Origin of the sequence: Nocardia sp. bgisy134 (assembly GCF_965341865.1) — a bacterium.
GTDB lineage: Bacteria > Actinomycetota > Actinomycetes > Mycobacteriales > Mycobacteriaceae > Nocardia.
In genome coordinates this window covers 226,863-283,547 of sequence record NZ_CBDQZP010000007.1, presented here as the reverse complement: position 1 = coordinate 283,547, position 56,685 = coordinate 226,863, and the positions used below count along the sequence as shown (strand labels likewise).

The following is a 56,685-nucleotide window of genomic DNA, read 5'->3' as shown; positions in this document are numbered from 1 at the left end:
GCCGAGGACGGCATCGTGCTGGTGGACCAGGACAAGTGCCGCGGCTGGCGGCAGTGCATCACCGGCTGCCCGTACAAGAAGATCTACTTCAACCACAAGACGGGCAAAGCGGAGAAGTGCACCTTCTGCTACCCGCGTGTCGAGGTCGGCATCCCGACGGTGTGCTCGGAGACCTGCGTCGGGCGGCTGCGCTACATCGGCGTCATGCTCTACGACGCGGACAAGGTGCAGGAGGCTGCGTCGGTCACCGACACCAAGGATCTGTACCCCTCGCAGCTCGGCGTCTTCCTCAACCCGCACGACCCGCGGGTGATCGCCGAGGCCGAGCGCGCCGGGATCTCGCCGGAATGGATTCAGGCGGCGCAGGATTCGCCGGTCTACAAGCTGATCGTGGACTACCAGATCGCGCTGCCGCTGCATCCGGAATACCGCACCATGCCGATGGTCTGGTACGTGCCGCCGCTGTCGCCGGTGGTGGACGTGCTCACCGAGACCGGGCACGACGGAGAGAACCACGCGAACTTGTTCGGCGCCATCGACGCGCTGCGCATCCCGGTGGAGTACCTGGCCGAACTGTTCACCGCGGGTGAGATCGGTCCGGTGCGGGCTTCGCTGCAAAGGCTCGCCGCCATGCGGTCGTTCATGCGGTCGGTGAACCTCGGCGAGGAGCCGGACCCCTCGATCGCGCCGTCGGTGCGGTTGGAGCCCGAGGAGATCGAGTCGCTCTACCGGCTGCTGGCCATCGCGAAGTACGAGCACCGCTACGTGATCCCGCAGGGCGCGACTTCGCAGGCGCACGAACTGGATTCGCTGGCCACCGGGTGCAGCCTGGACACCGACGGCGGGCCGGGCATGACGGCGTTCGACCAGATGGTGGAGAAGTTCCACCTGACCGACACCAATGGCGCCGCACCGGATGAGAAGTCGAACCGGATCAATCTGCTCAACTGGGACGGGAAGAGCACCACGGGGTTGGTTCCGTCCGGGAACGGCGCTGGGCCAAATGGTGCTGAGTCCAACGGCGCTGGATCGAACGGCTCGGCAGCCAACGGCGCCGGGCACAACGGCGCGAAAGCTAACGGCAGCAACGGCGCTGCCGCGGGAGAGGCCGTGAACGGCAGTAACGGCGCTGCCGGGAACGGTTCGTCCGACGTGTCCGCGACGTCTAGCGGGGCGTCCCGATGAGTCTGCTGAAGCTGCGGCGGCGGCCCGAGCCGGCCGTGCGGATGGCCGAGCGCGAGCGCCGCCTGGTGTGGCGGCTGGTCGCACTGCTGCTCGACTACCCGAGCCGGGAGACGCTCGCTATGCTGGACCAATTGTCCAGTGCGGCAGAGCAACTGCCCGACGAGGTGCGGCCGCAGCTGGCCGGACTGCTGACTCATCTGCGCACGACGTCGCCGATCGACCTGGCCGCCGACTACGTGGCGACCTTCGACCTGCGGCGGCGCGCCAGCCTGCACCTGACCTTCTACGCCTACGGCGACACCCGCAAGCGGGGCATGGCGCTGCTGCGTTTCAAGCACGCCTACCGGCACGCCGGGGTGGAGCTGGGGGATCAGGAACTGCCCGACCACCTGCCCGTGCTGCTCGAATTCGCCGCGACGGTGGACCCGATCGGTGGTGAGCGCCTGCTCGGCGAGCACCTTCCGGTTATCGAATTGCTACGACTCTCGTTGTCCGACAGCGGTTCTCCGTACGCGGGAGCGCTGGCCGCGGTGGTGGCCACGCTGCCGCCGCTCACCACGGCCGATCGTCGGCGCATCGCCGAGCTCGCGGCCGAGGGACCGCCGGAGGAAGAGGTCGGCCTCGAGCCCTTCGCCATGGACCCCACGATGTTCGCTCAATCGGAAGGCCGTCGATGAACGCCGTCCTGCACCTGCCCGTCGAATTGTGGCTGATCCTGCCGTACGTCGCGTTCACCTCGTTCGTGCTCGGGCACATCTGGCGCTACCGCAACGATCAGTTCGGCTGGACCACCCGGTCCTCGCAGATCTACGAGAGCAAGCTGCTGCGGCTGGGCAGCCCCCTGTTCCACTTCGGCATGCTCGGCGTGTTCTTCGGGCACGTGCTCGGCGTGCTGATCCCGGAGTCCTGGACCGCGGCGGTCGGCATCAGTGACCACACCTATCACCTGATCGCCGTCGGCGCCGGTTCGGTGGCGGGGCTCTCCGTGCTGGCCGGTGTCGGCATTCTGCTCTACCGCCGGTTCACGGTGACCGCGGTACGCAAAGCCACCACCGCCAACGACAAGCTGATGTACGCCCTGCTCACCGCCGCGCTGGTCACCGGCCTGACGAACACCTGGGGCGCCAACCTGCTGTTCGGCACCTACAACTACCGCGAAACCGTCTCTCCCTGGTTCCGCAGCCTGTTCACCCTGAACCCGCAACCGGAACTGATGGTCGACACCCCGTGGCCGTTCCAGCTCCACGGGCTGGTCGTCCTGACCTTGGTCGCCCTGTGGCCCTACACCCGCCTGGTCCACATGTTCAGCGCCCCCGTCGGCTACCTCACCCGCCCCTACATCGTCTACCGCCACAAGCAACCCAACGCCACCGACACCCGCCGCTACGCGCGCGCCTGGGACGCCCCGGTCACCCCGGACCGCTGGCGCTGAATTCCGATGCCAATTCGCCCCCACCGCGATCGGGTGGGGGCGAATTCTTTTGGTGGGGACAGTCGTTCGCAGCTCAGGCGTTGTCGTAGGCGTCGCGCAGGACTTTCAGGTCCAGTTTGGACATGGTGCGCAGGGCGGTGCCGACGGCGGCGGTTTTGGGCGGGTCGGTGCCGGACAGCAGGTCGAGGAGGGGTGCGGGGACGACCTGCCAGTGCATGCCGTAGCGGTCGACGAGCCAGCCGCATTCGCCGGGTGCGCCGCCGTCGGTGAGGGCGTCCCAGAGGCGGTCGACCTCGTCTTGGGTGTCGACCGTGACCTGGATAGAGGCGGCGTCGGTCTGCGGGTGGCCGGGGCCGCCGTTCATGAATGTGACCGACTGGCCGTCGAGTTCGAGGGAGACCACGAAGGCCGAGCCGTCGGGGTGGCGGGTGATGTCGGTGACGCGGGAGCGGGGCACCAGTTCGACGTAGCGGGTGGCGGCCTGCTCGGCCTCGGACTCGAACCAGAAGAAGGTGGTGACGGCCATGATGGGCTCCTTTGAATGGTTTGACCTTGCTGTCACCCGTTGGTCGGAGCCGATTCGAGGGCTTCGACATACTTCGGCGGAAATCTCGAGAATTTTTTCCGGCGGTTCAGGCGCAGTCCGGAGCCGGCGCGTCCCGGAACAGGGGATCGCCCGTCGGCGGAGCGTAGACGACGTCGAGAACCAACGGCTCCGTCCCGAGATTCTGGCCGATGTGCACGTTCCACTCCCCCGCCGGTTCGTAGATGAAATCCCCGGCGCGATACACCGGCGCCACACAATCCGGCCCGGGATGAGTGAGCGTGCCGGATCGAACGAACCCGAAGACCGGCCCGTCGTGAAAGTGCCACCCGGTGGACCCACCCGGCCCGATCGTGATCTCCCGAGCCACCAGATCGGTCCCCGCCACGAACGGCAACAGCCCCGCCGGAATCTGCGCCTGCCCAAGGGTGACCGCCGTGATCTCCGACCCGGGCGTACCCTCCGCCCGCCCCACCCCGACCAGCGACCCGCCGAGCGACCCGCCGAGCGCCGCCACCACGACGACCCCGCGCACAATGGGCATCATCGCCGCAGCGTATCGAGCCCGCGACAGTCACGGAAGGGCCGACAACGAATCCGTCCAAACTGTCCGATTCGAAACGAGATTGCCCCTATCAGTGGAACGTCGCGCAGTGACAAGCGCACCTCGAGACGGCGATCGGCTAGCGCTTGGCCGGGAGGGAGCGGGCGTAGCCGACGCCGCGGTCGACCCACTCGCGCAGGGTGGTGTCGTTGTGGATCGCTGCGCCGGTGACGCGGACCCAGCCGTCCATTTCGCGGCCGCCCATGATCATGGGCTTCACGGAGTCGTCGTCGATCAAGGCGCCGCCCTCGGCGGGATCGATGCGGACCAGCAGTCCGCCCTGGCGGCTGGCCGCCACCGCCATGTTGCCGCCGATCAGGAAGGCGAGGCCGCCGAACATCTTCTTCTCGGTCACGTCAGGGCCGGGCTCGATCAGGTCGCGGATCCGCTCGGCCAGTTCCTCGTCGTAAGCCATGGGTCACAGTGTGGACCTCGGGACAGACATCGAAGCCAAGAAAGCCCGATATGCGGGCAGTGGTATCCCGTGGTATTGGGAGGTCCGGCTGGCGCGCGACCCTCGCGGCATCGCCAGCATTCGCGCGTACGTGCTGGAGACCGCGCCGGGCCAACTCCCCGAAGGCGTCCGCCCGCTGCGGCGAACCAACTACATCGTGGCAGGCGAGTGGATCCCCGGCGACACGGATGGGATCGATATCGACCACCCGTTCCCGATTCGCATTCCCTGGTCCGAACTCGAGTATTGAACGCGGACGTCCGTACTTCGGCGGTATCCAATCCTCTGACGACACAGAGTTTTCCGCCACCTCACGCCATCAGTGACAGGTGCGGGGCTGCGGGGAGTACACGTCGGCCGAGCCGTAAGCATCCCCGGTCAGGGCCGCCTCCCTCAGCGGCCCTGACCGGGGCGGTGCTCAGCGTACGCGGGTTTTGGCCAGGTCAAGGACGGCTGCGCGGTAGCGGTCGGCGATGAGCCGGACGACCGCGGGGTGCACGCCGATGGGCTCGGCGACGCCGTCGGCGCCCGCGTCGTGCAGGCGCTGCTGGAACAGGCCGTGCGCCAGCAGGTAGGACGCGATGAACACCCGCCGCGCGCCGGAGGCACGAAGATCCGTGACCACCTCGGGGACGCGGGGGGCGCCGGTGGCGACGTAGCCGATGCGCACCGGCGCGTCGAGGTGCTCGGCCAGCATCGCGGCCGCGCGCCGAACATCGTGGCGCGCACGCGCATCCGAGGAGCCCGCCGCGGCGAACACGACCGCGTCACCGGGCCGCCAGCCCGCCGCACGCAACCGCATCGCCATGATCCTGGCCAGCGCCGGGTCCGGCCCCATGGCCGGGGTGACGGCCACCGCGTCGTTGCCGCTCTCGGCGACCTCGCGCGGCACGTCCTGGTAGACGTGGTAACCGGAGGCGAGGAAGGCCGGAACCACTACGGCGGGAACGGATTCCGCCGCGCCGCTCAGGTCGCGCAACACCTCCGACGGCGACGGGCCGAGCACGTCGACGAAAGCGGTGCGGACGACGGGCGCGCCGGTGTGGGCGCCGCGCCCCGAAATCGCGGCGCCCAGCTCCGGAACAGCCTGCGCCGCACCGAGTTCACGGGAGACCGCCTCGGCGAGCGCGGCGATCATCTCCACACCCCTGGTGCTTCGGGTGCCGTGCGCCACCAGCACCAGGGCCGGCGTGCTCACCAGCTTCCCATCGCTTGCGGGGCGTATTTGGGAGCACGCACGGGCGCGCCGATACCGGGTCCCTGCGGCCGCGTCGGCGGCAGCTGGCGCGGATTGTTGTCGGTGCACTCGGCCGGATCCAAGGCGAGCCGGTAGCCGCGCTTGACCACGGTCTGGATCGCCTTCGGCGTGCCGAGCCCGGCCCGCAGCCGGGCGATCGCCGTCTCCACGGCGTGCGTGTCGTCACCGCCGCCGGGTAGCGCCGAGAGCAGGTCCTCGCGGGAGACCACCCGACCGGGCTGGCGAGCCAGCGACCGCATCAGCGCCATCGGCGCGGGCGCCAGCTGACGCACCTGACCGTCGACGACGACGCAGGCGCCGCGCACGCTGATGTTGTGTCCGGCGGCATGAATCCGGTTGGCCCGCCTGGGCAGTTCCTCGGCCACGTGCCTGGCCAGGGCGCCGAGCCGCGCACGCCCCGGCATCGAGGTCGGCACGCCGAGCTCTTCCAGCGGCGCAGCGGTGATCGGCCCGACACACGCCGCGAGCACCCGGCCGCGCAGGGCGTGCAGCACACCCTCCAACAGTCCGGTTTCCTTGGCGCGCATCAACATCGACGCCACGGCGGGAGCGCTGGTGAAGGTCACGCAGTCCAGGCTCGCGGTGACGATCGCCTCGATCAGCTGGTCCATCGGACCCTGATCGGCGGGTGGAGTCCAGCGGTACACCGGCACCGGAACGACATCCGCTCCGGCGCAACGCAATACCTCGCAGAAATCGGGGACCGGCTCCCACTCGGTGGTGGCGCCGTGCAGCTGCACCGCGATCCGCACGCCCTCCACGCCCTCGGCCAGCAGGTGATCGAGCACCTCGGCGGAGGATTCGGAGGCGGGCGACCATTCCTCGCGCAGTTCCGCGGCGCGGATGGCGCCCTTGGCCTTCGGGCCGCGGGCCAGCATGCGGGTGGCGGCCAGCGTGCTGCGCAGGTCTTCGGCCAGACCCCAGCCTTCGGCCGCCTCCATCCAGCCGCGGAAACCGATGCCGGTGGTGGCCACGGTGATCTGCGGCGGCTCGGCGACCAGCGTCCGGGTGACCCGCTCCAATTCGTTGTCGTCGGCCAGCGGAATGATCCGGATGGCGGGCGCCGACACGACGGTGGCGCCCCTTCTGACCAGCAGGGTGGCGAACTCCTCGGCCCGCCGCGCCGCCGTGATGCCCACCGTGAATCCGGCGAGACAGGCGCCCGCCTCAGTTGTCGTCATGGATGTTCACCCGTCCGAGGAGTCGAGCGCCGCCGGCTCGTTGGAAACCGAAACGATGCTGTCGTCGACACGCACCGCGTACACCGGCAGCGCCGCCGATTCGTCGTCCAGGCATCGCCCGTCGAGCAACGAGAACGCCTGCTTCAGCAGCGGCGAGGCCACGACGGGCACGCCGCCGCGATCACCGACGATCCCGCGCGACATGACGGCCGCGCGACCGAACGGATCGATATTGCCGACGGCGTAGACGCTGCCGTCGGTCAGTCGAAACAGAGCGGCCTGCTGGCCACCCTTCAGCAACACCGCAACGCCGCGGCCGGGGATCAAATAGTCGAGTCGGCATGCCTGCGTCCAACCGGTGGCCGTAGCTGGCGAGATGCTGGGTGTATCGATCACGGTCATCGGGTTCCTCCTCCGAACGCCATACTCATTGGTACCGGCGTCCTGTTTCCACACGGTTAAGACGTTATTTCCCGTGCGTGGCGGCCGGCATTTGTGGCACACCCAACAGCACCGGCACTTTGCGCTCGCCGCTGTCGTCGAACGAGATGGTCGGGTCGGACTCTTCCGGCGCGTTGACGAAGGAGACGAAGCGCGAGAGCTTCTCCTCGTCGTCGAGCACCGCGGCCCACTCGTCCTTGTATCCGTCGACGTGCTTGGCCATGGCGGCCTCCAGCTCGTCGGCGATGCCGAGGCTGTCCTCGCAGACGACCGCCTTGAGGTAGTCCATGCCACCCTCGAGCGCCTCCTGCCACGGCGCGGTGCGCTGCAGCCGGTCGGCGGTGCGGATGTAGAACATCAGGTAGCGGTCGATGTACTTGATCAGCGTCTCGTCGTCGAGGTCACCGGCGAGCAGCACCGCGTGCTTCGGGGTCAGACCGCCGTTGCCGCCGACGTAGAGGTTCCAGCCGTGCTCGGTGGCGATCACGCCGACGTCCTTGCCGCGCGCCTCGGCGCATTCGCGGGCGCAGCCGGAGACGGCCAGCTTCAGCTTGTGCGGGGAACGCAGTCCGCGGTAACGCTTTTCGAGCAGCACGGCCATGCCGACCGAATCCTGCTGACCGTAACGGCACCAGGTGGAGCCGACGCAGCTCTTGACGGTGCGCAGCGACTTGCCGTACGCGTGGCCGGATTCCATGCCCGCGTCCACCAGGCGCTGCCAGATCTTCGGCAGCTGCTCGACGCGCGCGCCGAACAGGTCGATGCGCTGGCCGCCGGTGACCTTGACGTAGAGGCCGAACTCCTTGGCCACCTCGCCGATGGTGATCAGCTGCTCGGCGGTGACCTCGCCGCCCGGCATCCGCGGCACCACCGAGTAGGTGCCGTTCTTCTGCAGGTTGGCCAGGAAGTGGTCGTTGGTGTCCTGCAGCGCGGCCTGCTCGCCGTCGAGGATGTGATCACTCGAGGTGGAGGCCAGGATGGAGGCGACGGTCGGCTTGCAGATGTCGCAGCCGGTTCCCTTGCCGTACTTGGCGATCAGGCCCGAGAAGGTGCGGATACCGGTGACCTGGACGATCTGGAACAGCTCGGCGCGCGACTGGGTGAAGTGCTCGCACAGCGACTTGGAGACCTCGACGCCGGACTGCTCGAGCAGCTTCTTGAGCATCGGCACGCAGCCGCCGCAGGAGGTGCCCGCGTTGGTGCAGCTCTTGATGGCGGGCACATCGCAGGCGCCCTCGGCGATCGCGCCGCAGATCGCGCCCTTGCTGACGTTGTTGCAGGAACAGATCTGCGCGTCGTCGGGCAGGGCGTCCGCGCCGAGTTCCGCGCCCGCCGGGGAGATCAGCGAGGCGGGATCGGCGGGCAGCGGGCGGCCCACCAGCGGACGCAGGGCCGAGTACGCGGAGGCGTCGCCGACCAGGATGCCGCCGAGCAGGATCTGGGCGTCGTCGGAGACGACGAGCTTGGCGTAGGTGCCCTTGGCCGCGTCGTGCAGCACGACCGACAGCGCGCCCTCGGTGGTGCCGTGCGCGTCACCGAAGCTGGCCACGTCGACGCCGAGCAGCTTCAGCTTGGTGGACATGTCGGCGCCGGGGAATTCGCCCGCGCCGCCGAGCAGCCGGTCGGCGACCACCTCGGCGGTGCTGTAACCGGGGGCGACCAGGCCGTAGCAGATGCCCTCGACCGCGGCGCACTCGCCGATGGCCCAGATGTTCGGGTCCGAGGTCTGCAGGCCCAGGTCGGTGATGATGCCGCCGCGCGGACCGACTTCGATGCCCGCGTCGCGGGCGATCTGGTCGCGCGGACGGATGCCCGCGGAGAACACCACGAGCGAGGCGTCCTCGATGACCGACTCGTCGGAGAGGGTCAGCTTCAGCTTGCTCTCGCCCACGGCCTCGATCGCCTGGGTGCCGACGCCGGTGTGCACGTTCAGGCCGAGGTCGGTGACCAAGCGCTCCAGGATCGCGCCGCCGCCCGCGTCGACCTGCGCGGGCATCAGCCGGTCGTTGTATTCGATGACGTGCGGGGTCATACCGAGCAGGCGCAGCGCGTTGGCCGCCTCCAGGCCGAGCAGACCGCCGCCGACCACCACGCCGATCGCGCCGGGGCCCGCCGCTTCGGCGGCGGCCCGGATGCCGTCCAGATCCTCGATGGTGCGGTAGACGAAGCAGCCATCCAGATCGTGGCCCGGCACCGGCGGCACGAAGGCGTAGGAACCGGTGGCCAGCACCAGCGCGTCGTAGGCGATGGTGTCGCCCGCCGAGGTGACGACCTTGCGCGCCTCGCGGTCGATGGTCTCGGCGCGCTGGCCGAGGCGCAGCTCCACCAGCGCGTCACCGGCGTACTCGTTGCCCGGCAGCGCGAGCGCGCTCGCGTCCCAGGTGCCGACGTAGGAGGACAGGCCGACGCGGTCGTAGGCGGGCAGTTGCTCCTCGCTGAGGACGACGATCTGCCACTGGTCGGCCTCGTCGCGCGAGCGCAGTGCCTCGACGAAACGGTGCCCGACCATACCGTGGCCGACGACCACCGCGGTCTTGCGCTGGGCGGGATCGACTGTGGGGTTCATGGTGACCTCCCTGGGAATGGTTCGGGCGTCAGGCGCGAGCCGACGAGTTGGACTTGGTTGCGGCGGCCTCGGCTTCGAGGACCAGCGCCTCGGCCTCGTGCACGACGTCGGTGTCGGCGGCCATGGTGGGACGGCGGAGGAAGACCAGATAGGTCACCGTGGCGCAGGCCACGTAGAAGACCATGAACACCCAGAAGGCGGCGGTGGCCGAGCTGGTCGAGGCATAGGAGGTGCGCAGCACCAGGTTGATGCCGACGCCGCCGAGCGCGCCGATCGCGCCGACGAAGCCGATGAGCGCGCCGGAGGTGTTCTGCGACCAGGCGGCCTGCTCGGCCGGGCCGGCGTCCAGGCTCTTGGACTTGGCGTCGAACACCGACGGGATGATCTTGGTGACCGCGCCGTTGCCGATGCCGGAGAGCACGAACAGGGCGATGAAGCCGATGACGAGCACGGTCATCACGCCGCCGGTGGCGACGCCCTTGTTGCCGTCGGCGGCCGTGCTGGCCAGGCCGACCAGCAGCGCGGCGGCCATCATGGCGCCGAAGACGTACATGCTGACCTTGCTGCCGCCGATCCGGTCGGCCCACTTGCCGCCGTACGGGCGGGCCAGCGAACCGAGCAGCGGGCCGATGAAGGCGATCTGCGCGGCGTGCAGCGCGGCCTGCGCGGCGGTGTCGCCGCCCGCCTTGAAGCTGATCTGCAGGATCTGGCCGAAGGCGAAGCTGTAGCCGATGAACGAACCGAAGGTGCCGATGTAGAGGAAGGCGATCGCCCAGGACTGCGGCACCTTCAGCGCCGTGATCATGTAGGACAGGTCGGCCTTCTGGTTCTTCAGGTTGTCCATGTAGAGCGCGGCGCCGACACCGGCCAGCGCGACGAGCACCAGGTAGATCGCGCAGATCAGCGAGGCGTAGCCGTTGCCGAGCGTCGCGATGACCAGCAGGCCGAGCAGCTGGATGACCGGAACGCCGATGTTGCCGCCGCCCGCGTTCAGGCCGAGGGCCCAGCCCTTGAGCCGCTGCGGGTAGAAGGCATTGATGTTGGTCATCGAGGAGGCGAAGTTGCCGCCGCCGAAGCCCGCGAACGCCGCCACGACCATAAAGGTGGTGTAGGACGTGCCCGGCTGGTTGATGAAGTACAGCGTCAACAGCGTCGGGACCAGCAGCATCAAGGCGCTGAAGATCGTCCAGTTGCGTCCGCCGAACCGGGCGGTGGCCACGGTGTAGGGGATCCGCAGGAACGCGCCGACCAGCGTCGGCATCGCGACGAGGAAGAACTTGCCCGCGGGGTCGATGCCGTACTTGTCGGTGGGCATGAACAGCACCATCACCGACCAGATCGACCAGACCGAGAAACCGACATGCTCGGCGAAGACCGACCAGATCAGGTTGCGCTTGGCGATATCCTTGCCGCCCGCCTCCCAGGCCGCGACGTCTTCGGCATCCCAGTGCTCGATGTTGTGGTTACGCGTCAGCGTGCTCAACAAGGGCCTCCCAAAATCGGTTGGCCCCAACGGTAGGAAACAGGTATTGCCGAAATGCTGCGGGAAATGACCGTCAAATCAACGGTTGCTCACGATTACCCGGATATCGGGGTGAGTTTCAACCGAATGTTTCACCCGTGTGACATAAGGGTTTCCACGGGTGACAAACAGCCGATCTCGCGCACAGCGGCCGGTGAGGTGTGACGCGCACAGCATGCGCCGCGTCGTGCCGACCCGCAACTCGAATGAGGCGAGTCGCGGGCGGTCAAGCCCAGCTGTCCTCGAGCATGCGTGGTTTGCACGCCTGCCAAGCGCCCGCGAGCAAGATCAGCACCGCGACGCTCAGCATCGCGAACGGCGCGAGCCAGCCGCCCGTCGCCGTGTGCAGCATGCCGAACAGCAACGGGCCCGCACACGCGACGGCGTAACCGACGCCCTGGGTGAATCCGGACAGCGCCGCCGAACCGCGCGGCGTCCTGGTGCGCAGATTGATGAGGGTGAGCGCCATCGGGAAGGTGCTCGGGCCGAGGCCGAGGATCACCACCCAGAGCACCGGCGCGCTCATCGGTGCGATCAGCAGACCTGCGAAGGCGACGAAGAACAGAGCCGCGCAGACCACGACGACGGGGAAAGGATTACGGAAACGCGCGACCAGGGTCGGCGCCGAGAGCGCGGCCACCAACCCGACAAGGGCGAACAGACCGACCATGGTGCCGCCGAACGCGGCGCTCGCGCCCGCTTCGCCCAGGATTTTGGGCAGCCAGGCGAAGATCGCGTAGGTGCTCAGCGAGGTCATGCCGAACATGCCCGCCATCCCCCACGCGACCGGCGAACGCCAGACCTGCCCCGCAGGCTCGTTGTGGTCCGCACCCATACCGGTGCTGTCGGCCAGGTCGCGGCCGCGCCGGGCGCGCAGCACCCCGAGCCAGGGCACCGCGGCGGCGAAACCGAGCAGCGCCCACAGGCCGACCGAGATCCGCCAACCGTGCGCCTCGGCCACCGGCACGGCGATCAGGGCGGGCACCACCGTGCCCAGCTGCACCATGGTGATGTAGAGCGAGCTGATCATCGCGAGCCGGTCCGGGAAGTACCGCTTGACCAGCGGCGGGATCACCACGTTGCCGATGCCCATGCCGCCGAGCGCGAGCGCGGAGAAGATCAGCAGTTCGGCGGTGCCGTGCACCGAGGCCCGGATCAGCATGCCGAGGCCCGCCATCAGCATCGCGGTCAGCGCGGTGCGCTCCAGGCCGATGCGGCGCACCAGCAGCGGCGTCAGCAGGCCCGAGAGGGCGAACATCGCGGTCGGGATCATGCCGAACACGCCGACGACGGCGGTCGAGTAACCGATGTCGGCGCCGATCCGTTCGGCCAGGGGGCTGAACGCGGTGACGGCGACTCGCAGGACCAGTGCGGACATCACGATCGCGGTGAGGACGAGCAGCCTGCCCTCGACGAGCGCGCGCTCGCGCAGCTCGGGGGCGGCGGATTCGTGGCGGGTCGCGGTGTCCGGAAGGGTCGCTGTCACCGAAAAATCATAGGATGACCCTATGATCGGCGGCAACAATTTGTGACGGGCGGTACTCTGTTCCGGTGCAACCCGTCCGGCGCACCAGCCTCATCGCCCAGGTAACCGAACAGCTGCGTGCCGAAATTCGTTCCGGCCGTTGGGCTATCGGCTCCCGCATCCCGACCGAACCGGAGCTCACCGAGCTCACCGGGACGGGTCGAAATACGGTGCGCGAGGCCGTCCAGGCGCTAGTGCACGCCGGCATGCTGGAACGACGCCAAGGCTCGGGCACCTATGTGATCGCCGCCTCGGAAGTCGGTGGCACGCTCGGCAAGTACTTCGCCGACGCCGAGGAGCGCGACGTCCTCGAATTGCGCTTGGCCCTCGACACCACCGCCGCCGCGCTGGCGGCGCGCCGTCGCGACGACGCCGACATCGCGAACCTGCGCAGTTTGCTAGAGGAACGCAGCCTCCACTGGGACGAGGACACCCGCACCGCCATCGCCGCCGACGTGGCGCTGCACCGCGCGATCGTGGTCGCCAGCCACAACGCGGTGTACCTCGAGTTCTACGACTCGCTGCTGCCCACCATCGAACAGGTGATCCGCTCGCGGACTTCGAAATCCGACGATTCCTACGACGCGGAGCACAATGAATTGGTGCAAGCCGTCGTCGACGGCGACGCCGATCGCGCCGCGCAGGCCGCGCGCTGCTTCCTCGGCTCGCTCATCGCGGAATACCCGGACGCCCGATAGTTCCAACCGGTTCTAGAGCAGGCGACCAGGTAACCAACCGGTCACCGAGGGCTCTTCCCCCATGTGAGTCGGATTTGCCCGGAACGTCACGGAACGCCATTGGCTCGCAACAACCGGCTTCTACCTTTGTCTCGACCGTACAAGGCAACTCGACGGCCCCTCTGTCGAATGGAGGGGCGTCCCGAGACGAACAACGTCGCAACGGCGCGACGATTGCCGCGATGAGGGTCGGTCGAGACAGATCGAGAGGAAGCCGATGACTGCCACAGTTGCTGCCACCGGCCAGCAGTCGGAATCGTTCAGCCACCAGAAGCGTGGCCGCTGGCTGGAGCACTGGGAACCGGACAACACGAAATTCTGGGAGTCGGGCGGAAAACTGACCGCGCGCAAAAACCTGATCTTCTCGGTATTCGCCGAGAATCTCGGCTTCAGCGTGTGGGTCATCTGGGGCACGGTGGTCACCAGCATGGGCGCCGCCGGCTTCGACTTCCTCGCCGGACTCGGCAAGGGTAACCCCACCGCGGTCAGCAACGCCCTGCTGCTCACCTCCACCCCGACGCTCGTCGGTGCGGCACTGCGCATTCCGTACACCTTCGCCATTCCGAAATTCGGCGGGCGCGCCTTCACCGCCTTCAGCGCGGCCATGCTGCTCATCCCGACGCTCGGCCTGGCCTACTTCGTGAACCAGCCGGGCACGCCGATGTGGGTGTTCATGGTGCTCGCGGCGCTGGCCGGCTTCGGCGGCGGCAACTTCTCCTCGTCGATGGCCAACATCTCGTTCTTCTTCCCGGAGGGGAAGAAGGGCGCGGCCCTCGGCATCAACGCCGCGGGCGGCAATCTCGGTGTCGCGCAGACCCAGCTGGTGCTGCCGCTGCTGATCACCCTCGGCACCCATCTCACGGCCAAGGATCCGGCGGGCTACCGCTTCGGCATCACGCTCTCGGTGCTGGTCTGGGTGCCGTTCATCCTGATCGCCACCTTCGGCGCGCTGCGCTACATGGACAGCATCAGCACCGCCAAGTCCGACGGCAAGTCCTACAAGCTGGCGCTCACCAACCGGCACACCTGGGTGATGTCGTTCCTCTACATCGGCACCTTCGGCTCCTTCATCGGGTTCTCCTTCGCCTTCCCCACCCTCATCAAGGCGAACTTCCCCGACCTGGCCAAGATCAGCTGGATCACCACGCTGGGCAACCTGGCCTTCCTCGGCGCCCTGGTCGGCTCGTTCAGCCGTCCGTTCGGCGGATGGATCTCCGACAAGGTCGGCGGCGCCAAGATGACCCTGTTCGTCTTCTGCGGCATGTCCGTCGCGGTCGCCGGGATCATGGCGGCGCTGGAGCTGAAGAGCTTCCCGCTCTACCTGACCGCCTTCCTCGCGCTGTTCATCCTCACCGGCATCGGCAACGGCTCCACCTACCGGATGATCCCGTCCATCTTCAGCGCGGAGGCCAAGAAGTACGCCTCCGAGCACGGCCTGGACATCGCCGAAGCCGCGGCGTCGGCGAAGCGACAGGCGGGCGCGGCGATCGGCGTCATCGGCGCGGTCGGCGCCTCCGGAGGCTACCTGCTGCAGCAGGCGCTTCGCCTGTCCAACATCAACTTCGGCAGCATGGCGCCCGCCTTCTGGACCTACGCGGTGGCCTTCCTCGTGATGGCGACCGTCACCTGGTTCTTCTACCTGCGGTCCTCCTTCGCCATCGGCCGCGTCCCCTCGCTGGCCTACGCGAAGGTGTAAACCGCAACCGACGTCCGGTATTCGAACCCGAACCCCGAATACCGGTCCGGGTCTGGCAGCCCGAAACCCCCTCCGGGCTGCCGAGCCCCCGAATGCCGCTGGGAACAAGGGCCTCCCAGCGGCATTCGGCATTGCCGTGCTCGCACCATCGCGCGTAATCGTGAAAGTTTCGGCTTCGTCGGCGAATTCCGTTGCTATGGTCGACAGCGACGACCATCCGAGTCGTTTCGATTCTGGGGAGCCCGATCATGGACGATGACGTGGGCCGAACGGCGATCTCGCCGTTCGTCGCGTCGATGACGACCAGGATCGCGCGCCACGCTGACGCCTACTCGGTCGAGGTCGAGCGCTTTCGCGAGTCGGCGCCACGGGCCGTCGGTGCAGAGGAACGAATTCTCGAAGACTTGTATGCCCATGTGGAAAACATCCTCGTGAGCTACGAGCCACCCGGCGTCCGGCGACGCGGCGACAGCCTGACTTTTCAGCATCTCTATACCGCTGTCTTCGAACGGCCGTCGGACGCCGACGACGAAACGACCGGAAGCCTCCTCGGTGAGGTCATCGAAGCGCTGGTGGCGGCGGAGACCGAATTTCGCGGGCCGCTCAGCTTGAGCCACGTACAGCGGGAGCGGCTGGCCCAGACCTATGAGCGCCTCGGAAGCGCGCTGAGCGGTGCCTTGCTGCCCGCGCACGCGCGCATGGCGTTCCGCCGCGCCGCCTGGCTGTACGGCGTGAACGAGGATCGCGATGCGCAGGACCGCTGCGAACTGGCCAGTGCGAGAATACGGACGACAAGAATCTATCCGTGGTGGCAGCGCACTGCGGGGCGTGCCGCGGATCTCTTGTGCGGCTATGGTTTTCACCCGTTCCGGCTGCTCGGCTGGATCGGTGTCGTGCTGATCCTCAGCACCGTGGCCCTCGTCGCGATCGAGGGCGTTTCGCTCACCACGGCGCTGCGTCTGTGCGTGGTCAGCGCGCTTGCGCCGCTCGGCGCCGACGATCAGGAAACGCTCGGTTCGTCCGGGCGGGCCCTCTTGGTGTTCGAATCCTGGCTGAGCGTCGTTGCCACTTCGGTCTTCTTCGCGCTGTTGGTCCGACGATGGTTCAGGCTGTGATCCCGCCGCGCTACCAGTTCGTTCTGCTCAGGTCCGCCTGGTACAGCGCGGACAGGGTCGCCACGGACAGCCGATCGCGGAGCTGGTAGATCCGCGATTCCCATTGGCGAGAGAATCCCGGGTCCGATTCCAGCTGGCGCCATACGCCCCGCAATGCCGCGGGCGAGTGCGCGCCGGGCAGCCAGAGATGCACGACGTGCTCGAGCATCGTCGCCACGATCTTCACCGATTCGGAGCCGTTGTGTGTCAGCAGATCCGCTCGCTCGATCTCGGCGCCGACGACGGTGAGCAGCCAATCGTGGAGCGCGAGATCCTCGCAGAACCGCGGTACCACGGCCAGTTCACGCTCGTCACCCACCGTGACGATCGCGCACCGCCTTGCCTCGTCGTCGAGCAGGAACCGCAGGCTCGGCTGCGCATCGGGCACGACCCGTGCGGCCCAGCGCAGCCTCGTCGTCTCGGCCACGAAGGGGACACGTTGGTCCAACGCCGCGTTCATCCGAACCCGCCGCAGCAGGTGCTCGCTGATCGATCCCAGATCGAGCGTCTCCGGCGGCGGTACGCCCGAGAGCATGACCGCCTCGACCAGGTCGGCGCCGACCCGGTCGCCATCGGACACTCGCGTCAGCACCTCGGTCACACCGGCTCGCCCCAGATAGTGCGACCATGCCTGCCTGCGGGTGCTGAAGGACCGGACCACCCCGGTATGGACCGAGCTCTGCAGCACCCTGCCGCCGACCACTACCGCCTTGGCGGCCGCCGTCCCCACCGCGCGCAGGGTCGTGCCAGAGGCGGTCGCCAGCCGGCAGTCCACGCCGATCGCGGTGCTCGGCGAGCTCGCCAGAGCCACCGGGCGCGAACGAGACACCACGCGCCGTCCCGGAACCAAGGCGAGCAGATCTTGGACGACACCCTGGCTCAATGCTGCCGAGTCGGGCACCAGGCAGGTCCGCACTTCCCCGAGAACGACCAGCGGCCGGGTCTGCGGATCGGACACGAATTCAGGCGTCGGCACGGTCAATCACGCACATCCCAGTGATCGTTCGGATTGACGCGACGCTGTTCGCCGGTGCGCCGCGTGAGGAAGATCAGCGAGAGCAGCGCGAGCACCAGGAAGGTGCCGACGGTCCATACCCATGAGCCGATCTCCGAGCGGATCGCGAGCACACCGGTCACCGGGCCGGTCACCGTGATCAGCAACAGCAGTCTGGTGGTGATGCTCTGCTGGAATCTCGACGATATCGAGAATCTCGACCGTTCGTACAAGGCCAGACTCACGACGAAGAAGGCGGACGCGGCCAGACCCGCGGGCAACGAATCCGTCGCGTGCTCGAACGCGATCGGCAGGGATATCAGGAATGGATACACGCCCCCGTACTCGGACAAGACATTCCCGGTCCGCATATGCAATTCGAACATATGGGAACGCAGCCGCGCGATCTCGCCCGCGGCGTTGGTGTAGACGACCAGCGCCATCGTCGTGGCGAGCGTGGAACCGAGCAGCAGCGCCTTGGCCAGATTGGGAAAGTTGTTCGAGGAGAGCGAGAAACCGAGCACGAAGGTGATCGCGGCGAGAATCGTTCCCGCGAAAGTGACACTCGTCGATGTCTCGTCCGATTCCAGGCCTGCCAGATCGTCCCGATCGAATCGGCAGAATTCGAAGGCAGAGCCGGACGGCAGCTCGACTATCGCGGTGATCACATAGTTCTCGTCCGACAGGAGTCGATCGACATGCCCCTCCGCCTCGATCGGCACCAGGTAACGCTCGTCCGGATCCACGTAGTCGATTCGCAGCTTGTACTGGCAATAGACGCGGTCTCGCCCCGGCCCGAAATATCCGCGCATCATGGTGCGAGCAACGAACTTGCGCGAGAACAAGAGTCGCAGCATCGGATAATTCCGTGGACTGGTGACCGTCGAGATCGACGGCAGGCGCCCGTTTTCGGATCCGCGCAGCCGCTGCATCAGATGGTCGAGGAGAAGAGCGCCGATGCCCCGGTGACGGCGATCCGGATGTACCGCGAGCGAGCTGATGTAGATGTGACTCGGCGAGGGGCGCTCGAAGTGGATGAAGCCGATGATGCCGATATCGTCCTCGGCGACGAAAACCCTTCTCCCCGAAACCCCGTCGCGAAGCTCGTCGCCGGAAGCCGGCTCCCTGTCGACATCCCCCGGCGGAAAACACAGGGCGTCCAGCGCGTCCAGGGTGGCGATGTCGTTCTCGTCCGCGATCCGAATCGTCCTCATGACTACTCCCCTCGTTCGGTCACCGATACGAACACCAAGCGCGACACCACAATGGGATCACCATGGGCCGAGCATCGTGTGCGAAATCCGCTCGGCAACTCTGCGCGGCACCGTGATTCCGTCGGCCAACCCGCGCCGGGTGATCTGTTCGGTGACTTCCGGATCCACATCGACGTGGTCGAGAATGACCTGCACCGCGTGCTCGATTCCGAGATAGCGCTGCGGCAGCAGCGAGAGCGTCCGATAGGCCGCGAACGGCTTCGCCGCCGGATTGAGCTGGATCACCGCAGGAAGCTCCCGCCACTCCTTCGGCCACCCGTCCTCCCATCGCCACGGCTGCGGATCGACGACGGCCGCGCCTTCGTAGCGCAACATGCCCAGCCGCAACAGCTGCCAGATCGACGCGAGGAAGGGGCACGACCACCGGATCCGCGAATCACCGCCGTTGCCTCGGCTGTTGTCCCTGCTCCACATCTGGACGTCGAGGAAGATCGAATGCTCCCGTCGGCCGAACTCCTCCGGCGGGCGGTACGGACCGGCATGATGCATCGCCTCGCCGGGCTCGTCGTCCGAGGAGCGCACTCCGTTGCACAGCCAACCGGATTCGGCTGTCGGCGGCCTGCTGCCCGTGGAGTTCCGCGGCGGCTCGGCGACGATGCGTGCGGCGACCATCTCCGCCAACGGAATTCGCTCGGCGCTCGCCGATTCCGGGGTACCGACCGGGGCCTCCCAGCAGGCGGACTCGCGTGCCAGATAATCGATCGCGACTCCGCATTCGTCCGCCGCGCCCAGCAGCAGCTCGAGGATCCTCGCGGGGTCCGCGTCCGGACGGAAGTAGTCATCGATCAGGAAACAGGTACTCACCCGTGCCCGCGGGCCGAAGTCTCGCCGCGCGAAAGCGGTGAAGGCGCCGACCAGCGGAGCCAGCCGGCGGAATTCCGCCCGAATGTGTTCCGCGCCGTTGTCGAAGTCGGTCATGTAGAAGTGCCCGACCTCGATGGACAGGTGCGAGAGCGGAACCTCCGCGACCCGGATCCGCTCGGCGGCCTCCGTGTAGCCTTCGATGTCGTTCACGAGTGTCGAACTCCTGTCCGTGAACTGCTCACAGCGTTTCCCAGGTGGCGTCGTCGAACAGTCGACGACCCAGCTGCTGGAAAGCGTCCACTGTCTCGCCCTTCGCGAGACCCGCGGCGACGTCGGCATCCAGAATGATCTGCTCGCGCCACTGCAACAGCGAATCGAAGGGAATTTCGCCGAGCACCACGGACGCGCCGAGCCGCGCGGTCGACGCCAGCCGTTTCAAGCCGTGGTTTTGTTCCTGTATCCACACAGCGCCGGCCGCAGTCGTAGCGCCGAGCTCGTTTGCCGCTGGAACAAGCGTTCGCACATAGCGGATCGACTCCAGCAGTTTCGTCGGATCGTGGCCGTAGGCCGCACCGCTTTCCAGCAGCCCGTGCGGTCCGTGGACCAAGCCGCTCGTCGCCACGATGTGCTGGCGCGTCCATCTGTGGAACACGATCCAACGCATGCGGGACTCGCGCATTTGCGGCAGGGCGGTCGCGCGCAGAACCACTTCCATCGCGATCGACCGGCCGCCGCTCAGGTCGATGATGCAGGTCTGAAACGCATGCTGCAGCTCGAGCAGCAATGCGGCGCATCGCGTGATCGCGTCGTGCTGATCGGCGCGCGCCAGTTGGCCGCCGCCCTCGTCGCCCGGCAGCAACACCAATCGACCGCGCCGGTGGCGTTGTTTGCGCAGCGTTACCCGATCGGTGGCCGCGTAGACGTCGATCTGTGCGGCAGTTGTGTTGCGCCCCAGCAGATATGAATGCAGCCCGGCGCCACCCGAGACCCCGCGTTGTGCCGAACCGATTTCGAAGATCGCGCCCGCGGTGGGCGCACCGAAATCGAAATCGAGGTAGGCGACACTCTGTCCGGCCGTGCTCAGCCGATACGCGAGATTGCCACTGCTGACCGACCTCCCGGTACCGCCTTTGTCCGATGTGGCGATCACGATCATCGGCTCAGCACCCCCTTGCCGCATCCTGGTTCGCCGTGGGCGATCGGTCGCGGCATCGATCATCGCAGAACGGGCGCGGCGCCAACGCTTGCTGCGCAAGATATCACGCGACGCGGGCGGCATTCCGCCAATCGCGCTCCGCCGATTGGCTTTTGGGTCGCTGTCGGATTGCGGCGAAAACCGGTACCGGTCAGAGCATCAGCCGGACCATATCGGCGGTGCGGGCCAGCCCGGGAAATGCCTCGGGTGTGGAGCGGGGATGCAAGGCGTGCACGGCCAAGCGGAACATGACGGCGCGCAGTAGCATCTGGGGCCATTCGGGGAGGTCGGACCAGCGGTCGACCAGGCCGTCGTCGGCGCCGCCCCAGGAGAGGGCGTCGATGACGATGACGCCCGCGGCCCAGGCGACCGGGCGCCAGTAGGGGGTGATGTCGGTGAGGCCCGGCGTGTGGGCGCCCGCGAAGAGGACGGTGCCGAACAGGTCGCCGTGCACCAGCTGGGCGGGGGTCTGCACCGGCTTGCGCAGGGTGGCCAGCTGGCCGATGAGTTCCATGCTGCGCCTGCCGTCGGGCGAGGTGGCCGGCATCGCGCCGCCCGCGCGCAGGCTGCGCAGCGGTACCGCCTCCCAGGCGGCGCGGTCGGCGGCCACGAAGACGTCCACGTCGACCCACGGCGCGATCGGCGGCTGCACGAGGAAGCGCGGGCGCTCGAGTTTCGTGGTCGTCTGGTGCAGGCGCAGCGAGATCGAGACGACCTCGTCGTGGCGCGGCTCGGGGCTGCCCTCCAGGTACGTGTCGGCGCGCCAGCCGGAGACCACGTAGCGGCCGTCGGTGGCGCGCACCGGACGGGCGACGCGCAACCCGTCGACCTTCAGCGTCTCGCGGATCTTGGCCGACCACGCCGCCCGCGCGTGATCGGCGACCGGGGTCAGCACCACGTTGCCGCAGCGCCAGCCGCCGTCCCAGTCTCCGAGCGAAACCGGCGTCACTTCGCGCAGACCGAACGTGGCGCGCACGTGCTCGGGGGGTTCCACAGAAGTCACGGCCGTACGGTACCGCCGGTGAGGGGCCGGATTCGGACGCCGCGCCGGTCCGGGCGCGCAGCTGGTTACCGCACGGATCCAGGCCCTGTACGGCCCTTATCCGTCGTATCGCACCCGTGCGCGTCCGCCAAGCGAACCCCGCCGCGCGCCGAAGAGCCGGACGTCGGCGCGCGAGCGGAGGTACGCCTAGTACACCGGCAGGCTGGTGTCGACCTGGTTGGCCCAGGCGACGATGCCGCCCTGCACGTGGGTGGCGTCGGAGAAGCCCGCGTTCTTCAGCACCGCGAGCGCCTCGGCGGACCGGATGCCGGTCTTGCAGTGCAGCACGATCGGGCGGTTCTGCGGCAGCTCGGACAGCGCCTCACCGGACAGGATGCGGTCCTTCGGGATGAGCCGCGCGCCCTCGATGTGCACGATGTCCCATTCGACCGGCTCGCGCACGTCGATGATCTCGATGTCCTTGCCCGCGTCGAGCAGTTCCTTCAGCTCACGCGCGGTGATGGTCGACCCGGCCGCGGCGGCCTGGCCCTCGTCGGACACCACACCGCAGAACGCGTCGTAGTCGATCAGTTCGGTGATCGGCTGGCGCTCCGGGTCGCGGCGCAGCTTGATGGTCCGGTAGCTCATGTCCAGTGCGTCGTAGACCATCAGCCTGCCGAGCAGCGGGTCGCCGATGCCGGTGATCAGCTTGATCGCCTCGGTCACCATGATCGAGCCGATGGACGCGCACAGCACGCCGAGCACGCCGCCCTCGGCGCAGGACGGGACCATGCCGGGCGGCGGGGCCTCGGGGTAGAGGTCGCGGTAGTTCAGGCCGCGGCCATCGGGGGCGTCCTCCCAGAAGACCGAGACCTGGCCTTCGAAACGGTAGATGGAACCCCACACGTACGGCTTGCCCGCCAGCACCGCGGCGTCGTTCACCAGGTAGCGGGTCGCGAAGTTGTCGGTGCCGTCGAGGATCAGGTCGTAGTCGCGGAACAGCTCGACCGCGTTCTCCGGCTCCAGGCGGATCTTGTGCAGCCGCACGTCGATGCCGGAGTTGATCTCCAGGATGGAGTCGCGCGCGCTGTCGGCCTTCGGACGGCCGATGTCGGATTCGCCGTGGATGATCTGGCGCTGCAGGTTCGAGGAGTCGACCTCGTCGAACTCCACGATCCCGAGCGTGCCGACACCCGCGGCGGCCAGGTACAGCAGGGCAGGCGAGCCGAGGCCGCCCGCGCCGATCACCAGCACCTTGGCGTTCTTCAGACGTTTCTGCCCGTCCACACCCACATCGGGAATAATCAGGTGACGGCTGTAGCGGGCGATCTCGTCCTTGCTCAGTTCCGCAGCCGGCTCGACCAGCGGCGGCAGGGACTTCGGTGATGACACGTCCAGGACTCCTCGAATCGAATTGGCCGATCGCGATGTGCAACGCCGACGATCGAGCCGTTCTTCCCCATTATCGTCGCGCACCGGGTCCGCGATCAGCCGCGCGGGTACGGCCAGGGGTTGAAGCGACAGCGTTTGCCGTCCATCGGAACAAGGCCGTCGGGATCGAGCGCGGCGATGTCGTTGTTCTTGGTGCCGAAGGTCTGCTGCATCATGATCGGCGCCAGGCCGCCGTCGGTCTCGCACGGCTGATGCTGGTGGTAGCCGATGGCGTGGCCGACCTCGTGGTTGATCTGATACTGCCGGTAGGAGCCGATGTCGCCTTCGAAGGCGAGCGCGCCGCGCACCCAGCGCACCTCGGAGAGCACCACCCGGTCCAGGTCGGCATTGAAGCACGAGGAATCGATGGGGATGTCGAAACCGCAGGATTTCCTGGTGGTCTGGCGCGAGGTGAGCGAGATCCGGAAATCCGGGTTGCCCTGATCGACGCGGCGGAAGGCGAACTTCTTGTCGTTCGCCCAGCTCTTCGGATTGGTCAGGGTGCTGTCGATCATCTTGGCCACCGACTCGTCGCCGCCGAAGCCGGAGGTGTCGACGCCGTTCTCGATCTCGACGGTGTAGCTGAAGTGGTACTCGGTGCCCGCGCCGAACTCGGCGGTGGTGCCGGGGACCACCCGCCAGTTGCCCACGCCGTTCTCGGTGAACGGGCCGCCCTCGGGCAGCGCACCGGTGGGCAGGTCGGCGGGGAACTGCCCGTCTCCCGGCGGTGCGCCGATGATGCCCGCGGTCGCGGCGCGCGGACTGAGCCGTCCGAAACTGGGGGCCACGCTCGAACCAGTGCCGCCCGCGCCGCCGCGCACCGCGTCGACGATCACCAGCACGGTGACCACGAACAGCACGGGAAGTGCGTACGCGCGCCAGCCGTAGGTGGAGACGAAACGACCGAGGGCGCTCTGCTTCTTGGTGTTGCGCTCGGGTCGTGGTCCGCGGGCGCGATTCGGATCGGGCGCCGTGGGATCCCAGCGTGCCCGCAGGGGCTGGTGGGAGCGGTTGGCGGCGCCCGGGTAGAGACCGAGAGGGTCGTAGATCTCGACGCCGTTGGCGTCACGTGGCGGCAGGGGTGTCGGCGCGGTTTCCGCCTCGTCGCCGTCGGGTTTCCGCGGCCACGGGTCGATGCGGCTCCCGCGCTCGGGTCTGGATCGGCCGGGCCGACCTGCGATCCCGGACCGCGGTACAGCGCCCGATCGGGCAGCCGCACCCGAACGCGATTCGGGACCGGACCTTGCCACGGGTCCAGAGACTACGGAATCGGGCGACCCGGAGCCAGCGGGGCCGAGCGCATCGCGCCCGCCGCCGGAGACGATGGACGGGCCGGAATCGCGTGCCCGATCCCCGTTTGCACGCAGGGTCACATAAGACAGGTTCTCACAGAGCCGACGACAGCCGGTCGAGTGCGTCCTGACCGGGGGTAGGCGCGATACGCGGCCGATCCGCGCCGATCCGCCCGCGCGTGCGCCGGAATGACCGCGTTCCTGGTGTGCGCCACGTCTCATCGGTTGACGAGATCGACGGCCCCGATCGGCTTGTGAGCTACAACCGGGTATCGTTCTTTGGATACCCGGTGCACAACCCCTTTTGCCGGGGAATCGACTGGGAGAGCCGAAATGACAGAGCTCGTGGACCGGATGACGTCCCGCAGAATGTCGTCCGAGGCCATGGTGCCGGCGAAACGCGGTACGCGGTTGCCGCGCGACGAACGGCGGCAGCAGCTACTCCACGCGGCGAGCGAGGTGTTCGTGCTCCGCGGCTATCACGCGGCGGGCATGGACGAGATCTCGCAGGTCGCCGGTGTCAGCAAGCCGGTGCTGTACCAGCACTTCACCAGCAAGCTGGAGCTGTACCTCGCGGTCCTGCAGAACTATGTCGACATGCTGGTGTCGAGCGTGCGACAGGCGCTGCGCTCCACCACCGACAACCGCCAGCGCGTGCGCGCCGCCGTGCAGGCCTACTTCGATTTCGTCGACAACGAGATGCAGGGCTTCCGGCTGGTCTTCGAATCCGACCTGACCAGCGAACCGCAGGTGCAGCGCCGGGTCGAGCAGGCCACCGAGGCATGCGTGGACGCCGTCTTCGACCTGGTCGCGCACGACTCCGGCCTGGATCCCTACCGTGCGCGCATCCTGGCCGTCGGCTTGGTCGGCACGAGCCAGTTCACCGCGCGCTACTGGCTGGAGGCGGACCGCCCGATCCCCAAGGACGAGGCCGTCGACACCACCGTCGCGCTGGCCTGGGGCGGTCTGTCGCACGTCCCGCTGCATCCGATCGACTACTCGGGCAACTCCCAGCGCTTCTGATCGGCGGCGCGGTCCACCACGCAGCGAACGCGAACGAGCCCTCGGATTCCCGGTCGATGACCGGGAATCCGAGGGCTCGTTGCTCTGTCGTCAGACGGCGGCGAAACCGACCCGGCCGCTGGTCGCGGTGCCGATCTCCACGTAGGCGACCTTCGAGGCCTGGATCAGGAACTTGCGGCCCTTGTCATCGGTGAGCGCCACAACGCCGCCCGCGCCGCTCAGCGCCTCGGACACCATCGCCTCGACCTCTTCCGGAGTCTGCCCACTGTTGATCACGAGCTCGCGCGGGCTATCCGAAATACCGATCTTGACCTCCACGGCCAACCTCCGAACCTAGAGTCCTGTGCGGCGGTCGGACGTCGCGTCCGCCCGTGCGCTCTTGCTGTCCGGTCCAAGGCTAGTGCAGGGCAACGGCTGCGCGGCACCGCACTGCCTACGCTGACCGCGAAACCCGGTCGGTGCGGCGGCTGGTCACTTGGGTTCGATGAGCTGGATCTCCAGCTCGATCTTCACCGCGTCGCTGAGCATGCCGGGCATCGGGCCGCCGACGCCGAAGTCGGTGCGCTTGATGGTGCCGGTGGCGGAGAATCCGGCGTGCCGGTCGCCGGTCGGGCCGAAGTCCTGCACGCCGCCCCATTCGACCTCGAGGGTGACGGGCCTGGTGACCGAACCGAGGGTGGCCTCGCCTTCGACGGTGAACGTCTCGGCGACCTGCACCGGTTGCGGGGCGCGGAAGGTCAGCGTCGGACGGCTGGCCACGTCGAGGAAGTCGGCGGTGCGGATGTGAGCGTCGCGGTCGGGGTTGCCGGTGTCGAACGAGTCGAGGTAGATGGTGGCGCCGAGGGTCGCGGCGCCCGCCTCGTCGACCACGAATTCGGTCTCGAAGCGGGTGAAGCCGCCGCGCACCTTCGAGATGCCGAGATGACGGACGGTGAAGGCGACCGAGGAGTGAGCGGTGTCCAGCGCCCAGGATCCGGGCTTCAGCTGCTGGGTGTCGGTGGTGGGTGCGGAAGTGTTCGTCATGCCATCGACCTTGTCCGGACCGCGGTCCGTTAACCAGACCGCCGTTATCCTGGACCTGCCAGGGCGAGGCTGAATATCCGGGGAACAGGCACGATGGAGGCATGGCACGTAACGGTTTCGCCGAATTCCTCGTCGCTCGCCGCGGTGAGCTCCGGCCCGCCGACGTCGGAATGCCCGAGGGCGGCAGGCGCCGCACGCCGGGGCTGCGCCGCGAGGAGGTCGCGGTACGGGCGGGCGTGAGCGCCGACTACCTGGCCCGGCTGGAGCAAGGCCGCGACACCAATCCGTCGGTGGCGGTGGTCGACGCACTCGCCGACGCGCTGTTGCTCGAGGGCGCGCAGCGGCATCATTTCGGCGTGCTCGCGCTCGCTTCCGGTAACGAATCCCGTTGTCCGGGTAGCGAATCCCCCAAAGAGCAGCTCGGCGAGACGATCCGCGCCGTGCTCGACGCGCTGCAGCCGACCCCCGCGTTCGTCATCGGCAGGCGGCTGAACGTGCTCGGCTGGAACCACGCGTGGGCCGACTTCGCGACCCCGCTCGGCCTGATCGGCGAGCACGGCGAGGCCAATCTGGTCTGGTACACGTTCGCCGATCCGCGGGCGCGGCGAACGCTGCGCAACTGGCCCGCGGCCGCGGACACGTTCGTGACCGCGCTCCTGCGGGCGAAGCTGCGCTGGCCCGGCGACGACGAACTGCTCGGGATGATCGACGCGCTCCGGCGCGAGCCGGAGTTCCTGGAGCGGTGGAAACCGCACCGAATCGGCGGCGGACCGGTGTCGAGCGTGCTGGAGTTCGATCACCCGGTGCACGGTCACGTCGACGTGCCGTTCGAGACCATGGAGACCGACCGCGACCAGAGCGTCGTCGTCTGGCTGCTCGACCAGGCCGCGACCCGTTCTCAGGGGCTGCGGCTGGTGCACAACCGGGCCGCGAACGAGTAAGGCATACCCCGGCCGTGCTCAGGGCTGTCGACGGACTCCGTCCGGCTTCGCCTGTTCGGGTTCCTTTTCGGGCGGAGCCTCAGATCCCGAGAACAGCCATCCGCTGGGCGTGGCTGTCCTGCATGCGCTCGAACAGCGCGGCGATGCCGTTCAGATCGCCGGTCGCGGTGAGCACCAGATCGGTGAGTTCGTCGCGCTGCGCCATGACGTACTGGGCTTGGGTGATCGCCTCGCCGAGCAGTCGCCTGCCCCAGAGCGTGAGCCGGTCGCGCTGGGAGCGGCTGACCGACACCGCGCGCCGGACCTCCTCGACCACGAATTCGGAGTGGCTGGTCTCGGCGAGCACATCGCGCACGACGGCGGCCACGTCCGGCGACAGCGCGCCCGCGATCTCGCTGTAGAAGTCCGCGGCGATGCCGTCACCGACGTAGAACTTCACCATCGACTCGAGCCAGGTCGAGGGATCGGTGGACGCGTGATAGGCGTCGAGCGCGCGCACGAACGGCGCCATCGCGTCGAACACCTCGATCCCGCGCTCGGCCAGGGCCGCCTCGAGGGTCTTGAAGTGGTCCATCTCCGCGGAGGCCATCTTCGCGACGGCGACCTTCCCGCGCAGCGTCGGCGACAGCTTGGCCTCCTCGGCCAGCCGGTAGAACGCGGAGATCTCACCGTAGGCGAGCACCGCGAACAGATCGGTCACGCCGGGATGATCTGCGGCGATGGGCGAGGTTGCCGGATCGAACGAAACGCCAAGCGCTGCAGATGACTGTGCTCCCATGCCGCTAGCTTAATAGGCGCGGCAGGGTGAAGTCCGCCAACACAGCACCCTGCGGTCAGTTCTGTTCCGAGAGGAACTTGTCGAGGTAAACCCAGGTGGTGTCGCGAGCGGTCTCACCGGTGAGGATGCCGAGGTGGCTGCCGGGGGCCGTCTCGTAGCGGACGGACGCGGCGCCGGTCAGCGTGCGGACGCCCGCCTCGACGGCCGCGGCGGGGGTGATGACGTCGGTCGGCCCGCCGACCAGCAGCACGGGCGCCGTCACATCGGCGAGCGCGATGCGCCGATCGCCGAGCCGCACGACGCCGCGGCCGATGTCGTTGTTCAGGATGAGGCGGCCCCACAGCTGGCCGTAGAAGCGGCCGGGGTAGCCGGGCATCGCGGCCATGAACCGGTCGATGGACTCCATCTTGGCCAGCGTCTCGGTGCGGGCGATATTGCTCGCCACGAACCACGGCCTGGTGAGTTCGCGGTCCCACGCGGTGATCCGGTAGGCGGCGCGGGTGAGCCGAGCCGGGATGCCGCCCGCCGCCCTGACCGCGGTCGAGGTGGCGATGCCGCCGGTCAGCTTCGCGACCGCGCGCAGCTGGGGAATGCCGGTCATCTTGTCGTAGTCCAGCGGGGAGCCGACGGCGGTGATGGAGCGGATCGGCAGGTGCGCGTGCGCGGCGGCGGTGAGCAGCGCCAGCGTTCCGCCGATCGACCAGCAGACCAGGTCCACCGGCTTGCCGCCGGTGTCGGCGGAGGTTCGCATGATCGACTCCGGCAGGATGTCGTCGATCCAGTCCTCGAAGCCCATCCTGCGGTCGCCGAAGGTGATCTCGCCGTAGTCGACGATGTAGGTGGCGCGGCCGGTCTCGCACAGGAAGCGTGCCAGGCTCTGGTCGGGGCGAAGGTCGAAGCAGCTGGCAGGAGCCGCGAGCGGCGGCACGAGGAGCACCGCGGAAGCGCCGTCCGACCCGCCGCCGTCGTAGCGGCGCAGCTGACGATGCGGCTCGTCCCACAGCACCGTCGAGGGCGCGGGGTCCGGCGCCTCGACGCCCGGGCCGAAGGTCAGCGCCCAGGCGTTGCGGGCCGCGATGGTGACGGTCTCTGCGATGCTCACCACAAGAATGTCTCACAAGGGAGTACCGCTGGTAACAGGCAAGTCCGTTTTGCGATGTTTCCCGCCCGCGGGCGCCACGGTCGCCGACCACCGCGAGCGGCCGCGCGCGGCACGCGCGAATAGCATCGGACGGCAGCTTTCCGCGGCCTGCGGCGGATTCCAGCTCGGCGTTGAATTGTCAAGTCGCGCAACGGCGGTCGGCGCGAGCTCGCCGGAAATGAGGCTTTTGCCGCGCAATAACGACGACGGCAATTCGAGCCGTGCACAATATCACGCTACAATCACTGCGGACAACGGAAATTTTCGTTACCCGCGCGTCCGCCGCTTGGCGCGGCGCTGGGGGTTCCGATGTCCAGGAAAATGTGCGCGCACCAGATCCGCACCGCGACTGCGCTGCGCCGATGTTCCCCGGTAGTTGCTGTTCGAAGACGGCACCCGACGACATCCGGCTGCGGCGAGCAATACCGGCGGATACGTGGTTGTCGTGGACCGGCCGGTCCGCCCCACGCCTCGTGCGCGCGTGACGCGATAACGAGGAAGGCACGAACCTGAGCAAGATCACTGTCGAGCAGGAACCCGGTGTGGCGGACACGCTGTTGACGGCCGAACTGGACGCGACGCATACCGCCCCGACATTCGCCGAATTGGGGGTGCGCGAGGAAATCGTCCGCGCGCTCGCCGAGATCGGCATCGAACGCACCTTCGCCATTCAAGAACTGACCCTCCCGCTGGCGCTGGCCGGCGAGGATCTCATCGGTCAGGCCCGCACCGGTATGGGCAAGACCTTCGGCTTCGGCGTACCGCTGCTGCACCGCATCGCCACCGCCGATTCCGGCACCACGCCGCTGGACGGCACGCCGCGGGCGCTGGTCATCGTGCCGACCCGTGAGCTGTGCATCCAGGTCACCGAGGACCTGGAGAACGCGAGCAAGTACCTGAGCAACCACCAGGGCAAGTTGCAGGTCGCCTCGATCTACGGCGGCCGCCCCTACGAGTCCCAGATCGCGGCGCTGCGCGCGGGCGTGGACGTCGTGGTCGGCACCCCGGGCCGACTACTGGACCTGGCCAAGCAGAACCATCTCATCCTGGGCAAGATCGGCGTGCTCGTGCTGGACGAGGCCGACGAGATGCTGGACCTCGGCTTCCTCCCGGACATCGAGCGCATCCTGAACATGGTGCCGGAGAAACGTCAGACGATGCTGTTCTCGGCCACCATGCCCGGCCCGATCATCACCCTGGCCCGCACCTTCCTCACCCGCCCGACCCACATCAGGGCCGAGGAGCCGCACGACTCCGCGGTGCACGACCGCACGGCGCAGTTCGTGTACCGGGCGCACGCACTGGACAAGGCCGAGCTGATCGCGCGGGTGCTGCAGGCCGAGAGCCGCGGCGCCACCATGATCTTCACGCGCACCAAGCGCACCGCGCAGAAGGTCGCCGACGACTTGGCCGAGCGTGGTTTCGCGGTGGGCGCGGTGCACGGCGACCTCGGTCAGATCGCCCGCGAGAAGGCGCTGACCAAGTTCCGCAAGGGCACCGTCGACGTGCTGGTCGCCACCGACGTGGCCGCCCGTGGCATCGACATCGACGACGTCACGCACGTCGTCAACTACCAGTGCCCCGAGGACGAGAAGACCTACGTGCACCGGATCGGCCGCACCGGCCGCGCCGGCCGCACCGGCGTCGCGGTGACGTTGATCGACTGGGACGAGCTCAACCGCTGGTCCGCCATCGACAACGCGCTCGGCCTCGGCATCCCCGATCCGGTGGAGACCTACTCGCGCTCGCCGCACCTGTTCGCCGATCTCGGCATCCCCGAGGGCGTCACCGGCACGGTGCGCAAGGCGCGCCCGGTCCGCGACGAGGACGACGTGGTGGTCGAGCGTGAGGCGCGCAGCCCGCGCAAGCGCAACCGCAGGCGCACCCGCGGCGGCCAGCCGGTCGACTGGGCGGAGGTCGGCACCGAGTCGACCGTCGAGGCCGACGGAAACGACGCCGAGCAGACCGCGGCCGAGCAGACCGCCGCCGGACCGAACGCGGAGGAGGGCAAGCCCCGCCGTCGCCGCCGTCGCCGCCGCTCCGGCGCGGGTGAGGGCGCCGACAACGGCGTGACGGAAACGAGCGCCGAAGGCGAGCCGACCGAGAACGCCGACAAGTCCGTCGAGGCGGAGAGCGCCGACAGCGGTGCCGAGACGGAGACCGCCGAGGCTCCGGCGCGGCGCAGGCGTCGTCGTCGCAAGGCGGCGGACGAGAACGGCGCAGCGGAAACCGCCGAGGCGACCGAGAACGCAGCGCCCGTCGCGGCCGACAACGCCGCACCTGTCACGGCCGACAACTCCGCGTCCGTCACGGCCGAGAACGTCGCGCCCGAGAAGGCGACATCCACCGCAGCCGAAACCGCGACTCCTGCCGCAGCTGAAACTGCGACCCCTGTCGCCGCCGAAACCGCGGCGCCTGTCACGGCCGACAGCACGACGGCCGGTGCGGCCGAAACCGCGGCGGCCGCAATCTCGGCGCCTGTCACGGCCGAGACCGCAGCGACCGAGGCAGCCGGGACCGCCGCAGCCGAGGCGACCGCTGAGGAAGCGCCCGCGAAGCCCGTGCGCCGCCGCACCCGCAAGACGGCCACGGCCGAGTCGGCGGACAACGGCGCCGCCGAGAACGGCGACGGCGAGGCCCCGGCCGAACCGGTCAAGCGCCGCCGCACCCGCAAGACAGCCACGGCCGAGTCGACGGACAACGGCGCCGCCGAGAACGGCAACGGCGAGGCCCCGGCCGAACCGGTCAAGCGCCGCCGCACTCGCAAGACGGCCGCGGCGGTCGACGGGAACGGCGACGCTCCCGCCGACGCGGAGGCCGCCGAGAAGCCGGTGCGCAGGCGCAGGCGCAAGGCCGACGAGACCGAGGCGAGCGAGACCGAGGCGGCCACGGCGGGAACGGCTGCTTCGGCGTAGTTCGGCGGATCCGCTAGTCTCGCAATCGTGCTCGCACCTGAGCGGCGGACGCGCGCCGACATCATCTCCGCAGTCGCGATCGCCGTGCTCGTGGTGGTCGCGGCGCTGGTGGTGTGGGCGCGCGGCGACGCGACGGGCACCGAATCGGTGACCGCGCCGACCCCGGCGACCACGCCGCCGACCGCCGACAAGCTCCCCGCGAACCTGCGGGAGCTGTGGCACACGCCCGACGACGCCTCCGCGCGAGCGCTGGTCTCCGGTGGCGCGGTGATCACCGGTTCGGACGGCGCCGTCACCGGGCGTGACCCGCTCACCGGCGCCGAATTGTGGCGCTACCGGCGGGATATGCCGCTGTGCGGGGTGGAGGCGCAGTTCGGCATGGTGGTCGCGGTGTACCGGGATCAGCGCGGCTGCAGCCAGGCCACCTTGCTGGCGGGCGACACCGGGGAACGACGCACGGCACGCAGCAGCTACATGGATCCGAGCGTGCGCCTCTCCGTGGACGGCACCTACGTGCTCGCGCAGGGTGAGCGGCGGCTGGAGATGTGGCGCTCGGATCTGGTGCGGACGCTGGAGTACGGCTACGTCGACGCGCCGGTGAACGTGAAAACCCAACCGCGCAAAGGCTGCACGCTGCTCTCGGCCGGTTCCAGCTCGTCGCGCCTCGCCGTGCTGGAACGCTGCCCCGAGGATCCGGCGGCCCGGCTGACGGTGCTCAATCCGGCGCCCAAGGACAACACGGTGCCCGAGGAGTACGGCTCGCACGTGCTCGCCGGTTCCGGCGCCGATTCACCCGACGCCAGGGTGGTCGCGGTGTCGGACAACCGGATCGTGCTCTACCTGCCCGGCGGAACCGCCTCCGGCACAGGTGAAGCCACGCCGCCGCGCCTGGCCGTGTACGACAGCACCGGCAATCCCCTTGTGGTGCATCAGCTTTCCGCGCCACTCGCGGCGAACGCGACCACCACCCGGATCGGTTCGTCCTATTTGGTGTTCACCGGCAACAGCCTGATCGCCTTGAACGCAAGCACTTTCGATCCGCTGTGGGTCGCGCCCAACGCGCTCGGCTCGCCCGCGCTGATGGCGGGACGGATGCTGATGCCGGTCGCGGACGGCCTCGCCGTCCTCGACACGACCTCGGGCGCCGAGGTCGGACGCATCCCGGTCGAGCGGGCCGGCTACGCGGGCGGTCCGATCTCCCTCGCCGTCCTCGGCACCACGGTGCTGGAACTGCACGACGGGGACCTGCACGCGCTCGGCTGACGCACCGGGCGGGCGGCGAGTCCGGCGCCTGACCATGATGGAGAACATGTCCGCACACAACGACGCCCGGCTGGTTCTGCTCCGGCACGGCGAGACTTCCTGGTCGCGCGATCTGCGGCACACCAGTCGCACCGATCTGCCGCTCACCGAGCGCGGCGAGCGGCAGGCGGAGGCCGCGGGACGGGTGCTCGCCGAGCTGAAGCTGCGTGATCCGCTCGTCCTGACCAGCCCGCGGCAGCGCGCGGTGCGCACCGCGGCGCTGGCGGGTCTCCCCGAGTCCACCGTCGACGACGACCTCGCCGAATGGGACTACGGCGACTACGAGGGCACGACCACCAAGGAGATCAGGGAGACCGCGCCCGACTGGACCGTCTGGACCGGCGTGACGCCCGGCGGCGAGACCGCCGAGCAGGTCCGCGTCAGGGCCGACCGGGTGCTCGCGACCGTCGAGCCCGTCCTGCCGGAGCGGGATGTGGTGCTGGTGGGGCACGGGCACTTCTCTCGCGTGCTCATCGCGCGGTGGGCCGAGTTCGAGGTCGTCGAGGGCAGGCGCTTCGCCATGTCGACCGCCGCTCTGAGCCTGCTGGGTTACGAGCACGACGAGCGAACCATCCACGCGCACAACATCGTTTCGACCATCGAGGGAGCCGAGTGACCACCGATCTGATCCGCCGCGCCACCCCCGCCGACGTCCCGGCGTTGGTGGACCTCGTCTACGACCTCGCCGAGTACGAGAAGGCGCGCCACGAGTGCACGCTCACGCTGGAGCAGCTGCGCGCCGCGCTGTTCGGGCCCGCGCCCGCGCTGTTCGCGCACGTGGCGGAGGACGAGACCGGCGTGGTCGGCTGCGCGATCTGGTTCCTGAACTACTCCACCTGGGACGGCGTGCACGGCATCTATCTGGAGGACCTGTACGTCAAGCCCGAGACGCGCGGCAAAGGCTACGGCAAGGCGCTGATCGCGGCCTTGGCGAAAGAGGCCGTCGACAAGAGCTACAGCCGGGTCTCCTGGTCGGTGCTCACCTGGAACACGCCGTCCATCGACTTCTACCGCTCGATCGGAGCCGTCGAACAGGACGAGTGGGTCGGGTACCGGCTGGCGGGCGGCGAGCTGGTGAAGCTGGCCGCCGAAGCGTCCTGAGCCCGCGCGGAGCATCGGTGCTGATCGACACACCCGATCGCTGGCCCGCCGACGCCGAGGAGGCGATGGCGATCCAGGATTCGCTGCGCCCGCTCGTGGTCGCCGCGAATCCCCAGCCGCCGCAATTCGGGACAGTCGCCGGGCTCGACTCGGCCTACGACGACGAGAGCGGCGTGGTCGCCGCGGCCGTCGTCGTGCTCGACGCCGCGACCCTCGCGACGGTCGACACCGCCGTCGCGCACGGCGCGGTGAGCTTCCCGTACGTGCCGGGCCTGCTCGCCTTCCGCGAGCTGCCCACCACCCTCGGCGTGCTCGAAAGACTCGGCGCCGCACCGGATCTGCTGATCTGCGACGCCCAGGGACTGGCCCACCCGCGCCGCTTCGGGCTGGCCTGCCACGTCGGCGTGCTGGCCGGGGTGCCGACGATCGGGGTCGCCAAGAACGCGTGGGGCGACTACGCCGAGCCGGGTCCGGAGCGCGGCGACGCGTCGGATCTGGTCATCGATGGCGAGGTGGTCGGCAGGGCGCTGCGCACCAGGACGGGCGTGAAGCCGGTCTTCGTCTCGGTCGGGCACCTGATCGATCTCGACACCGCCTGCGCGCAGGTGCTCGCGCTCACGCCGCAGTACCGCCAGCCCGAGACCACCCGCAGGGCCGACGCGCTGTGCCGGCAGGCGCTGCGCGCGGCGATCGCGGCCGCGCGTTAGACGCGGCAGGGCGGCGTCCGGCTAGTCCGGCGCCACCCCGTAGTCCCTGGCCATCCAGCGCGTCGAGGACGGCACGAACAGCAGGATCAGCGCGGCGACCACGACGACGCCGAGCAGGGCGCCGTACACCGGCTGGTGCGAATCGGTGAGCAGCGACCACGCCACGGGAAGCAGCAGGATCTGGGCGATGACGGCGATGGCCCGGCCCCAGCGGTGGCCGAGCAGCAGCCCGACGCCCGCGGCGAGCACCGCGCCGCCGAGGATGCCGAACCACGCCGCGGTGCCGTAGCCGCTGGCCTGCGACTGGTCGTGACCGAGCAGCCCGCGCACCACGAGCACGATCGCCACCGTCACCGCGACCGCACCCTCCAGCGCGACCAGTCCGCCCGCGCCGCGGACCGTCGCGGGAACCGTGTCCGCCGAAACCTCTGCCTTGCCGCTTTCCGCCACGCGCCAAGCCTACGACGCGTCGTAGGGTGCGCCCGGTCACGGCCGCGCCCGCCGTCGCGTCCTGGCGTACCCCGGTCGTGCGCCCGCTGCCGGCGAACGCGATCCGCCGCGCCTACTAGGCTGCGAACGTGCGGACGTTGCTGATCGTGAACCCGAATGCCACCTCGACCACACCGGCGACCCGAGACCTACTGGCCCATGCTTTGGAGAGCCGCACTCAGCTGACCGTTGCGCACACCCAGCATCGCGGCCACGCGGCCGAACTGGCCCAGTGGGCATCGACCAACGAGATGGACCTGATCGTCGTGCACGGCGGCGATGGGACAGTAAACGAGACCATCAACGGTTTCCTCCCGCTGCCCGAACTGAACGATGGACAGGCGTGGATTCCCCGGCTCGGTGTGATCCCCGGCGGCTCGGCGAATGTGTTCGCCAGAGCGCTCGGCATCTCGCCCGATCCGGTGACCGCGACCAACCAGTTGATCGACCTGCTGACCCTGGAACACGATCGCACCATCGGCCTCGGTCTCGCCGACGACCGCTGGTTCACGTTCAGCGCGGGCGTCGGGCTCGACGCCGACGTGTGCGAGGCCATCGACGCCAGTCGCGCCAAAGGCCACGCCGCCACTCCCGGTCGATATGTTCGAACAACTGTGCGACAATTCTTTCGCGCGAAGCGTCGGGAACCGGACATTCGCATCGAAATTCCGGGGCACGAAGTAGTTGACGAGGTGCACTACGCGTTCGTCACGAACGCCAGTCCGTGGACGTACCTGAACGCCACTCCGGTGCGCACCAACCCCGGCACGAGCTTCGAAACGGGCCTCGGGCTGTTCGCCGTCCGATCCATGGCGGTGCTGCCCACACTGATGCTCGCCCGGCAACTCCTGTCCGAAAACGGAAATCCCAAGTCCCGCAATTTGTTTCGTGAAGACGACGTGCCTTCGGTGCGTATCGAGACCAAGCAGCCCATCGGCCTGCAAATCGATGGCGACTTTATCGGGAAGCGCAACGTGGTGGATTTCACGGCGGTCCCCGACGTGCTCGAAGTGGTCGCGCCGCAGCCTCGCCGCTGACGAAACGCCGCGAAAAACTCGCGGTTGTGCTGCGAAAACCACATAGAGCGAGTACAAAGGACCGGGCAGGTCCCCCTTGGGGACACCTCGATGGCGTGAGCTTCCCCACGGTGCACCGGATACCTATTGACATCTACGGTGTTCGTGAAAGCATTCACAAGCAACCGTGCGGAAACATTCGAGTCGCACAAGTGAACGATCCACTAACGACAGGCGCCCTTTGCGGCGCCCAGCAAAGGAGCAGAGGAATGGACTGGCGCCACAAGGCCATCTGTCGCGATGAGGACCCCGAACTGTTCTTCCCGGTGGGTAACAGTGGTCCTGCGCTCGCGCAGATTGCCGATGCCAAGCTGGTCTGCGCTCGCTGCCCCGTTACTGCCGACTGCCTGTCCTGGGCCCTGAAGTCCGGACAAGACGCCGGCGTGTGGGGTGGTATGAGCGAGGACGAGCGCAGGGCGCTCAAGCGTCGCAACGCGCGCACCCGCACCCGCACTGTCGTCTGACAAGACGACCGGCCTTACCGGGCCTTGTCCAGCCCGGCCCGGTAAAGCATTCAGCCCGGCACCCTAGAGGTGCCGGGCTCTATTGTTTTGCCGCGACTTCGTCGCGGCGGTTCGCGGCCCTTAGTGTCTCGCGCCCGAGCGACCGAGACTTGCGACTGCGTCGCGTGCGCTTCGGTCGCTCGGGCGCGAGACGGCCGCGAACGCTGATGCTCGATCTCGCTTCGCTCGAAACCTGTTGTTGGACAGGCTTATTGTGGTGGTTGCGGGGCGATGGACGGTGACACGCCAGAAGTGTGCCGGGACACGCCGACATATCGGGAGATCTTCGTCACATGACGGTAGGCGGTCGAGGGATTGGGTGGCCTCGTTGCGCCTCCTGCAAGGCCCGTGAACGCCAACGGAAACCGCGGGTCAGCCGACCAAAATCGCAGGTCAGCGGCCGGAACGACGGCCCAATGGGACTCGGAGGACGGCGTCCGTTCCCACGTCCGCGCCGGGGTGCAGGCCGATGGAGCCGCCGAGTTCCGCGGTCACCAGGGTGCGCACGATCTGCAGGCCGAGGCGGTCGGAGGCCTCCAGGCTGAAGCCGGGTGGGAGGCCGCGGCCGTCGTCGCTGATGATCACGTCGAGCCAGCGTGCGGAACGCTCGGAACGGATCGTCACGGTGCCGGTCTGGCCGGAGTCGAAGGCGTGCTCGATGGCGTTCTGCACCAGCTCGGTCAGCACCATCACCAGCGGGGTGGCGCGTTCGGCGGAGAACACGCCGAGCGAACCCGCGCGGCGCACCTTGATCCGGGTGGTGTGCACGGTCGCGACATCGGCCATGATCGGCAGCAGCCGGTCGACGACCTCGTCCAGATCGACCTCTTCGTCCACCGACATCGACAGCATCTCGTGCACCGAGGCGATCGAGGTCACCCTGCGCACCGACTCGGTCAGCGCGACCTGCGCCTCCTCGTTCTCGGTGCGCCTGGCCTGCAAACGGAGCAGCGCGGCGACGGTCTGCAAGTTGTTCTTCACCCGGTGGTGGATCTCGCGGATCGTCGCGTCCTTGGACAACAGCGCGCGGTCGCGCCGCTTCACCTCGGTGACGTCGCGGACCAGCACGGCGGCGCCCGCGAGCTCGCCGTGCGGGCGCAGCACGAGGGTCCGCAGCAGCACGGTGGCGCCGCGCGCTTCGACCTCCATGCGCCGCCCGGTGCGCCCGGCCAGCGCGGCCTGGATGTCGCCGACGACCTCTTGGGCGTCGAACGGGTCGGTGATCAGCGAGCGGGTGGTGACGGCCAGATCCTGTCCGGCCAGATCGCTCTGCAAGCCCATCCTGTGATAGGCCGAGAGCGCGTTCGGGCTGGCGTAGACGACCGTGCCGTCGGTGTCGAGCCGGATGAAGCCGTCGCCCGCGCGCGGGCTGGAGTGCGTGGCGGCCCGGTCCTCGGTGGTCGGAAAGCTGCCGTCGGCGATCATCTGGCACAGGTCGTCGGCGCACGCGACATAGGCGATCTCGAGGGTGCTGCGAACCCGGGAGCGCTGCATGTCGGTGTCGCGGGAGAGCACTGCGATCACGTCGTCCCCGCAGCGCACCGGGATGGCCTCGCGGATCGCGTGCACGGGGTGCGGGTGATAGACGCCCTGCGCCTCCACATCGCTGTCGGCGCGCACGATCTTGCCGGTCGTCAACGCGTCGAAGACCTGCGGGTGATCGGCCTGGACGGCGGTGGTGCCGACCAGATCCTCCACGTGCACGGTGGCTGCCGTGGTGGGGCGGCACTGGGCGACACAGACGATGTCCGCGCCTTCGACCACCGGTCCGGCGCCGACCCACAGCAGCAGATCAGCGAAGGACAGGTCGGCGAGCAGCTGCCAATCTCCTACCACCCGTTGCAGGTGATCCACGGCGACGCCGGGGAGGTCGGTGTGTTCGGCAAGAAGCTCGCTCAGTGTCGCCACGTTCGGTCTACCGCTTCGCGCTAGGAGACGACGGCGATGAGATCGCCCTGCTGTAGGACCTGGCCCGGCTTCACCGCGATGGAGGTGACCTCGCCGCCGTTCTCGGTGATGACCGGGATCTCCATCTTCATCGACTCCAGCAGGATCAGCGTCTGGTCGACCTCGACGTGATCGCCCACAGCCACCTCGACGGTAAGGACCGTGGACACCATCTCCGCGCGCACTTCCTCAGCCATGACACCTCATTCACTCGGTTGATCGGGCGGCTCCGCCGGACCTCCGACGGCGACGCCGCACCGCGCCTGTATCCGCTGAAGGTACAGCCAACCACACGTGAAAGAATGACCTTCAATCAGAAGGGAGACTACCTATGGGTAAGCGCGGACGTAAGAAGCGCAGCCGCAAGGGAAACGCGGCCAACCACGGCAAGCGGCCCAACGCCTGAGCTGTAGCGCACGAAACGACCGAGCGGCACGCTCCCCATGGGGAAGAGCGTGCCGCTCGGTCGTTTTCGGGTGGTCAGGCCTCGGTGGTGTCGGACCTGATCACCGTGATCGACTTGTGGATCTCCAGAGTCAGCCGGTCGCGCAACGAGTCCGGCGCCTTGTCGCCGCCGCACTTGCGGCTGAGCAGACTCTTGATCTTCTCCTCGATGCCGTACGCCTCGATGCACGGCGAGCAGTGATCCATGTGATGCTGCAGACGAGCGCGGGTCGCGTCGTCGCATTCACCGTCCAGTATGAGCCAGACGTCGGCTAGTACCGCCGTGCAGTCGAGCTCCATGTCGGGGTCCCGCTCCACACTCACTGCTTGACCTCCTGGCGCTCGCTGCGGTTGAACCCCCGTTCGCGCGCCACGTCGGCGAGCAAACCCTTCAGTTGCTTGCGGCCGCGGTGCAGCCGGGACATCACCGTACCGATGGGAGTGCCCATGATGTCGGCGATTTCCTTGTACGGGAAGCCTTCGACGTCCGCGTAGTACACCGCCATACGAAACTCTTCCGGCAGTTCCTGCAGCGCGGCCTTGATGTCGTCGTCCGGCAGGGCGTCGAGCGCCTCGACCTCGGCCGAGCGCAGGCCGGTCGAGCTGTGCTCCGCGGTGGCGGCCAGCTGCCAGTCGGTGATCTCGTCGGTCGGGTACTGCGCGGGCTGGCGCTGCTTCTTGCGGTAGGAGTTGATGTAGGTGTTCGTCAGGATCCGGTACAGCCAGGCGCGGAGGTTGGTGCCTTCCTTGAAGGACTTGAACCCCTGGAACGCCTTGACGTAGGTCTCCTGCACGAGGTCCTCGGCGTCGGCCGGGTTCCTGGTCATACGCAGCGCCGCGCCGTAGAGCTGGTCGAGCAGCGGGAGCGCGTCCCGCTCGAAACGCTGCGCCAGCTCGGCATCATCGACCGCGGTGCCGACCTCGCCGTCGTCGTGCACCACGCCTTCGTCGCTCGTCACACCTGTCCCTTCGATAGCTGTACCTGCCAAATCTACCGGCAAGTCCAGATCGGAGGGGAACCCGGCTTTCGTCGGCGACGCGACGGTCCACACCGGACGTTCGTCGAGCAGAACGGACACCGACATCTCCTTCACGTCGTCCCTCGTACTGTTCGTCCGGCGCGACGGCGGTCCGCCGCGCCTGTATCGCATGCAACATGCCCGACTCACGCTGTGTTCCCGCATCCGGCGCGCCGTGGTTTCCCGCGCGGCCACCGCCCGGGAAAACGAGTTGCGGCGAGGGCGCCGAGCGCCGTTAATCTGTCGCCCATGGCAGGCGCCTCGACCCCCGCGATCCGCACCCTGGCCAAGGCGAGCATCGCGCACCGCGTGCACTCCTACGCCCACGATCCGCGCGCCGACTCCTACGGCGCCGAGGCCGTCGACGCGTTGGCCGCCGAGCTCGGCGTGACCGCGGCGCAGGTCTTCAAGACCCTGATCATCGAATTGTCGACGGGTGTGCTCGCCGTCGCGGTGCTTCCGGTGCCGAACACCCTCTCGCTCAAGGCCGCCGCCGCGGCGCTTGGTGCACCGAAGGCAGCCATGGCCGACAAGACCAAGGCCGAACGCACCACGGGCTACGTGCTCGGCGGCATCTCCCCGCTCGGGCAGCGCAAGCAGTTGCCGACCGTGATCGATGACTCGGCGCTGAGCTGGGACCGCGTGCTGTGCAGCGCGGGCAAGCGTGGGCTGGAGATCGAGCTCGCACCCGCCGACCTCGTCCGCGCCGCGTCAGCGGTCACCGCGCCCATCACGGCCTGAGCGGAGCGCCCGGTCGGCTCCTGTTGGCAGGGCCCCGGGACGCGTCGAGCGCACGAACAGAGCGCATCCATCACGGCCTGAACGATCGGGCCGGTGGGCTCCGCCTCCGGGATTGCGACGAGCGGGCGAGAACGGACCGTATCGGCGAGAAGGACGGCCCAACCGGCGCGCTGGCGGCGTCGAATTGCTTGTGTAACGCCTCGGGCGGCAACGCCGTGAAACCGGCGGGCGCGCCGCCTCTTCTGTGCGTTACTGATCTGTGCGTCACCCGTTCCACGTCGCCGATAGCTGCGTTACCGAACAAGGTCCGATTCGTCCGACCCGAGGATGTGATGCGAAATGTCCCAGCACTACCGTCTGCGCACCGCGATCGTCGCCCTCTCCGGAGCCGCCCTGCTGACCGTCGGCTCCGCCGCGTTGCAGGCGCCCGAGGCCGCCGCCGCGCCGGGCGGCCCGTCCGCGACTCAGGTCGAGGGCCCGTTCGACGGGCTGGCCGATGACGAGTCCGACGACGATCCCTTCGCCGGGCTGTCCGGTGGGAATTCCGACAACAAGTCCGACAACAAGTCCGACGGCAAGTCCGACAAGAAGTCCGGCCTGGACGAGGAGCAGAACGAGCAGTCGGACAAGGCCGAGAAGAACGGCGGGGGCGTCACCTCCGCGATCATCGATCTGATGGCGAACATCATCAAGTGCGGGCTCAACATCGCCACCGACGCGGTGAAATGCAAGCTGTGAGCTACGCGAACCGCCGATAGCGCGACGGCCGGGCGATCACAAGAGGCTGATCTGCCCGGCTTTCTCTCCGCCGCCTCCCGACACCTCGGCGAGTAGTTCGGGGCCGTTGTTCTTCACGCTGTTCACCAGCGGCGACACCGGTCGCGCGACGATGCCCGCCACCGCGTCCACGCTCGGCGTCTCGAGCAGCTCCGCCGGGGCCGGGTGGTCCGGGTCCAGCCAGGCATCCCAGTGCTCGCGCGGCATCGGCAGCGGCATCCGGTCGTGGATGCGGGTCAGGTCGCCGACCGCGTCGGTGGTCAGGATGGTGCAGGACAGCAGCGGCTCGCTGTCGCGCACCGAGCGGTCCCGCCACACCGACCACAGCCCGGCCATGTACAGCAGGGAGCCGTCCGCGTTGGCCATGAAGTACGGGTGCTTGACGGCCTTGCCTTTCGCGCCGCCGATCGGGTCCGGTTCGGTCAGCCACTCGTACCAGCCGTCCATCGGCACCAGGCAGCGCCGGTATTTCACGGCGTCGCGGAACGAGGCGGTGGTGGTCGCCTTGTCCGCGCGGGCGTTGAACAGCGGTTTGCCCTTGGCCGGGACACCGGGCTCGGATGCCTTCGTCCAGGTCGGGATCAGTCCCCAGCGCATGCGCCGGATGCGCAGCGTCGGATCGTCGTCCGGGTGGTCGTGGTCGTGCCGCTCCACCACGGTCAGCACCCGGTTCGTCGGCGCCACGTTGTAGTTCTCGAAACCGCCTCCGCGCGAATCGTTTTCGCTGCCGGTCTCGTCGATCGCGTCCAGCTCGACCGCGAGCCTGCCCGGGTTCGTCGTCGTCGCGTATCGTCCGCACATATCTCCGATACTCCCACCCCACACCGACAAGCTCGGGGACAATCGATACCGAGTGGTGACCTGGTGAGAGTTTTGACCTAGCATTCTCTCAACGGATGGGACGGCCATCACACCCATCCGCTCCGGCACGCGCACCGACCGGCCACCGTAGAGGCAAGAGGAGAGCCCACGTGACAACCACCGAGACCACCCCCGCCACACCCGACACACTGCTGAAGTCTGTCGACCCGGCCACGGGCGAGGTCATCGCCACCTATCCCATCGCCGACGAGGACGCGGTGCGCGCGGCCGTCGCCAAGGCCCGTGCCGCCGCCACCACCTGGGGCGCGCTGAGCTTCGACGAACGCCGCAAGCATCTGCTGCGCTGGTCGAGCCGCTTGGTCGCCGACTCCGAGGAATTCACCGCGCTGATTCACAAGGAGAACGGCAAGCCGCTCGACGACGCGTTCCTGGAGCTGATGCTCGCGCTCGAGCACATCGCCTGGGCGGCCAAGAACGCCAAGAAGCTGCTGTCGCCGAAGAAGGTCTCCCCCGGTGTGCTGATGTCGAACTTCGCCGCCCGTCTCGAGCAGCGCCCGCTCGGCGTCATCGGCGTGATCGGACCGTGGAACTACCCCGTCTACACCCCGAACGGCTCCATCGCCTACGCCCTGGCCGCTGGCAACACCGTGGTGTTCAAGCCGAGCGAATTCTCCACGGGCATCGGCAATTTCCTCGCCGAGGCGTTCAAGAAGGCCAACCCCGAACTGCCCGAGGGCGTCTTCGAGACCATCAACGGTTACGGCGCTACCGGCGCGGCGCTGGTGAAGTCCGGCGTCGACAAGATCGCCTTCACCGGTTCCACCGCGACCGGTAAGCGCATCATGGCCGCGGCCGCCGAGAACCTCACCCCGGTCCTGCTGGAGTGTGGCGGCAAGGACGCGGTGATCGTGGCGGGCGACGCGGACGTCAAGGCCGCGGCCGACGCGGTGGCCTGGGGCGCCACCGCCAACAGCGGCCAGACCTGCGCGGGCGTGGAGCGGGTGTACGTGGACCGCTCGGTGCGCGAGGAATTCGTCGCCGAGGTCAAGCGGATCCTCTCCGATATCAAGCCCGGCTCGGACGACAAGGCGGCCTACGGCCCGATGACCATGCCGAGCCAGATCGATATCGTGCGCCGTCACATCGAGGACGCGCTGAAGAAGGGCGGCACCGCGGTGCTCGGCGGGCCCGAGTCGATCAAGGGTCCGTTCATCGAGCCGGTCGTCCTCGTCGACGTCGACGAGGACTCCGAGGCGGTGGCCGAGGAGACCTTCGGGCCGACCGTCACCATCCGCACCGTCGACGGCGTCGACGAGGCCGTGGAACTGGCCAACAAGTCCAAGTACGGCCTGTCCTCGGCGGTGTACTCGAAGAAGAACGGCCTGGACATCGCGCGCCGGTTGCGCGTCGGCGCCACCTCGGTGAATTCGGTGCTCGCCTTCGCCGCCATCCCCGGTCTGCCGTTCGGCGGGGTCGCCGACTCCGGCATCGGCCGCATCCACGGCGAACCGGGCCTGCGCGAGTTCGTCCGGCCGCATTCGATCGCGGTGCAGCGCTTCACGGTTCCCGGTATGGCGCTGCTCAGCTACACCCGCACCGATTCGACCATGAAGCTGCTGCGCAAGCTGGTTCCGTTCCTGCACGGCAGGCACAAGTAGACAACGCCGGGTATGCGCGAACCGGCCGCAGCGGACGGCTGGTTCGCGCATACCGGCGTGCCCGTCCTCCCGGCACCGATTCGGCCGCAGTTCACGACCGCCGGTGTGTCCGATCACCCGATGGGCCAAGATGGACTGGTGACTTTCTGGCCAGCGCCCCACGTCGATGTCCCGGTACACGCGACCGTCACCCTGCCCGGATCCAAATCGATCACCAATCGCGCACTGATCCTCGCGGCACTCGCCGACGGACCCTCCACGATCACGGGGGCGCTGCGCAGCCGCGACACCGATCTCATGATCGCCGCGCTGCGCGCGCTGGGCACGGACATCGCGGGTGACGCCGAGACGCTGCGCGTCACCCCGGCGACGCTCGGCGGCGGCGCGGTCGATTGCGGCCTCGCGGGCACCGTGATGCGGTTCCTGCCGCCGGTGGCGGCGCTTGCGGTCGGCGATGTGGCCTTCGACGGCGACGCCCAGGCTCGGGTGCGGCCGCTGCGCACCATTCTGGACGCGCTGCGCGGGCTCGGCGCCGACATCGACGGCGACGCGCTGCCGTTCACGGTGCACGGCAAGGGCGCACTGCGCGGCGGGCCGGTCACCATCGACGCCTCCGGATCCTCGCAGTTCGTCTCCGGACTGCTGCTCTCCGCCGCCCGCTTCGACGAGGGCCTGACCGTGCATCACGACGGCAAAGCGCTGCCGTCCATGCCGCACATCGAGATGACGGTGGAAATGCTGCGCCGCGCCGATGTTCGGGTGCAGGCGCCCGCCGACAGCCGCAAGGCGCAGACCTGGGTCGTCGAGCCCGGTCCTGTCCGCGCCGTCGACTGGGACGTGGAACCCGACCTGTCCAACGCCACGCCGTTCCTGGCCGCGGCGGCGGTCACCGGCGGCGAGGTGCGGATTCCGCACTGGCCACGCCTCACCACCCAGCCCGGCGACGTGATCCGCGAGATCCTGGTGCGCATGGGCGCGGAGGCCAGGGTCTTCGACGGTGTGCTCACCGTGCGCGGGCCGGAACGCCTGGCGGGCATCGACATCGACCTGCACGACGTCGGCGAGCTGACCCCGACCGTCGCCGCATTGGCCGCGCTGGCCGACTCCCCGTCCTGGCTGCGCGGCATCGCGCACCTGCGCGGGCACGAGACCGACCGGCTGGCGGCGCTGGCCACCGAGATCAACCGTCTCGGTGGCAAGGTCACCGAGACCGAGGACGGGCTCGAGATCGTGCCCGCACCACTGCACGGCGGCGCCTGGCACTCCTACGCCGACCACCGGATGGCCACCGCGGGCGCGATCCTCGGCCTGAAGGTGCCCGGCGTGGAGATCGAGGACATCGGCACCACCGCCAAGACACTGCCGAATTTCGTCGCGCTGTGGGAGCGGATGCTGAACGACGGAGCTGCGCACTGAGCCGGCCACGACGCTCCGCCGCGGGCTACGACGAATCCGATGTGCGGGTTCGTCCCGGCCGAAGTTCGCGTCCCCGCACCAAGACTCGCCCGCAGCACAACGACGCCGAGGCCGCGATGGTGGTTTCCGTCGACCGCGGGCGCTGGGGCTGCGTGCTGGGCGGCGACCCCGAACGCAGGATCGTGGCCATGCGGGCGCGTGAGCTCGGCCGCACCCCGATCGTGGTCGGCGACCAGGTGGACGTCGTGGGCGATCTGTCCGGCAAACCCGACACCCTGGCCCGCATCGTGCGCGTCGGCGAACGCGGGACGGTGTTGCGCCGCACCGCCGACGACACCGACCCGTTCGAGCGGATCGTGGTCGGCAACGCCGAAAAGCTGTTCATCGTGGTGGCGCTGGCCGACCCGCCGCCGCGCACCGGTTTCGTGGAGCGGTGCATGGTCGCCGCCTACGTCGGCGGGCTGCGTCCGGTGCTGTGCCTCACCAAGCACGATCTGGCCGCCGACTCCGAATTCGCCTCGGCCTTCGACGATCTCGATCTCACGATCGTCTACGGCGGCATCGACGATCCACTCGATCCGGTCCTCGGCCTGCTGACCGACCACCTCACCGCGTTCATCGGGCACTCCGGCGTCGGCAAGTCGACCCTGGTGAATCGCCTTGTGCCGGACGCCGATCGGGCGGTCGGCGAGGTCTCCGGCGTCGGCAAAGGCAAGCACACCTCCACTCAGTCCATCGCGCTGCCGCTGCCCGGCGGCGGCTGGGTGATCGACACACCCGGCGTGCGCTCCTTCGGCCTCGCCCACATCACCCCGGACGACGTCATCCTGGCGTTCAGCGATCTCGCCGAGGCGATCGAGGACTGCCCGCGCGGCTGCACCCACCTCGGGCCGCCCGCGGATCCCGAGTGCGCGCTGGACACGCTGCCCGACAAGGAGCGGCGGGTGGCCGCCATCCGGCGGTTGCTGGTGGCGTTGAACTCCAACGAGCCCTGGTAGCGCTTCCCCCGCTGACGCGCCCTACGGCAGTAGGGTGGACCGGGTGACCCAGGAAGCCGCCGTCGCCGACCTGCTCCGCACCACGCTCGGGCCCCTGCTGCTCGGCGCCTACCGCCACGGTTCGGCCGCGCTCGGCGGGTTGCGGCCGCACAGCGACATCGACGTTCTCGTCGTCACCGATGGGCGTCTGGACAGTGCGCGACGCCGCGCGCTGATGGACGGACTACTGACCGTTTCCGGCGATCCGCGCGTCCCCGGCGCGGGGCGACCGATCGAGCTCAGCACGGTCGCCCAGGCCGATGTGCGGCCGTGGCAGTACCCGCCGACCCTCGATTTCCAGTACGGCGAATGGCTGCGCGACGACTACGAACGGGGCATGCTGCCCACCGCCGCACCGGATCCCGACCTCGCCGTCCTGATCACGATGACCCTCCAGGCCGACTCGCCGCTGCTCGGCCCGCCGCCCGCGGAGCTCCTCGACCCCGTCCCGCCGGAGCATCTGCGCGGCGTGCTGCTCGACGGCGTCACCGACCTGCTCGCCGAACTCGACAGCGACACCCGCAACGTGCTGCTCCGCCTGGCCCGTGTCTGGATGACATTGGAAACGGGCGAGATTCGCGCCAAATCCGAGGCCGCGAGCTGGGCCCTCGACCGGCTCCCCACCGAACACCGGCCGGCGCTCGCGCACGCCCGCGCGGTCTACGTTGGGGACGCCGAGGACGTGTGGGCCGACCGACTACCGCAGGCGCACGACACCGCGTCCGCGCTCGTCAGCGAAATACTTCAGTACAGCGCGTGAATCGCGTATAAGCGCCGAGCACGTCGCCGTCGGGGCGGGCAGTTCGCGCTCTTGTCGGAGCGTTCGGATCGAACGCCGCACGACGCCGTGGTCACTGAACGTCCGGCTGCCCCGGCGCGAACGGCCACTCCTCGAAGTGGACGCAGCGACCGGAATCGTCCAAGCGGATGACCCACAGGTCACGCCAGCGCGCGGGATCGTCCCGCTCGTATTCGACCTGCACACGGACCACGGCCGTGTCGCCGTCCACCGCGACGAGGTCGAAGGTCATCGCGAACGGCTCGTCCGCTCCGTCCCGGCCTGCTTCCCAGAACTCGGCCAGCGCCGCGCGGCCGACAATCGGCTCCGCCCAGGGAGACACCACATAGTGGGTGTCGGCGGCGAACAGCTCAGCGAGAGCGTCGGTGCCCGATGTGCGCCAAGCCCGTTCATAGCCCGCCACCCATGCGCGAACCGTATCGCGATCCATGCCGCAGACGGTACTCCCGCGGCGGGCGAAAGCGCCGAATATTCGCTTCGGCCTATCCCCGATCAACTGGACCGCCCAATCTGACCCACATTTCGCGTCGGTCGCTCGACAACGAAACACTCAGGTGCCCCGGAAAAACCCGGACGCCTCTCGTCGTGCGATCTCGATACGGCGCGTACTCCGAATCGGACGGGCCGTGCACTGGCGTACCGCCCGGTTTTCCCCGCTGGCAGCGGGGCCGACGCCACCCTCCAACGGCGTGTCCGGACCGTGGTGAGGATGCCCGCCGGAGTATCACCTTCGGCGGTTGCGTCGCGCTGTTGAGCAGCGCGGCCGACGAGATGGCCGAGAGCACGGAGAAGCGGACCTCTGCCGCGCCTGCGGGTTCGGAGGTTCGCGACGGGAAGTTCGGTTTCGTCGTCACCCGCGTCGATCCGCCCGTCGCCTCGGTCGGTGACAACGAGTTCCTGAAGAAGGAGGCTCAGGGCGAATACATCCTGGTGTACGTCGACGTCACCAACACGGCCGACAAACCGCAGACCTACTTCGGCGACAACCAGAAACTGGTGGACGACCAAGGACGCCTGTACACCAACGACACCGCGGCCGAGCTGAACCTCGATAAAGATCTGGCGGCGGAGATCAACCCCGGCAACAAGATCTCGGTGATCCTCGCCTTCGACGTCCCGAAAGGCACCGTCCCGGCCGCCATCGAATTCCACGACTCGGCTTTCTCCGGCGGCGCCCGAGTCGCACTGGGGTGATCGACTGAAGACGACGAAGGCGCCCCGGGAAACCTCTGGGCGCCTTCGGTTCTGGCAAGTTCAGGCGCGCAAGACGGTGACCGTTCGGCCGGCGGGTGTTGTCGCCTCGGAGAACACGGTGCGACGATCGATCGGCTCGGCTGCGGAGCGGCGGTCGAAGATCACCAGTACTCCGGTGCTCAATTCGAAACGGTCCAGGTACCCGTCGAGCTGGCCGAGGCCGACGGCGAGTGGATCGGTTTCCCTGTCCCGCCAGACTTTCAGCTCCAACGCCTCGCGCTGCCACGCCCGGCGGCCGTTCGCGTCTGTATAGGGCTGGCGGACGAGCAGATCGATACGTCCGCGGCCGACTCCGTATTCCCGGTCGATGTAGCCGCCGCCGTTGACGATTCGGTGCAGAAACGCCATCATCACCAGCTGCGCGGCCGCTTCGTGGTAGCCCTGTTGGGCAGCGAGGACCTCACCGTTCAGTTTCCAGAACGCGGCGAATTCGGTGAGCAGGCGGGGGAAGTCGAGGCGGCCGTCCGGCATCCGGAAGCTGCTCGGCTCGAGGAGCACGTTGTTCTCGATCGCCGATCCCAGCACCCGGAGGATGACTTCCTTGTAGATCGGGTTGGCGACGCGGACCGGTCGATCGTCTGCGATGAGGCCGAGATCCCGGACGTAGGAGACGGCATCGTTGAAGGTGAGATCCGCATCCAGCAACGTGCCCGCGATCAGCGGTTCGATGACCATCCGCACACGGTCCTCACCCAGTTTCGAGACCAGCGAATCCAGGTGGGTGGCACGCGCGACGATCAACCGCTCCTTGGCTTCGTCGATGTGGTCGTCGGTGATCGTGGTTCGCACCCGCATCTTGTCGATGACCTCGGCCGCAATGGCGTTGACGAGCCAGGGCTGACCTTGGGTGTAGTAGTAGGCGAGATCGACTGCGCGGGCGGTGAACTTCTGCCCGGTTTCCTCGGTGTGCTGCTCATACAGCTCGGCCACCTCGGCATGGGTGAAGTCGCCGATGCGCACCGATTCGACCTTGATGTTGAATGGGCTGGCGGATCCGAGTCGCGACGGGTCGCCTCCGGAAGCCACCTTGTAGTCTCGGACGTCGCGCAGCCCGCACAGCACGACCGCATGCACGAATTCGTCCCGTTCATCGGTGTAGCCGTCCCGCAGCTGCCTTAGCACGCTGCGCAGGCTCTCGCCCCGGATTGCGTCGATCTCGTCGAAGAACAAAACCAGCGGCCGAGGACAACGGACGGTCCACGCGGTGAGTGCGACGGTGAGGCGGTTGCCCAGCTTGGCCTCTGGCCACGGGTCGGGGGGTAACAACTCGGGAGCGAACCCACGCGCCATGGCCCGTTTGCTTATCACATCCAGCAGGACTTGCTCTACGACGTCGACGTCATCACCGAAGGGTTCGGCAGACTCGCAAGAAAAGCGCAACGCAAGGTACTCCCCCTCTTCGGTCAACTCCCGCGCCAGTTCCGCCAGACTGGTCGTCTTCCCGGACTGTCGCGGCGCGTGCAGGACGAAGTACTGCCCACGGTCGATGAACCGGCGAGCATCGGGCAGCCGCTCGGCGGCGGGGAGCATGTAATGCCGTTTCGGGTCGCAGGGCCCCGTGGTGTTGAAGTACCGCAATGCAAGTCCTTCCCCTCCTGGCCGCTGGAGTCACCTCACTCGCGGGTTCGACCAGCACACACTACTTGCGAGCCCTGACGAACGGCACCGAAGGCAGTGCCTCTCCGATTACGAGAATCCGAATCGAATGAGCAAGGTCGAGCCGGAAAACGGGCGAAGGCGCCCCGGGAAACCCCGGGGCGCCTTCGGTGTTCGGGTCGCTCAGTGCCGACGACGCGACTTCGGAGCGCGCTTGCCCTTGCTTTCGGCGCGGGCCGCTTCGCGGCGTTCGCGACGAGTGGAGTGGGCGCCGGCTTCGGAGCCGTACTCCTCGGCGTCGCTGTGGACTTCCGCGCCGCCGCGCTCGTCCGGGCCCGAGTAGCTGAAGCCGCGGGTGGTGCGCTCGTCGATGCCCTTGGCGCGCAAGGCGGCCGGGGCGCCGTTGGCGGCGGGGGCTTCCTCGGTCGGGAGCGGGGCGGGGGCGCCGGACATGGCGCCGACCGGGGAGCGCAGGCCGGGGTCGACGGCGACGCCCGCGGGCTGCGGCTGCTGCACCTCGACCTGAAGGTTGAACAGGAAGCCGACCGACTCCTCCTTCAGGCCGTCGAGCATCGCCGAGAACATGTCGAAGCCCTCGCGCTGGTACTCGACCAGCGGATCCCGCTGCGCCATGGCGCGCAGGCCGATGCCCTCCTTGAGGTAGTCCATCTCGTAGAGGTGCTCGCGCCACTTGCGGTCCAGCACCGAAAGCAGCACCTGCCGTTCGAGATTGCGCATGGAACCCTCGCCGGCCAGGCCGTCGATCTCCTGCTCGCGCTTGTCGTACGCGTCGTGCGAGTCGTCGAGGAGGGCGTCGAGCAACTCGTCGCGAGTCAGGTCGCCCGCCTCGCCGACGCCGGTCTCACCGGTCAGCTCCTTGTAGTCGACGCCGACCGGGTAGAGGGTCTTCAGCGCGGTCCACAGCTTGTCCAGATCCCAGTCCTCCACGTAGCCCTCGGCGGTGGCGCCGTCCACGTAGGCGGAGATCACGTCGGTGATCATGTTCTGGACCTGGCCCTCCATGTCCTCCCCGCGCAGGATCTGGTTGCGCTCGCCGTAGATAACGGTGCGCTGCTGGTTCATCACCTCGTCGTACTTGAGGACGTTCTTGCGGATCTCGAAGTTCTGCTGCTCGACCTGGGTCTGCGCGCTCTTGATCGCCTTGGAGACCATCTTGGCCTCGATCGGCACGTCGTCGGGCAGGTTGAGCCGCGTCATGATCGCCTCGAGCGCCGCGCCGTTGAAGCGCCGCATCAGCTCGTCACCCAGCGACAGGTAGAAGCGGGACTCGCCCGGGTCGCCCTGACGGCCGGAGCGACCGCGCAGCTGGTTGTCGATACGCCGGGACTCGTGGCGCTCGGTGCCGAGCACGTACAGACCACCCGCGTCGCGGACCGCCTCGGCGTCCTCCTCGGTCTGCTGCTTGACCTGCTCCAGGGTCGGATGCCAGGCGGACTCGTACTCCTCCTGCGTGTCGACCGGGTCCAAGCCCTGCTTGCGCAGCAGGATGTCGGCGATGATGTCCGGGTTGCCGCCGAGCACGATGTCGGTACCGCGGCCCGCCATGTTGGTGGCGACGGTGACCGCGCCGGGCCGACCGGCCTCGGCGATGATCTCGGCTTCCTTCTCGTGGAACTTCGCGTTCAGCACGTTGTGCGGGATGCCGCGCTTGGTGAACTGCTTGGACAGGTACTCCGAGCGCTCGACGCTGGTGGTGCCGATCAGCACCGGCTGGCCCTTCTCGTGCCGCTCGGTGACGTCGTCGACCACGGCGGCGAACTTGGACTCTTCGGTCTTGTAGATCAGGTCCGACTGATCGGCGCGCACCATCGGCCTGTTCGTCGGAATCGGGACGACACCCAGGCCGTAGATCTGGTGCAGCTCGGCCGCCTCGGTCTCGGCGGTACCGGTCATGCCGGAGAGCTTGTCGTAGAGCCGGAAGTAGTTCTGCAGCGTGATGGTGGCCAGCGTCTGGTTCTCCGGCTGGATCTCGACGCCTTCCTTGGCCTCGATCGCCTGGTGCATGCCCTCGTTGTAGCGGCGGCCGACCAGGATGCGTCCGGTGAACTCGTCGACGATGATGACCTCGCCGTCGCGGACGATGTAGTCCTTGTCGCGCTGGTAGAGCTCCTTGGCCTTGACCGCGTTGTTCAGGTAGCTGACCAGCGGCGAGTTGGCGGCCTCGTACAGGTTGTCGATGCCGAGCTGATCCTCGACGAACTCCACGCCCGCCTCGTGCACGCCGATGGTGCGCTTCTTGATGTCGACCTCGTAGTGCAGGTCCTTCTTCAGCAGCGGCGCGATGCGCGCGAACTCGGCGTACCACTTCGAGGAGGCGTCGGCCGGGCCGGAGATGATCAGCGGCGTGCGGGCCTCGTCGATGAGGATGGAGTCGACCTCGTCGACCACGGCGAAGTTGTGCCCGCGCTGGACCAGGTCGTCCAGCGAGTGCGTCATGTTGTCGCGCAGGTAGTCGAAGCCGAACTCGTTGTTGGTGCCGTAGGTGATGTCGGCGTTGTACGCGGCGCGGCGCTGGGCCGGGCTCATACCGCCGAGGATGACGCCGACCTCGAGGCCGAGGAAGCGGTGCACGCGGCCCATCCACTCGGCGTCGCGCTTGGCCAGGTAGTCGTTGACGGTGACGACGTGCACGCCGTCGCCGGACAGCGCGTTGAGGTAAGCGGGGAGCACACAGGTCAGGGTCTTGCCCTCACCGGTCTTCATCTCGGAGATGTTGCCGAGGTGCAGCGCGGCGCCGCCCATCACCTGGACCTTGTAGTGCTTCTGGTTGAGCACCCGCCAGGACGCCTCGCGAGCCACCGCGAACGCCTCGAGCAGCAGGTCGTCGAGGCTCTCGCCGTCGGCGTAGCGCTGCTTGAACTCGTCGGTCTTCGCGCGCAGTTCGCCGTCGGTGAGCTGCTCGTGCTCCGCTTCGAGCGCGAGGACCTCGTCGGCCAGATGAGCGAGCCGCTTGACGGTGCGACCCTCACCAATCCGTAGCAACCTCGTCAGTGTCAGCGCAGGCACGGGTCTCGTCAGTCCTCTGGTCGGTGTGTCAAATGTCGGCCCCCACATCTTCCGCCGGGCACGGCGGAATCCGCAGCACGCCTCATGGTAATGCTGCAACCATGCTAGCGACGTCCGCGTTCGCCCTGGCCACGTGCGGGGGCCCGGAACGCACCGCGTCCGGCTGCAGGTACTCGGCGCCATCGCCGCGGCGGCCGCGGGGCGTCGCTTCTCACCGTACTCGCCTCGCGGTCCGCGCGACGCCCGCGGCGGGCGCGAATCCGCGGGTCAGCGCCGTGGCGTCGGGCGGTCGCGCCGCAAACCGGGGGCGAATCACGCTCGAGCCGAGCCGCTTCGAAGGTCGGTGCCATACGATGACAGGGGTCCGACGCGCCGGTGGCAGCGGCATATGCGCGGGACGGCAAGGGCAGTGCGGCTCGTGATCCCCTGATGCGGAGCGAGCGAAAGCGACGGTCGCCGACTGTGCAGTCCCCACCTCTATCGAAACCCCACCCCGCCCGAACGAGCTCGGACAACCCTGCCACGCGGGTTGCCAGGGGTAAAGATATGTACCGATTTCGCTGGATATGCCACAGGATCCACCACCTTTTCCTTGTCGCGAACGACAATGAGGCGGGGACACGGCATCGGAAGGAGCACCGGGCAGCGTGATCACGCGTTTGACGCCACAGGACGCGGCGTTCTATCGGCTCGAGTCGAGCAGCAATCCGATCCACATCGGCTCGCTCGCGATCGTCCGCAACACCGGCGACGGCCTCCTCGACGGCGAATCGCCCCTCGACTACGACCGGCTCGTCGACCTGGTGGAGAGCAGGCTCTCGCTGGTCCCGCGCTACCGCCGCAAGGTGCGCGAGATCCCGTTCGCGCTCGGCAGACCGGTGTGGGTGGAGGACAGCCGCTTCGACATCACCTATCACATCCGCCGCTCCGCACTGCCGAGTCCGGGCACCGACGAACAGCTGCACGACCTGGTCGCACGGCTGGCATCGCGGCCGCTCGACCAGAGCAAACCGCTGTGGGAGATGTACCTGATCGAGGGGCTCACCGAGGGCCGCAGCGCGATCTTCACCAAGACCCACTCGGCGCTGGTGGACGGCGTCGGCGCGCTGGAGATCGGGCACGTCATCCTGGACGCCAGCCCGTCGCCGCGCGGTCTGGCCGACGACGCCTGGGTCGCTCCGCGCGAACCCACCGACGTGGAACTGCTGGTCGGCGCGCTCACCCATCTGGCGGCCCAGCCCCGCGAGGCGCTGGAGGTGGCCCGCGACGCGAGCGCGGACGCCTTCGCGATGATCGGCGCGGCGGGCCGCGCGGTCGACTCGGTCGTCTCGGCGGTCCGCACCGCCGCCATCGGCGCGCCGGACAGCCCGCTCAACGCGCGCACCTCGCGCAGCCGCCGCTTCGACGTGGTGCGCACCGATCTGGAGGACTACCGCAAGATCCGCCACCGCTTCGACTGCTCGACCAACGACGCGATCCTCGCCGTGGTCACCGGGGCGCTGCGCAGCTGGCTGCTGTCCCGCGGCGAGGCGCTGATCGAGTCGACCACGCTGCGCGCGGTGGTGCCGATGTCGGTGTACATCGAAGGCCCGGACCGGGATCGGCTCGAACCCGCCAGCGAGGTGTCCTCGTTTCTGCTGGATCTGCCGGTCGGCGAGCCCAATCCGGTGATGCGGCTCTCGCACATCGCGCACGCCACCGAGGCCAACAGCAAGGCCAGGCGCGGGGTGCGGGCGCGCACGCTGGTGCACATGGCCGGGTTCGCTCCGGCCAGCCTGCATGCGATGAGCGTGCGGGCGGCGAGTACGTTCGCAGAGCACACGTTCAACTTGGTGATCACCAACGCGCCGGGTCCGCAGACGCCGATGTACATCGGCGGCGCGCGGATGCTGGAGATGTATCCGGTGTCGCCGCTGCTGCGCAATCAGGCTTCGAGCATCGGGATCACGTCCTACGACGGACGGGTCTTCTACGGACTCAACGCCGACCGCGACGCGATGGCCGACATCGAGGTGCTGGCCGCCGCGGTGCACGAGTCCATGGAGGAGATGCTCGGTGCCTGCGCCTGATCAGAAGAACATCCTGCGGGTGTACGTGCCCGCGACGGTGCCGATGCTGCGCGCGCTGGTCGAGGAGCGGGAGATCTTCCCGATCGGCGCCACGGCTTTCGCGGTCACGCCCGCGCTGCGCGAGGCCTACGCCTCCGGCGACGACGAGGAACTGGCCGAGGTCGCGATGCTCGAGGCGGCCCGCGCCTCGCTGCGCCTGCTCGCCGCCGAACGCGAGGCGATCGTCGAGGACATCGAAGACGGCGAACCCGTGGCCGCGCGGCCGTCCGGCGGTCCGGTGTACCGGCGGGCCGTGATCGCCGCGGACGTCACCGGCGCCAAGCTGCGGCCCGACCTCGACGACGCGGTGGTCAAGCTCGCGGGACCGATCGGCTACGCGCGGATCGCCTCGATCCACGTCGACCTGGCCGAGGCCGAGCCCGAGGTGGCCAAGGCGGTGGACGTCATCGACGCGGCCGATCTCGGTGACGCAGACGCCGAATTCGTGCTCGGCGACGCCGAGGACCACCAGCTCGCCTGGTACGCCGCGCAGGAACTGCCGTTCCTGCTCGAATTGCTCTGAGGCCGACTTGCGCTGAGCTCCGCTTGTGGCGAGGCGCACTTGCGCTGAGGCCGAATTGCGCCGAGGCTCGATGGTGCCGGGGTTCATTCGCGTTGGGGCCGCGGCGGGAAAGTGGGCGCGCGGTCGCCGCTGCCCGCTAACCTACGATGCCGTAACCTGGCCGAGAGCGGCCCCGACGGCGGCCGCCACCTCGACAGAAAGACGAACGGCACCGATGGTCTTCAAGAATGTCCGCGATTGGCTCGAA

At 68.4% G+C, this 56,685-nt stretch carries 55 protein-coding genes and 1 pseudogene (2 of these 56 running past the window's edge); 27 read left to right on the top strand and 29 right to left on the bottom strand.

What is annotated here, in order from left to right; all coding sequences use genetic code 11:
- The 3 genes in view from narH to narI are tightly spaced (each overlapping or abutting the next) and all read left to right on the top strand, a layout consistent with a single transcriptional unit that may run on beyond the window.
- Positions 1–1,185 carry the 3' portion of a nitrate reductase subunit beta gene (narH, locus tag ACRWNM_RS15465; protein WP_431967913.1) on the top strand. The gene continues 606 nt to the left of window position 1, outside the view, so 1,185 of the gene's 1,791 nt are visible here — the last part of the coding sequence; its start codon lies off the left edge, out of view; the stop codon is at positions 1,183–1,185.
- The gene (gene narJ / locus ACRWNM_RS15460; protein ID WP_431967911.1) at positions 1,182–1,862 is read left to right on the top strand and encodes a nitrate reductase molybdenum cofactor assembly chaperone; all 681 of its coding nucleotides are present in this window, start codon (positions 1,182–1,184) and stop codon (positions 1,860–1,862) included. The genes narH and narJ overlap by 4 nt, the downstream gene beginning before the upstream one ends.
- Positions 1,859–2,617, top strand: coding sequence for a respiratory nitrate reductase subunit gamma (gene narI, locus ACRWNM_RS15455; protein WP_431967909.1), 759 nt, complete (start codon positions 1,859–1,861; stop codon positions 2,615–2,617). Before narJ ends, narI begins: the two co-directional genes overlap by 4 nt.
- Before the next feature lie 73 nt (positions 2,618–2,690).
- On the opposite strand, the gene ACRWNM_RS15450 is transcribed toward narI, so the two are convergent.
- The 3 genes from ACRWNM_RS15450 to ACRWNM_RS15440 all read right to left on the bottom strand — a co-directional run bounded on the left by ACRWNM_RS15450 (position 2,691) and on the right by ACRWNM_RS15440 (position 4,180).
- Positions 2,691–3,143, bottom strand: a complete 453-nt coding sequence (locus ACRWNM_RS15450) for a VOC family protein (RefSeq protein ID WP_431967907.1) — start codon at positions 3,141–3,143, stop codon at positions 2,691–2,693.
- 106 nt (positions 3,144–3,249) lie between these two features.
- The gene (locus ACRWNM_RS15445; protein WP_431967905.1) at positions 3,250–3,708 is read right to left on the bottom strand and encodes a cupin domain-containing protein; all 459 of its coding nucleotides are present in this window, start codon (positions 3,706–3,708) and stop codon (positions 3,250–3,252) included.
- 136 nt (positions 3,709–3,844) lie between these two features.
- Positions 3,845–4,180 carry a TfoX/Sxy family protein gene (locus tag ACRWNM_RS15440; protein WP_431967903.1) on the bottom strand — a complete coding sequence of 112 codons (336 nt, stop codon included), beginning with the start codon at positions 4,178–4,180 and terminating at the stop codon, positions 3,845–3,847.
- Positions 4,181–4,190: 10 nt separating this feature from the next.
- Here ACRWNM_RS15440 and ACRWNM_RS15435 point away from each other — a divergent pair, with 10 nt between their 5' ends.
- Entirely contained in the window at positions 4,191–4,469 is a 279-nt protein-coding gene (locus ACRWNM_RS15435) for a hypothetical protein (RefSeq protein WP_431967901.1), read from the top strand.
- Positions 4,470–4,637: 168 nt separating this feature from the next.
- On the opposite strand, the gene ACRWNM_RS15430 is transcribed toward ACRWNM_RS15435, so the two are convergent.
- From ACRWNM_RS15430 to ACRWNM_RS15405, 6 genes are all read right to left on the bottom strand, one after another.
- Complete coding sequence (locus ACRWNM_RS15430) at positions 4,638–5,417, bottom strand: sirohydrochlorin chelatase (RefSeq protein WP_431967899.1); 780 nt, start codon at positions 5,415–5,417, stop codon at positions 4,638–4,640.
- Positions 5,414–6,658: a uroporphyrinogen-III synthase gene (locus ACRWNM_RS15425; RefSeq protein ID WP_431967897.1), complete on the bottom strand. Its 1,245-nt coding sequence runs from the start codon at positions 6,656–6,658 to the stop codon at positions 5,414–5,416. Before ACRWNM_RS15425 ends, ACRWNM_RS15430 begins: the two co-directional genes overlap by 4 nt.
- 6 nt (positions 6,659–6,664) lie before the next feature.
- Positions 6,665–7,060: a nitrite reductase small subunit NirD gene (gene nirD, locus ACRWNM_RS15420; protein ID WP_431968005.1), complete on the bottom strand. Its 396-nt coding sequence runs from the start codon at positions 7,058–7,060 to the stop codon at positions 6,665–6,667.
- Between the two features lie 64 nt (positions 7,061–7,124).
- Entirely contained in the window at positions 7,125–9,665 is a 2,541-nt protein-coding gene (gene nirB, locus ACRWNM_RS15415) for a nitrite reductase large subunit NirB (RefSeq protein ID WP_431967895.1), read from the bottom strand.
- Between the two features lie 28 nt (positions 9,666–9,693).
- On the bottom strand, positions 9,694–11,151 hold the full coding sequence (locus ACRWNM_RS15410) for a nitrate/nitrite transporter (RefSeq protein WP_431967893.1): 1,458 nt from the start codon (positions 11,149–11,151) through the stop codon (positions 9,694–9,696).
- A 262-nt stretch (positions 11,152–11,413) separates the two neighbouring features.
- The gene (locus ACRWNM_RS15405) at positions 11,414–12,673 is read right to left on the bottom strand and encodes a CynX/NimT family MFS transporter (RefSeq protein ID WP_431967891.1); all 1,260 of its coding nucleotides are present in this window, start codon (positions 12,671–12,673) and stop codon (positions 11,414–11,416) included.
- A gap of 65 nt (positions 12,674–12,738) precedes the next feature.
- Between ACRWNM_RS15405 and ACRWNM_RS15400 the strand changes: the two genes are divergently transcribed.
- The 3 genes from ACRWNM_RS15400 to ACRWNM_RS15390 all read left to right on the top strand — a co-directional run bounded on the left by ACRWNM_RS15400 (position 12,739) and on the right by ACRWNM_RS15390 (position 16,260).
- Positions 12,739–13,410 (top strand): FadR/GntR family transcriptional regulator, encoded by a 672-nt coding sequence (locus ACRWNM_RS15400; protein WP_431967889.1) that lies wholly within the window; start codon positions 12,739–12,741, stop codon positions 13,408–13,410.
- Positions 13,411–13,666: 256 nt separating this feature from the next.
- Positions 13,667–15,145, top strand: a complete 1,479-nt coding sequence (locus ACRWNM_RS15395; RefSeq protein ID WP_431967887.1) for an MFS transporter — start codon at positions 13,667–13,669, stop codon at positions 15,143–15,145.
- Positions 15,146–15,393: 248 nt separating this feature from the next.
- Entirely contained in the window at positions 15,394–16,260 is an 867-nt protein-coding gene (locus tag ACRWNM_RS15390; protein ID WP_431967885.1) for a hypothetical protein, read from the top strand.
- A gap of 10 nt (positions 16,261–16,270) precedes the next feature.
- Here ACRWNM_RS15390 and ACRWNM_RS15385 read toward each other — a convergent pair whose 3' ends face one another.
- The 7 genes from ACRWNM_RS15385 to ACRWNM_RS15355 all read right to left on the bottom strand — a co-directional run bounded on the left by ACRWNM_RS15385 (position 16,271) and on the right by ACRWNM_RS15355 (position 24,028).
- On the bottom strand, positions 16,271–17,257 hold the full coding sequence (locus tag ACRWNM_RS15385) for an SCO2521 family protein (RefSeq protein WP_431967883.1): 987 nt from the start codon (positions 17,255–17,257) through the stop codon (positions 16,271–16,273).
- A 20-nt stretch (positions 17,258–17,277) separates the two neighbouring features.
- Positions 17,278–18,507 carry a GNAT family N-acetyltransferase gene (locus ACRWNM_RS15380; RefSeq protein WP_431967881.1) on the bottom strand — a complete coding sequence of 410 codons (1,230 nt, stop codon included), beginning with the start codon at positions 18,505–18,507 and terminating at the stop codon, positions 17,278–17,280.
- A gap of 57 nt (positions 18,508–18,564) precedes the next feature.
- On the bottom strand, positions 18,565–19,581 hold the full coding sequence (locus tag ACRWNM_RS15375) for an SCO2522 family protein (protein ID WP_431967879.1): 1,017 nt from the start codon (positions 19,579–19,581) through the stop codon (positions 18,565–18,567).
- Positions 19,582–19,609: 28 nt separating this feature from the next.
- Entirely contained in the window at positions 19,610–20,527 is a 918-nt protein-coding gene (locus tag ACRWNM_RS15370; protein WP_431967877.1) for an SCO2523 family variant P-loop protein, read from the bottom strand.
- A 190-nt stretch (positions 20,528–20,717) separates the two neighbouring features.
- A complete protein-coding gene (locus ACRWNM_RS15365) occupies positions 20,718–21,569 on the bottom strand; it encodes a TIGR02569 family protein (RefSeq protein WP_431967875.1) in 852 nt (283 codons plus the stop codon).
- Between the two features lie 186 nt (positions 21,570–21,755).
- The gene (moeZ, locus tag ACRWNM_RS15360; protein WP_431967873.1) at positions 21,756–22,940 is read right to left on the bottom strand and encodes an adenylyltransferase/sulfurtransferase MoeZ; all 1,185 of its coding nucleotides are present in this window, start codon (positions 22,938–22,940) and stop codon (positions 21,756–21,758) included.
- 95 nt (positions 22,941–23,035) lie between these two features.
- Positions 23,036–24,028 (bottom strand): DUF3152 domain-containing protein, encoded by a 993-nt coding sequence (locus ACRWNM_RS15355; protein ID WP_431968003.1) that lies wholly within the window; start codon positions 24,026–24,028, stop codon positions 23,036–23,038.
- A 576-nt stretch (positions 24,029–24,604) separates the two neighbouring features.
- Here ACRWNM_RS15355 and ACRWNM_RS15350 point away from each other — a divergent pair.
- Positions 24,605–25,294 (top strand): TetR/AcrR family transcriptional regulator, encoded by a 690-nt coding sequence (locus tag ACRWNM_RS15350; RefSeq protein ID WP_431967871.1) that lies wholly within the window; start codon positions 24,605–24,607, stop codon positions 25,292–25,294.
- A gap of 90 nt (positions 25,295–25,384) precedes the next feature.
- Here ACRWNM_RS15350 and ACRWNM_RS15345 read toward each other — a convergent pair whose 3' ends face one another.
- Complete coding sequence (locus ACRWNM_RS15345) at positions 25,385–25,612, bottom strand: DUF3107 domain-containing protein (RefSeq protein ID WP_431967869.1); 228 nt, start codon at positions 25,610–25,612, stop codon at positions 25,385–25,387.
- A 153-nt stretch (positions 25,613–25,765) separates the two neighbouring features.
- Positions 25,766–26,317 (bottom strand): YceI family protein, encoded by a 552-nt coding sequence (locus ACRWNM_RS15340; RefSeq protein WP_431967867.1) that lies wholly within the window; start codon positions 26,315–26,317, stop codon positions 25,766–25,768.
- Between the two features lie 101 nt (positions 26,318–26,418).
- On the opposite strand from ACRWNM_RS15340, the gene ACRWNM_RS15335 reads away from it, so the two are divergent.
- On the top strand, positions 26,419–27,258 hold the full coding sequence (locus tag ACRWNM_RS15335) for a helix-turn-helix transcriptional regulator (protein ID WP_431967865.1): 840 nt from the start codon (positions 26,419–26,421) through the stop codon (positions 27,256–27,258).
- A 79-nt stretch (positions 27,259–27,337) separates the two neighbouring features.
- Here ACRWNM_RS15335 and ACRWNM_RS15330 read toward each other — a convergent pair whose 3' ends face one another.
- Positions 27,338–28,036, bottom strand: coding sequence for a ferritin-like fold-containing protein (locus tag ACRWNM_RS15330; RefSeq protein ID WP_431967863.1), 699 nt, complete (start codon positions 28,034–28,036; stop codon positions 27,338–27,340).
- A gap of 55 nt (positions 28,037–28,091) precedes the next feature.
- Positions 28,092–29,138 (bottom strand): alpha/beta fold hydrolase, encoded by a 1,047-nt coding sequence (locus tag ACRWNM_RS15325; RefSeq protein ID WP_431967861.1) that lies wholly within the window; start codon positions 29,136–29,138, stop codon positions 28,092–28,094.
- A 528-nt stretch (positions 29,139–29,666) separates the two neighbouring features.
- On the opposite strand from ACRWNM_RS15325, the pseudogene ACRWNM_RS15320 reads away from it, so the two are divergent.
- The 5 genes and pseudogenes from ACRWNM_RS15320 to ACRWNM_RS15300 all read left to right on the top strand — a co-directional run.
- Positions 29,667–31,079 (top strand): annotated as a pseudogene (locus tag ACRWNM_RS15320) (DEAD/DEAH box helicase); the annotation flags it as partial.
- Between the two features lie 1,040 nt (positions 31,080–32,119).
- Positions 32,120–33,355 carry an Rv3212 family protein gene (locus ACRWNM_RS15315; protein WP_431967859.1) on the top strand — a complete coding sequence of 412 codons (1,236 nt, stop codon included), beginning with the start codon at positions 32,120–32,122 and terminating at the stop codon, positions 33,353–33,355.
- 46 nt (positions 33,356–33,401) lie between these two features.
- Positions 33,402–34,010, top strand: coding sequence for an acid phosphatase (locus ACRWNM_RS15310; RefSeq protein ID WP_431967857.1), 609 nt, complete (start codon positions 33,402–33,404; stop codon positions 34,008–34,010).
- Between the two features lie 8 nt (positions 34,011–34,018).
- Positions 34,019–34,495 carry an N-acetyltransferase family protein gene (locus tag ACRWNM_RS15305; RefSeq protein WP_431968001.1) on the top strand — a complete coding sequence of 159 codons (477 nt, stop codon included), beginning with the start codon at positions 34,019–34,021 and terminating at the stop codon, positions 34,493–34,495.
- 17 nt (positions 34,496–34,512) lie between these two features.
- Positions 34,513–35,202, top strand: coding sequence for an endonuclease V (locus tag ACRWNM_RS15300; RefSeq protein ID WP_431967855.1), 690 nt, complete (start codon positions 34,513–34,515; stop codon positions 35,200–35,202).
- Positions 35,203–35,223: 21 nt separating this feature from the next.
- On the opposite strand, the gene ACRWNM_RS15295 is transcribed toward ACRWNM_RS15300, so the two are convergent.
- Positions 35,224–35,652, bottom strand: a complete 429-nt coding sequence (locus ACRWNM_RS15295) for a hypothetical protein (protein ID WP_431967853.1) — start codon at positions 35,650–35,652, stop codon at positions 35,224–35,226.
- Positions 35,653–35,780: 128 nt separating this feature from the next.
- Here ACRWNM_RS15295 and ACRWNM_RS15290 point away from each other — a divergent pair, with 128 nt between their 5' ends.
- Both ACRWNM_RS15290 and ACRWNM_RS15285 read left to right on the top strand, forming a co-directional pair.
- On the top strand, positions 35,781–36,728 hold the full coding sequence (locus ACRWNM_RS15290) for a diacylglycerol/lipid kinase family protein (RefSeq protein ID WP_431967851.1): 948 nt from the start codon (positions 35,781–35,783) through the stop codon (positions 36,726–36,728).
- Between the two features lie 248 nt (positions 36,729–36,976).
- Positions 36,977–37,231 carry a WhiB family transcriptional regulator gene (locus ACRWNM_RS15285; protein WP_011211115.1) on the top strand — a complete coding sequence of 85 codons (255 nt, stop codon included), beginning with the start codon at positions 36,977–36,979 and terminating at the stop codon, positions 37,229–37,231.
- A gap of 432 nt (positions 37,232–37,663) precedes the next feature.
- Here ACRWNM_RS15285 and ACRWNM_RS15280 read toward each other — a convergent pair whose 3' ends face one another.
- Entirely contained in the window at positions 37,664–39,178 is a 1,515-nt protein-coding gene (locus ACRWNM_RS15280) for a sensor histidine kinase (RefSeq protein ID WP_431967849.1), read from the bottom strand.
- Positions 39,179–39,198: 20 nt separating this feature from the next.
- The gene (locus ACRWNM_RS15275) at positions 39,199–39,414 is read right to left on the bottom strand and encodes a biotin/lipoyl-binding carrier protein (protein ID WP_431967847.1); all 216 of its coding nucleotides are present in this window, start codon (positions 39,412–39,414) and stop codon (positions 39,199–39,201) included.
- A gap of 134 nt (positions 39,415–39,548) precedes the next feature.
- On the opposite strand from ACRWNM_RS15275, the gene ACRWNM_RS15270 reads away from it, so the two are divergent.
- A complete protein-coding gene (locus tag ACRWNM_RS15270; RefSeq protein ID WP_022597109.1) occupies positions 39,549–39,623 on the top strand; it encodes a 50S ribosomal protein bL37 in 75 nt (24 codons plus the stop codon).
- A 74-nt stretch (positions 39,624–39,697) separates the two neighbouring features.
- On the opposite strand, the gene rsrA is transcribed toward ACRWNM_RS15270, so the two are convergent.
- Positions 39,698–39,961 carry a mycothiol system anti-sigma-R factor gene (rsrA, locus tag ACRWNM_RS15265; RefSeq protein WP_431967999.1) on the bottom strand — a complete coding sequence of 88 codons (264 nt, stop codon included), beginning with the start codon at positions 39,959–39,961 and terminating at the stop codon, positions 39,698–39,700.
- A 20-nt stretch (positions 39,962–39,981) separates the two neighbouring features.
- Positions 39,982–40,620 (bottom strand): sigma-70 family RNA polymerase sigma factor, encoded by a 639-nt coding sequence (locus tag ACRWNM_RS15260; protein ID WP_397091234.1) that lies wholly within the window; start codon positions 40,618–40,620, stop codon positions 39,982–39,984.
- A gap of 309 nt (positions 40,621–40,929) precedes the next feature.
- Here ACRWNM_RS15260 and ybaK point away from each other — a divergent pair, with 309 nt between their 5' ends.
- Positions 40,930–41,421, top strand: a complete 492-nt coding sequence (gene ybaK, locus ACRWNM_RS15255; protein WP_431967845.1) for a Cys-tRNA(Pro) deacylase — start codon at positions 40,930–40,932, stop codon at positions 41,419–41,421.
- A 339-nt stretch (positions 41,422–41,760) separates the two neighbouring features.
- Positions 41,761–42,159 (top strand): hypothetical protein, encoded by a 399-nt coding sequence (locus ACRWNM_RS15250; RefSeq protein WP_431967843.1) that lies wholly within the window; start codon positions 41,761–41,763, stop codon positions 42,157–42,159.
- 36 nt (positions 42,160–42,195) lie between these two features.
- Here ACRWNM_RS15250 and ACRWNM_RS15245 read toward each other — a convergent pair whose 3' ends face one another.
- Positions 42,196–42,999 (bottom strand): SOS response-associated peptidase, encoded by an 804-nt coding sequence (locus ACRWNM_RS15245; protein WP_431967841.1) that lies wholly within the window; start codon positions 42,997–42,999, stop codon positions 42,196–42,198.
- Between the two features lie 170 nt (positions 43,000–43,169).
- Here ACRWNM_RS15245 and ACRWNM_RS15240 point away from each other — a divergent pair, with 170 nt between their 5' ends.
- The 4 genes from ACRWNM_RS15240 to ACRWNM_RS15225 all read left to right on the top strand — a co-directional run bounded on the left by ACRWNM_RS15240 (position 43,170) and on the right by ACRWNM_RS15225 (position 47,891).
- Positions 43,170–44,678 carry an aldehyde dehydrogenase family protein gene (locus ACRWNM_RS15240; protein WP_431967839.1) on the top strand — a complete coding sequence of 503 codons (1,509 nt, stop codon included), beginning with the start codon at positions 43,170–43,172 and terminating at the stop codon, positions 44,676–44,678.
- A gap of 120 nt (positions 44,679–44,798) precedes the next feature.
- Positions 44,799–46,094 carry a 3-phosphoshikimate 1-carboxyvinyltransferase gene (gene aroA, locus ACRWNM_RS15235; RefSeq protein ID WP_431967837.1) on the top strand — a complete coding sequence of 432 codons (1,296 nt, stop codon included), beginning with the start codon at positions 44,799–44,801 and terminating at the stop codon, positions 46,092–46,094.
- On the top strand, positions 46,091–47,092 hold the full coding sequence (gene rsgA / locus ACRWNM_RS15230) for a ribosome small subunit-dependent GTPase A (RefSeq protein WP_431967996.1): 1,002 nt from the start codon (positions 46,091–46,093) through the stop codon (positions 47,090–47,092). The genes aroA and rsgA overlap by 4 nt, the downstream gene beginning before the upstream one ends.
- Positions 47,093–47,135: 43 nt before the next feature.
- On the top strand, positions 47,136–47,891 hold the full coding sequence (locus ACRWNM_RS15225; RefSeq protein WP_431967835.1) for an aminoglycoside adenylyltransferase family protein: 756 nt from the start codon (positions 47,136–47,138) through the stop codon (positions 47,889–47,891).
- A gap of 91 nt (positions 47,892–47,982) precedes the next feature.
- On the opposite strand, the gene ACRWNM_RS15220 is transcribed toward ACRWNM_RS15225, so the two are convergent.
- Positions 47,983–48,360: a nuclear transport factor 2 family protein gene (locus ACRWNM_RS15220; protein WP_431967833.1), complete on the bottom strand. Its 378-nt coding sequence runs from the start codon at positions 48,358–48,360 to the stop codon at positions 47,983–47,985.
- A 320-nt stretch (positions 48,361–48,680) separates the two neighbouring features.
- Between ACRWNM_RS15220 and ACRWNM_RS15215 the strand changes: the two genes are divergently transcribed.
- Positions 48,681–49,124, top strand: a complete 444-nt coding sequence (locus tag ACRWNM_RS15215) for a DUF4352 domain-containing protein (protein ID WP_431967831.1) — start codon at positions 48,681–48,683, stop codon at positions 49,122–49,124.
- Between the two features lie 60 nt (positions 49,125–49,184).
- Here ACRWNM_RS15215 and ACRWNM_RS15210 read toward each other — a convergent pair whose 3' ends face one another.
- Both ACRWNM_RS15210 and secA read right to left on the bottom strand, forming a co-directional pair.
- On the bottom strand, positions 49,185–50,762 hold the full coding sequence (locus tag ACRWNM_RS15210) for an AAA family ATPase (RefSeq protein ID WP_431967829.1): 1,578 nt from the start codon (positions 50,760–50,762) through the stop codon (positions 49,185–49,187).
- Between the two features lie 201 nt (positions 50,763–50,963).
- The gene (secA, locus tag ACRWNM_RS15205) at positions 50,964–53,807 is read right to left on the bottom strand and encodes a preprotein translocase subunit SecA (RefSeq protein WP_431967827.1); all 2,844 of its coding nucleotides are present in this window, start codon (positions 53,805–53,807) and stop codon (positions 50,964–50,966) included.
- A 647-nt stretch (positions 53,808–54,454) separates the two neighbouring features.
- Here secA and ACRWNM_RS15200 point away from each other — a divergent pair.
- The 3 genes from ACRWNM_RS15200 to ACRWNM_RS15190 form a co-directional block, all read left to right on the top strand.
- Positions 54,455–55,876: a WS/DGAT/MGAT family O-acyltransferase gene (locus ACRWNM_RS15200; protein ID WP_431967825.1), complete on the top strand. Its 1,422-nt coding sequence runs from the start codon at positions 54,455–54,457 to the stop codon at positions 55,874–55,876.
- A 10-nt stretch (positions 55,877–55,886) separates the two neighbouring features.
- Positions 55,887–56,438: a DUF6912 family protein gene (locus ACRWNM_RS15195; RefSeq protein ID WP_431967994.1), complete on the top strand. Its 552-nt coding sequence runs from the start codon at positions 55,887–55,889 to the stop codon at positions 56,436–56,438.
- 214 nt (positions 56,439–56,652) lie between these two features.
- Positions 56,653–56,685, top strand: partial view of a ferredoxin reductase gene (locus tag ACRWNM_RS15190; protein WP_431967823.1) — the beginning only. 1,104 nt of this gene lie beyond the right edge of the window; the window shows 33 of its 1,137 coding nt (coding positions 1–33); the start codon lies at positions 56,653–56,655; its stop codon lies beyond the right edge, outside the window.

Excerpts from the sequence above, each read along its gene's own strand:
- nirB (WP_431967895.1), bottom strand. The coding sequence starts at position 9,665 with ATGAACCCCACAGTCGATCCCGCCCAGCGCAAGACCGCGGTGGTCGTC.
- ACRWNM_RS15395 (WP_431967887.1), top strand. The coding sequence starts at position 13,667 with ATGACTGCCACAGTTGCTGCCACCGGCCAGCAGTCGGAATCGTTCAGC.
- ACRWNM_RS15330 (WP_431967863.1), bottom strand. The coding sequence starts at position 28,036 with ATGGGAGCACAGTCATCTGCAGCGCTTGGCGTTTCGTTCGATCCGGCA.
- narJ (WP_431967911.1), top strand. The coding sequence starts at position 1,182 with ATGAGTCTGCTGAAGCTGCGGCGGCGGCCCGAGCCGGCCGTGCGGATG.
- ACRWNM_RS15350 (WP_431967871.1), top strand. The coding sequence starts at position 24,605 with ATGACAGAGCTCGTGGACCGGATGACGTCCCGCAGAATGTCGTCCGAG.
- ACRWNM_RS15310 (WP_431967857.1), top strand. The coding sequence starts at position 33,402 with ATGTCCGCACACAACGACGCCCGGCTGGTTCTGCTCCGGCACGGCGAG.
- ACRWNM_RS15250 (WP_431967843.1), top strand. The coding sequence starts at position 41,761 with ATGTCCCAGCACTACCGTCTGCGCACCGCGATCGTCGCCCTCTCCGGA.
- nirD (WP_431968005.1), bottom strand. The coding sequence starts at position 7,060 with ATGACCGTGATCGATACACCCAGCATCTCGCCAGCTACGGCCACCGGT.
- ACRWNM_RS15450 (WP_431967907.1), bottom strand. The coding sequence starts at position 3,143 with ATGGCCGTCACCACCTTCTTCTGGTTCGAGTCCGAGGCCGAGCAGGCC.
- ACRWNM_RS15380 (WP_431967881.1), bottom strand. The coding sequence starts at position 18,507 with ATGAGGACGATTCGGATCGCGGACGAGAACGACATCGCCACCCTGGAC.
- ACRWNM_RS15275 (WP_431967847.1), bottom strand. The coding sequence starts at position 39,414 with ATGGCTGAGGAAGTGCGCGCGGAGATGGTGTCCACGGTCCTTACCGTC.
- ACRWNM_RS15370 (WP_431967877.1), bottom strand. The coding sequence starts at position 20,527 with ATGATCGTGATCGCCACATCGGACAAAGGCGGTACCGGGAGGTCGGTC.
- ACRWNM_RS15285 (WP_011211115.1), top strand. The coding sequence starts at position 36,977 with ATGGACTGGCGCCACAAGGCCATCTGTCGCGATGAGGACCCCGAACTG.
- narI (WP_431967909.1), top strand. The coding sequence starts at position 1,859 with ATGAACGCCGTCCTGCACCTGCCCGTCGAATTGTGGCTGATCCTGCCG.
- ybaK (WP_431967845.1), top strand. The coding sequence starts at position 40,930 with ATGGCAGGCGCCTCGACCCCCGCGATCCGCACCCTGGCCAAGGCGAGC.
- ACRWNM_RS15220 (WP_431967833.1), bottom strand. The coding sequence starts at position 48,360 with ATGGATCGCGATACGGTTCGCGCATGGGTGGCGGGCTATGAACGGGCT.
- aroA (WP_431967837.1), top strand. The coding sequence starts at position 44,799 with ATGGGCCAAGATGGACTGGTGACTTTCTGGCCAGCGCCCCACGTCGAT.
- rsrA (WP_431967999.1), bottom strand. The coding sequence starts at position 39,961 with ATGGAGCTCGACTGCACGGCGGTACTAGCCGACGTCTGGCTCATACTG.
- ACRWNM_RS15245 (WP_431967841.1), bottom strand. The coding sequence starts at position 42,999 with ATGTGCGGACGATACGCGACGACGACGAACCCGGGCAGGCTCGCGGTC.
- ACRWNM_RS15425 (WP_431967897.1), bottom strand. The coding sequence starts at position 6,658 with ATGACGACAACTGAGGCGGGCGCCTGTCTCGCCGGATTCACGGTGGGC.
- ACRWNM_RS15390 (WP_431967885.1), top strand. The coding sequence starts at position 15,394 with ATGGACGATGACGTGGGCCGAACGGCGATCTCGCCGTTCGTCGCGTCG.
- ACRWNM_RS15445 (WP_431967905.1), bottom strand. The coding sequence starts at position 3,708 with ATGATGCCCATTGTGCGCGGGGTCGTCGTGGTGGCGGCGCTCGGCGGG.
- ACRWNM_RS15440 (WP_431967903.1), bottom strand. The coding sequence starts at position 4,180 with ATGGCTTACGACGAGGAACTGGCCGAGCGGATCCGCGACCTGATCGAG.
- ACRWNM_RS15340 (WP_431967867.1), bottom strand. The coding sequence starts at position 26,317 with ATGACGAACACTTCCGCACCCACCACCGACACCCAGCAGCTGAAGCCC.
- ACRWNM_RS15335 (WP_431967865.1), top strand. The coding sequence starts at position 26,419 with ATGGCACGTAACGGTTTCGCCGAATTCCTCGTCGCTCGCCGCGGTGAG.